Annotated in this window: 53 protein-coding genes, 1 pseudogene and 2 other annotated features; of the genes and pseudogenes, 38 read left to right on the top strand and 16 right to left on the bottom strand. The window is 35.7% G+C overall.

The features are described 5' to 3' along the window. The first annotated feature begins 31 nt into the window (after window positions 1-31). Window positions 32-1,456, top strand: a complete 1,425-nt coding sequence (gene pepV, locus ACFSO7_RS21135; RefSeq protein WP_377879375.1) for a dipeptidase PepV — start codon at window positions 32-34, stop codon at window positions 1,454-1,456. A gap of 1 nt (window position 1,457) precedes the next feature. Further along, on the top strand, window positions 1,458-2,315 hold the full coding sequence (dat, locus tag ACFSO7_RS21130) for a D-amino-acid transaminase (RefSeq protein WP_377879374.1): 858 nt from the start codon (window positions 1,458-1,460) through the stop codon (window positions 2,313-2,315). Window positions 2,316-2,360: 45 nt separating this feature from the next. On the opposite strand, the gene ACFSO7_RS21125 is transcribed toward dat, so the two are convergent. Then, complete coding sequence (locus tag ACFSO7_RS21125; RefSeq protein WP_377879373.1) at window positions 2,361-3,197, bottom strand: class I SAM-dependent methyltransferase; 837 nt, start codon at window positions 3,195-3,197, stop codon at window positions 2,361-2,363. Between the two features lie 262 nt (window positions 3,198-3,459). On the opposite strand from ACFSO7_RS21125, the gene ACFSO7_RS21120 reads away from it, so the two are divergent. The 9 genes from ACFSO7_RS21120 to ACFSO7_RS21080 all read left to right on the top strand — a co-directional run bounded on the left by ACFSO7_RS21120 (window position 3,460) and on the right by ACFSO7_RS21080 (window position 8,842). Further along, window positions 3,460-3,888 (top strand): protein kinase family protein, encoded by a 429-nt coding sequence (locus ACFSO7_RS21120; protein ID WP_377879372.1) that lies wholly within the window; start codon window positions 3,460-3,462, stop codon window positions 3,886-3,888. Then, complete coding sequence (locus tag ACFSO7_RS21115) at window positions 3,889-4,389, top strand: phosphotransferase (RefSeq protein WP_377879371.1); 501 nt, start codon at window positions 3,889-3,891, stop codon at window positions 4,387-4,389. 58 nt (window positions 4,390-4,447) lie between these two features. Continuing rightward, window positions 4,448-4,960, top strand: a complete 513-nt coding sequence (locus ACFSO7_RS21110; RefSeq protein ID WP_377879370.1) for a DUF6886 family protein — start codon at window positions 4,448-4,450, stop codon at window positions 4,958-4,960. Window positions 4,961-4,982: 22 nt separating this feature from the next. Next, on the top strand, window positions 4,983-5,597 hold the full coding sequence (locus tag ACFSO7_RS21105) for a zinc dependent phospholipase C family protein (protein ID WP_377879369.1): 615 nt from the start codon (window positions 4,983-4,985) through the stop codon (window positions 5,595-5,597). A gap of 49 nt (window positions 5,598-5,646) precedes the next feature. Continuing rightward, window positions 5,647-6,486 carry a pentapeptide repeat-containing protein gene (locus ACFSO7_RS21100; protein ID WP_377879368.1) on the top strand — a complete coding sequence of 280 codons (840 nt, stop codon included), beginning with the start codon at window positions 5,647-5,649 and terminating at the stop codon, window positions 6,484-6,486. Window positions 6,487-6,508: 22 nt separating this feature from the next. Further along, complete coding sequence (locus ACFSO7_RS21095; protein ID WP_377879367.1) at window positions 6,509-7,210, top strand: undecaprenyl pyrophosphate synthase; 702 nt, start codon at window positions 6,509-6,511, stop codon at window positions 7,208-7,210. A 44-nt stretch (window positions 7,211-7,254) separates the two neighbouring features. Then, window positions 7,255-7,671, top strand: a complete 417-nt coding sequence (locus tag ACFSO7_RS21090; RefSeq protein ID WP_377879366.1) for a VOC family protein — start codon at window positions 7,255-7,257, stop codon at window positions 7,669-7,671. Between the two features lie 23 nt (window positions 7,672-7,694). Beyond that, entirely contained in the window at window positions 7,695-8,234 is a 540-nt protein-coding gene (locus tag ACFSO7_RS21085) for a ribonuclease FAU-1 family protein (protein WP_377879365.1), read from the top strand. A gap of 239 nt (window positions 8,235-8,473) precedes the next feature. Beyond that, window positions 8,474-8,842, top strand: a complete 369-nt coding sequence (locus ACFSO7_RS21080) for a hypothetical protein (RefSeq protein WP_377879364.1) — start codon at window positions 8,474-8,476, stop codon at window positions 8,840-8,842. Between the two features lie 606 nt (window positions 8,843-9,448). Here the strand turns inward: ACFSO7_RS21080 and ACFSO7_RS21075 are convergent. Both ACFSO7_RS21075 and ACFSO7_RS21070 read right to left on the bottom strand, forming a co-directional pair. Continuing rightward, window positions 9,449-9,538: pseudogene (locus ACFSO7_RS21075) on the bottom strand (YjcZ family sporulation protein); the annotation flags it as partial. 236 nt (window positions 9,539-9,774) lie between these two features. Beyond that, window positions 9,775-10,608: a MerR family transcriptional regulator gene (locus ACFSO7_RS21070; RefSeq protein ID WP_377879363.1), complete on the bottom strand. Its 834-nt coding sequence runs from the start codon at window positions 10,606-10,608 to the stop codon at window positions 9,775-9,777. A 118-nt stretch (window positions 10,609-10,726) separates the two neighbouring features. Between ACFSO7_RS21070 and norA the strand changes: the two genes are divergently transcribed. Continuing rightward, entirely contained in the window at window positions 10,727-11,923 is a 1,197-nt protein-coding gene (gene norA, locus ACFSO7_RS21065) for a multidrug efflux MFS transporter NorA (protein WP_377879362.1), read from the top strand. A gap of 58 nt (window positions 11,924-11,981) precedes the next feature. Here the strand turns inward: norA and ACFSO7_RS21060 are convergent, their stop codons facing one another. Then, a complete protein-coding gene (locus ACFSO7_RS21060) occupies window positions 11,982-12,968 on the bottom strand; it encodes a DUF4003 family protein (protein ID WP_377879361.1) in 987 nt (328 codons plus the stop codon). A gap of 151 nt (window positions 12,969-13,119) precedes the next feature. On the opposite strand from ACFSO7_RS21060, the gene ACFSO7_RS21055 reads away from it, so the two are divergent. After that, window positions 13,120-13,614 carry a GNAT family N-acetyltransferase gene (locus ACFSO7_RS21055; protein WP_377879360.1) on the top strand — a complete coding sequence of 165 codons (495 nt, stop codon included), beginning with the start codon at window positions 13,120-13,122 and terminating at the stop codon, window positions 13,612-13,614. Between the two features lie 67 nt (window positions 13,615-13,681). Here ACFSO7_RS21055 and asnS read toward each other — a convergent pair whose 3' ends face one another. After that, window positions 13,682-15,073 (bottom strand): asparagine--tRNA ligase, encoded by a 1,392-nt coding sequence (gene asnS, locus ACFSO7_RS21050; protein ID WP_377879359.1) that lies wholly within the window; start codon window positions 15,071-15,073, stop codon window positions 13,682-13,684. Window positions 15,074-15,149: 76 nt separating this feature from the next. Next, window positions 15,150-15,389: a binding site (T-box leader), on the bottom strand. Window positions 15,390-15,685: 296 nt separating this feature from the next. On the opposite strand from asnS, the gene ACFSO7_RS21045 reads away from it, so the two are divergent. Beyond that, complete coding sequence (locus ACFSO7_RS21045) at window positions 15,686-16,756, top strand: undecaprenyldiphospho-muramoylpentapeptide beta-N-acetylglucosaminyltransferase (RefSeq protein WP_377879357.1); 1,071 nt, start codon at window positions 15,686-15,688, stop codon at window positions 16,754-16,756. 110 nt (window positions 16,757-16,866) lie between these two features. Here ACFSO7_RS21045 and ACFSO7_RS21040 read toward each other — a convergent pair whose 3' ends face one another. Then, on the bottom strand, window positions 16,867-17,259 hold the full coding sequence (locus tag ACFSO7_RS21040) for a YuzC family spore coat inner layer protein (protein WP_377879356.1): 393 nt from the start codon (window positions 17,257-17,259) through the stop codon (window positions 16,867-16,869). A gap of 105 nt (window positions 17,260-17,364) precedes the next feature. Between ACFSO7_RS21040 and thpR the strand changes: the two genes are divergently transcribed. From thpR to ACFSO7_RS21015, 5 genes are all read left to right on the top strand, one after another. Beyond that, window positions 17,365-17,934, top strand: a complete 570-nt coding sequence (thpR, locus tag ACFSO7_RS21035; RefSeq protein WP_377879355.1) for an RNA 2',3'-cyclic phosphodiesterase — start codon at window positions 17,365-17,367, stop codon at window positions 17,932-17,934. Window positions 17,935-17,979: 45 nt separating this feature from the next. Beyond that, on the top strand, window positions 17,980-18,963 hold the full coding sequence (locus ACFSO7_RS21030) for an NERD domain-containing protein (protein ID WP_377879354.1): 984 nt from the start codon (window positions 17,980-17,982) through the stop codon (window positions 18,961-18,963). Beyond that, window positions 18,960-19,952 carry a diacylglycerol/lipid kinase family protein gene (locus tag ACFSO7_RS21025; RefSeq protein WP_377879353.1) on the top strand — a complete coding sequence of 331 codons (993 nt, stop codon included), beginning with the start codon at window positions 18,960-18,962 and terminating at the stop codon, window positions 19,950-19,952. The genes ACFSO7_RS21030 and ACFSO7_RS21025 overlap by 4 nt, the downstream gene beginning before the upstream one ends. Beyond that, window positions 19,949-22,090: a type I pullulanase gene (gene pulA / locus ACFSO7_RS21020; protein ID WP_377879352.1), complete on the top strand. Its 2,142-nt coding sequence runs from the start codon at window positions 19,949-19,951 to the stop codon at window positions 22,088-22,090. The genes ACFSO7_RS21025 and pulA overlap by 4 nt, the downstream gene beginning before the upstream one ends. Before the next feature lie 360 nt (window positions 22,091-22,450). Further along, window positions 22,451-23,224, top strand: coding sequence for a phosphotransferase (locus ACFSO7_RS21015; protein ID WP_377879351.1), 774 nt, complete (start codon window positions 22,451-22,453; stop codon window positions 23,222-23,224). 181 nt (window positions 23,225-23,405) lie between these two features. Here ACFSO7_RS21015 and ACFSO7_RS21010 read toward each other — a convergent pair whose 3' ends face one another. After that, window positions 23,406-23,684, bottom strand: a complete 279-nt coding sequence (locus ACFSO7_RS21010; RefSeq protein ID WP_377879350.1) for a YtzH-like family protein — start codon at window positions 23,682-23,684, stop codon at window positions 23,406-23,408. A gap of 164 nt (window positions 23,685-23,848) precedes the next feature. On the opposite strand from ACFSO7_RS21010, the gene trmB reads away from it, so the two are divergent. Beyond that, a complete protein-coding gene (trmB, locus tag ACFSO7_RS21005) occupies window positions 23,849-24,493 on the top strand; it encodes a tRNA (guanosine(46)-N7)-methyltransferase TrmB (protein WP_377879349.1) in 645 nt (214 codons plus the stop codon). Between the two features lie 236 nt (window positions 24,494-24,729). Next, a complete protein-coding gene (locus ACFSO7_RS21000) occupies window positions 24,730-25,569 on the top strand; it encodes a YtnP family quorum-quenching lactonase (RefSeq protein ID WP_377879348.1) in 840 nt (279 codons plus the stop codon). 22 nt (window positions 25,570-25,591) lie between these two features. Here ACFSO7_RS21000 and ACFSO7_RS20995 read toward each other — a convergent pair whose 3' ends face one another. Next, entirely contained in the window at window positions 25,592-25,903 is a 312-nt protein-coding gene (locus tag ACFSO7_RS20995; protein ID WP_377879347.1) for a PepSY domain-containing protein, read from the bottom strand. A gap of 186 nt (window positions 25,904-26,089) precedes the next feature. Between ACFSO7_RS20995 and ACFSO7_RS20990 the strand changes: the two genes are divergently transcribed. From ACFSO7_RS20990 to murC, 8 genes are all read left to right on the top strand, one after another. After that, entirely contained in the window at window positions 26,090-27,163 is a 1,074-nt protein-coding gene (locus ACFSO7_RS20990; protein WP_377879346.1) for a M42 family metallopeptidase, read from the top strand. A gap of 56 nt (window positions 27,164-27,219) precedes the next feature. Then, window positions 27,220-27,729, top strand: a complete 510-nt coding sequence (locus tag ACFSO7_RS20985) for a DUF84 family protein (protein ID WP_377879345.1) — start codon at window positions 27,220-27,222, stop codon at window positions 27,727-27,729. Between the two features lie 127 nt (window positions 27,730-27,856). Further along, entirely contained in the window at window positions 27,857-28,366 is a 510-nt protein-coding gene (locus ACFSO7_RS20980) for a hypothetical protein (RefSeq protein ID WP_377879344.1), read from the top strand. Between the two features lie 23 nt (window positions 28,367-28,389). Then, the gene (locus ACFSO7_RS20975; RefSeq protein ID WP_377879343.1) at window positions 28,390-28,704 is read left to right on the top strand and encodes a thioredoxin family protein; all 315 of its coding nucleotides are present in this window, start codon (window positions 28,390-28,392) and stop codon (window positions 28,702-28,704) included. A gap of 90 nt (window positions 28,705-28,794) precedes the next feature. Next, complete coding sequence (locus tag ACFSO7_RS20970; RefSeq protein ID WP_377879342.1) at window positions 28,795-29,595, top strand: DUF1444 domain-containing protein; 801 nt, start codon at window positions 28,795-28,797, stop codon at window positions 29,593-29,595. 483 nt (window positions 29,596-30,078) lie between these two features. Next, a complete protein-coding gene (locus tag ACFSO7_RS20965; protein ID WP_377879341.1) occupies window positions 30,079-32,601 on the top strand; it encodes a DNA translocase FtsK in 2,523 nt (840 codons plus the stop codon). Window positions 32,602-32,687: 86 nt separating this feature from the next. Beyond that, window positions 32,688-33,791, top strand: a complete 1,104-nt coding sequence (locus ACFSO7_RS20960; RefSeq protein ID WP_377879340.1) for a nicotinate phosphoribosyltransferase — start codon at window positions 32,688-32,690, stop codon at window positions 33,789-33,791. 144 nt (window positions 33,792-33,935) lie between these two features. Continuing rightward, window positions 33,936-35,237 (top strand): UDP-N-acetylmuramate--L-alanine ligase, encoded by a 1,302-nt coding sequence (gene murC, locus ACFSO7_RS20955; RefSeq protein WP_377879339.1) that lies wholly within the window; start codon window positions 33,936-33,938, stop codon window positions 35,235-35,237. A 329-nt stretch (window positions 35,238-35,566) separates the two neighbouring features. Here the strand turns inward: murC and ACFSO7_RS20950 are convergent, their stop codons facing one another. Beyond that, window positions 35,567-36,682: an aminopeptidase gene (locus ACFSO7_RS20950; RefSeq protein ID WP_377879338.1), complete on the bottom strand. Its 1,116-nt coding sequence runs from the start codon at window positions 36,680-36,682 to the stop codon at window positions 35,567-35,569. Between the two features lie 173 nt (window positions 36,683-36,855). Between ACFSO7_RS20950 and ACFSO7_RS20945 the strand changes: the two genes are divergently transcribed. The 3 genes from ACFSO7_RS20945 to ytxJ are packed head-to-tail and all read left to right on the top strand — an operon-like array spanning window position 36,856 to window position 38,142. Then, window positions 36,856-37,329, top strand: a complete 474-nt coding sequence (locus ACFSO7_RS20945; RefSeq protein ID WP_377879337.1) for a DUF948 domain-containing protein — start codon at window positions 36,856-36,858, stop codon at window positions 37,327-37,329. A 19-nt stretch (window positions 37,330-37,348) separates the two neighbouring features. Continuing rightward, window positions 37,349-37,801 carry a YtxH domain-containing protein gene (locus tag ACFSO7_RS20940; protein WP_377879336.1) on the top strand — a complete coding sequence of 151 codons (453 nt, stop codon included), beginning with the start codon at window positions 37,349-37,351 and terminating at the stop codon, window positions 37,799-37,801. Window positions 37,802-37,812: 11 nt separating this feature from the next. Then, window positions 37,813-38,142, top strand: coding sequence for a bacillithiol system redox-active protein YtxJ (ytxJ, locus tag ACFSO7_RS20935; RefSeq protein ID WP_377879335.1), 330 nt, complete (start codon window positions 37,813-37,815; stop codon window positions 38,140-38,142). Between the two features lie 45 nt (window positions 38,143-38,187). Here ytxJ and pilM read toward each other — a convergent pair whose 3' ends face one another. Further along, on the bottom strand, window positions 38,188-40,344 hold the full coding sequence (gene pilM, locus ACFSO7_RS20930) for a pilus assembly protein PilM (protein ID WP_377879334.1): 2,157 nt from the start codon (window positions 40,342-40,344) through the stop codon (window positions 38,188-38,190). A gap of 131 nt (window positions 40,345-40,475) precedes the next feature. On the opposite strand from pilM, the gene ACFSO7_RS20925 reads away from it, so the two are divergent. The 4 genes from ACFSO7_RS20925 (at window position 40,476) to ccpA (ending at window position 45,025) form a co-directional block, all read left to right on the top strand. Then, on the top strand, window positions 40,476-41,552 hold the full coding sequence (locus tag ACFSO7_RS20925; RefSeq protein ID WP_377879333.1) for a bifunctional 3-deoxy-7-phosphoheptulonate synthase/chorismate mutase: 1,077 nt from the start codon (window positions 40,476-40,478) through the stop codon (window positions 41,550-41,552). 378 nt (window positions 41,553-41,930) lie between these two features. Further along, window positions 41,931-42,515: a Crp/Fnr family transcriptional regulator gene (locus tag ACFSO7_RS20920; protein WP_377879332.1), complete on the top strand. Its 585-nt coding sequence runs from the start codon at window positions 41,931-41,933 to the stop codon at window positions 42,513-42,515. A 203-nt stretch (window positions 42,516-42,718) separates the two neighbouring features. Continuing rightward, on the top strand, window positions 42,719-43,687 hold the full coding sequence (locus ACFSO7_RS20915) for an NAD(P)-dependent alcohol dehydrogenase (protein WP_377879331.1): 969 nt from the start codon (window positions 42,719-42,721) through the stop codon (window positions 43,685-43,687). Between the two features lie 336 nt (window positions 43,688-44,023). After that, on the top strand, window positions 44,024-45,025 hold the full coding sequence (ccpA, locus tag ACFSO7_RS20910; protein ID WP_377879499.1) for a catabolite control protein A: 1,002 nt from the start codon (window positions 44,024-44,026) through the stop codon (window positions 45,023-45,025). A gap of 61 nt (window positions 45,026-45,086) precedes the next feature. Here the strand turns inward: ccpA and ACFSO7_RS20905 are convergent, their stop codons facing one another. Genes ACFSO7_RS20905 through ACFSO7_RS20895 form a run of 3 tightly spaced genes read right to left on the bottom strand, consistent with a single transcriptional unit; the run spans window position 45,087 to window position 47,544 of the window. Further along, window positions 45,087-46,247: an acetoin utilization protein AcuC gene (locus ACFSO7_RS20905; RefSeq protein WP_377879330.1), complete on the bottom strand. Its 1,161-nt coding sequence runs from the start codon at window positions 46,245-46,247 to the stop codon at window positions 45,087-45,089. After that, the gene (locus ACFSO7_RS20900) at window positions 46,244-46,891 is read right to left on the bottom strand and encodes an acetoin utilization AcuB family protein (protein ID WP_377879329.1); all 648 of its coding nucleotides are present in this window, start codon (window positions 46,889-46,891) and stop codon (window positions 46,244-46,246) included. The genes ACFSO7_RS20905 and ACFSO7_RS20900 overlap by 4 nt, the downstream gene beginning before the upstream one ends. A gap of 20 nt (window positions 46,892-46,911) precedes the next feature. Then, window positions 46,912-47,544: a GNAT family N-acetyltransferase gene (locus tag ACFSO7_RS20895; RefSeq protein ID WP_377879328.1), complete on the bottom strand. Its 633-nt coding sequence runs from the start codon at window positions 47,542-47,544 to the stop codon at window positions 46,912-46,914. A gap of 218 nt (window positions 47,545-47,762) precedes the next feature. Between ACFSO7_RS20895 and acsA the strand changes: the two genes are divergently transcribed. Then, window positions 47,763-49,475: an acetate--CoA ligase gene (acsA, locus tag ACFSO7_RS20890; RefSeq protein ID WP_377879327.1), complete on the top strand. Its 1,713-nt coding sequence runs from the start codon at window positions 47,763-47,765 to the stop codon at window positions 49,473-49,475. Window positions 49,476-49,875: 400 nt separating this feature from the next. Here acsA and ACFSO7_RS20885 read toward each other — a convergent pair whose 3' ends face one another. Beyond that, complete coding sequence (locus ACFSO7_RS20885) at window positions 49,876-52,695, bottom strand: transglycosylase domain-containing protein (protein WP_377879326.1); 2,820 nt, start codon at window positions 52,693-52,695, stop codon at window positions 49,876-49,878. A gap of 167 nt (window positions 52,696-52,862) precedes the next feature. Next, window positions 52,863-53,074, top strand: a binding site (T-box leader). Between the two features lie 48 nt (window positions 53,075-53,122). Here ACFSO7_RS20885 and tyrS point away from each other — a divergent pair. Continuing rightward, entirely contained in the window at window positions 53,123-54,385 is a 1,263-nt protein-coding gene (gene tyrS / locus ACFSO7_RS20880; RefSeq protein ID WP_377879325.1) for a tyrosine--tRNA ligase, read from the top strand. 112 nt (window positions 54,386-54,497) lie between these two features. On the opposite strand, the gene ACFSO7_RS20875 is transcribed toward tyrS, so the two are convergent. Then, on the bottom strand, window positions 54,498-56,180 hold the full coding sequence (locus ACFSO7_RS20875; RefSeq protein ID WP_377879324.1) for an immunoglobulin-like domain-containing protein: 1,683 nt from the start codon (window positions 56,178-56,180) through the stop codon (window positions 54,498-54,500). 300 nt (window positions 56,181-56,480) lie between these two features. Continuing rightward, the gene (locus ACFSO7_RS20870) at window positions 56,481-57,629 is read right to left on the bottom strand and encodes a tyrosine-type recombinase/integrase (protein WP_377879323.1); all 1,149 of its coding nucleotides are present in this window, start codon (window positions 57,627-57,629) and stop codon (window positions 56,481-56,483) included. Between the last annotated feature and the right edge of the window lie 42 nt (window positions 57,630-57,671).

The raw sequence follows: 57,671 nt of genomic DNA, 5'->3' as shown, positions 1-57,671 counted from the left end.
AATGTATTTACAAATAAATGTTTAATGGAGGTTGCAAATGATTAACTGGATGCAGGAAGTTGAAAAACGTAAAGAAGAGTTAATTAAAGACACGCAGCAATTATTACATATTAAAAGTTTATTAGATGAAGAAAATACAACGGAAGAGGCGCCACTTGGAGAAGGAGTGAAGGAAGCGCTGGATTTTATGCTTCAACTAGGTGAAAAAGACGGATTCACAAGTAAAAATGTCGGCAATTTGGCAGGTCATTTAGAATTTGGTCAAGGCGAAGATTTGCTAGGAATTCTTTGTCATGTGGATGTTGTTCCTGAAGGCGATGGCTGGACGAGTGACCCATATGGAGCAGAAATTCGCGATGGAAAAATATTTGCTCGTGGGGCGTTGGATGATAAAGGACCTACTATGGCAGCGTATTATGCAATGAAAATTGTTAAGGAACTAGAACTGCCTTTATCGAAACGAGTTCGAATGATTATTGGGACAGATGAAGAAAGTCAGTGGCGTTGTGTAGATCATTATTTTAAACATGAAGAAATGCCTACTATGGGTTTTGCGCCAGATGCTGATTTTCCAATTATTTATGCGGAAAAAGGGATTGCTGGATTTGATATGGTTTTAAAGCCGAAACATAGAGATTTTACCAATCAGACAATCGAGGTTATCCGGTTCCAATCAGGCAGAAGAACGAATATGGTTCCTGACTTTGCACAAGCTTCCTTACATATTCACATGGATCATACGAAATTAATGCAAGACTTTGATCACTATTTAAAGAAGAATCAATTAGAAGGAAAATGCTATATTGAAAATGGCGTGTTCTTTTTAGAAATGGAAGGAACTTCTGCACACGGTATGGAGCCGAAAAACGGAAAAAATGCAGGTCTATATTTAGGGGATTTCTTAGCGCATCAAGAACTAGACGAAGGATCTAAACCATTTTTCGCTTTGATTTCCGAATATTTGATTGACCATTCTAGAGGAGAGAAATTTGGAATCAACTACCGGGATGATATTACAGGCGATTTAACGATAAATATTGGGACGTTTCATTACACCCCGCAGGATGGCGGTCGTCTTGGGGTGAGTCTTCGTTATCCAGTCACAAATGATATGGAAAAAACGAAGGGAAAACTAGAAAAGATACTTTTTGAAAATGGTTTTGTGATTGAAAAGTACTCTGACTCAAAGCCTCATCATGTTGATGAAAATGATGTTTTAATTCAAACACTTAAAAAGGTTTATGAAGAACAAACGGGAGAAAAAGCGGAACTAATCTCTATTGGTGGGGGTACTTATGCACGCTCTCTAAAATCAGGTGTTGCATTTGGTCCACTTTTCCCAGGGAGAGAAGATATTGCCCATCAAAAAGATGAATATATGTATATTGAAGATTTAGTCAAGTCAACTGCCATCTATGCACAAGCCATCTATGAGTTGGCAAAAGGGGGAAAATGAGATGAGTGTTGTATTCAAAAATGGCGAATTTCTTGAACGCTCTCAAGCGACCATTGACATTGAAGATCGTGGGTATCAATTTGGAGACGGTGTGTACGAAGTGATTCGTGTCTACAATGGAAAAATGTTTACAGGTAAAGAACATTTACAAAGATTAGTGGAAAGTGCTGAAAAAATTGGCCTTCATCTCGAGTATACGATTGAGGAAATGACTTCATTTCTTTCTCAACTTATCGAGAAGAATAAGTTAACACTAGGAACGATTTATTTACAGGTCACACGAGGGGTTTCGCCACGAAATCATCTGTTTCCTTCTTCAGAAGTTAAATCAGTATTCATCGCTTACACGAAAGATATTGGTCGACCAGTCGAATCAATGGAAAAAGGGGTTAAAGCAATCCTGCTAGAGGATATTCGCTGGCTGCGTTGTGATATTAAAAGCTTAAATCTATTAGGCAACCTACTAGCAAAGCAAAAAGCTGCTGAAGCTGGCTGCTTTGAAGCGATTCAACATCGAGGAGAAGTTGTTACGGAAGGAAGCCTCTCAAATATCTCTATAGTAGTTAATGGTAAGGTGAAAACACATCCAGCTAATAACCTTATCTTAAACGGAATATCAAGACAAAAGATGTTACAGGTTTGTCGCGATCATGACATAGCTTTCGAAGAAACAACTTATACAAAGGAAGAGCTCCTTCAAGCGGAAGAAGTATTTTTAACCGGTACGACCGTTGAAGTCACCCCGATTGTTGAAGTGGAAGGGAAAATCATTGGAACTGGGACAATTGGTCTAGTGACAAAGAAATTACAAGAGCTATTTAAGGCTGAGATTGAAAAGGAATGCGGGACAATCGAATAATATTTTTAAAAAAAACAAGCCGAAACGGTGAAAGTTTCGGCTTGTTTAAATAGCTTTAAAGGTAAAGATCGGCATAGGTTTGACATCAGTATTACTGCAAGCACTTTCTAATAATTTTATTTCAGATTGAATAAGAGTCTTTAATTTAGTGGGCATATTTTTAATAGAATTTAGTTCCTCTTGGTAATCTGTTAAGGTTTGATTAATTTCCCATTCACCGTCTTGAAGTTTTGGGGAATCAATCGTAAGTTCATTGACAATATTCCATCCTGCATTTTTTGCAATCTCTATTATATCCGTAGGAGTGAAAAGTGTACGAACATTGGATAAGCTACTTTCCTTAAAGCACTCGTATTGCGCTTGAATTAGAACAGATAATAAGTGAGGTAACTGATTCGACTTATTGATTCTCGTATCCCATTCAGCAAAACATAAAGTTTTCCCCCACATTTTTAACTTCTTTAGTATACTGCTCAATTCTTCAAATGAATTTAAATACCAAGAACTGTGGGATAAAATAACAAAGTCAAAATAGCCTTCAGGAAAATGAATATCAGTTGAAAGCAGATCGATTTCAAAATCGACTTTTATACGATTTCCCAAATCTGACTTTGTTAAAAAATCAATGGAGTCACCTAATGTGATTGGACTCCCATAATCAGGTGAAGCTACATCAATTCCGTGAACGAACCCACTTTTGCCAACTAAATACGCTAATACAGCAGTAGTATCTCCTTGTCCACAGCCAATTTCTAATACTTTACTTCCAGGCTGAATAGCCCAAAATTCAGCTAGTTTCAATCGATGCTCCGTCTGTATTCTTTGAACGTCGGAATTTGAAGCCATACAATTAACGATATAATCAATTACTGAATTGTTCATAAGCGGACTCCTTTTTGATTCAAAATGAAAAACTAACTTCCTTCATGCTATATCAATATGTTAGGAACTACAATGAGAAATTCATAGAAGGGAAAATTAGAATGAAAGCGAAATTTAATAGTTTAGGGTTTTATGAAGCAGATTTTGAGTGTTAAAAAGAGTTCATGATGCCCTTGAAGAGCCGCCAAAATCAAAAGCGGTCACCATAAGGGATTAATTATCTAAAGGGACAAACTTTCTGATAAAATAGTAGGTGAAGCAAATGGAATTTAAAGGAATTAAAAAAGTCTTTTCGAATTATTCATTAACGGACGTAATAAAAATAGAAGCAATAGAATCAGGGAACACCTCAAGTGTGTTTAAAGTAACGACAGAACAAGGAATTTTCATCCTACGTTCGCTAAAAAATGAGATGCAAGGGGAAATGGAATATAGAATTAGTGAACATTTTTCCAACAGAGCTAGCGCGCCGATCATTCCGGAGATTTTTCCTACAAAAAATGGGGAACCATTTGTGAATGAACATGGCACACTCTACAACTTACAGCACTATTTAGATGGAATGAAAATGACGAGAGATATGAATCTGCAAATGGCTATCGGGGAAAGTGTAGGACTATTACACGTTACTCTTGAGACCTTTGAAATTGATTTAGTACCAGTCGATCGATTTGATCTATCAATTTTATGATTGAAAGTTCGCGATAAATGGGAAATTCTGCACCGTGCTTCTTCAAAAATAGTTCCCGATTTAGATGAAATGCATCGTACAATTGTAAAAATGACTTTACAAACAGCTAAACAAAATAGTTTCATTCATGGTGATCTGGGAATATGGAATATGTTATGGATGGGTGGAACGATTAAAATATATGACTTTGGTGAAGTAAGACTCGGAGATTACCATTTTGATATTGCTGCGGCCATAACTTCTTCAATTAGAGAAAATTCGAGTGAGTATGAAACAAGAGAGGCAGTAATCAATTTTATAAAAGGCTATGAAAAGTATGGACGAAAAATAGATGTAAACAAACTTCTTATTAACATTCAATTATGGTATTTGAGAGGAATGTTAGCAATGCTAGATATCAACAAAGAGGTATATAATATTAGCCCAAAATCATATGACACCTATTCACAGGCAATAACTAAATATAAAAATGTATTTTCTAACTTTACTCAACTTCAATAAAGGTGGAGAAATTAGAATACATAGTGGTTAAATAATAACATTAATGAGGGATCTATTTATGCTTTTTCATTTTAGTGAGAATCCTAATATAAAAGAGTTTATTCCTTTGGAAGGACAAGCAAACAATCAATTGTCCCCAGTAGTTTGGGCGATCGATGAAGAGCATTCTGTAAATTACTTCCTTCCAAGAGACTGTCCCCGAATCATCTATTCAAAATCAACTAGTCTTAGTGAAGAGGATGAAAAGATCTTTTTCTCCCAAACGAAAGCTAGTACGATTATGACAGTTGAATCAGACTGGCTTGAAAGTATTAGAAACACAACGATATATAAATATACATTTACTGATGACGGATTTTCATTATTTGATAGGATTGCTGGTTATTATGTTTCCTATACTCCTGTTCAACCACTATATGTAGAACCGATGCATCATTTATTAGAAAATATTACTTCTAGAGGTGTTGAACTGAGAATAACCCCGAATCTCTATCCTCTTCGTGAAGCGATATTGAAATCAACGCTCGAGAACTTTTCTATGATTCGAATGAGGAATGCAAAAATAAGATAAATATATTAGTTGGAGGCATATAATGGGCTCAAGAATCATGCATTTAATTATAGCCAATCAAATAGCACAACGAGTTAAAATTGCAGACCGAACATCATTTTTATTAGGTGGGGTCGCACCTGATGCTGTTTCTCCAAAGGATTTATCCCACTTCTATAGGGGAGATTTAAGTGAATATACAAGAAGTATTGGATATGATATTTTTATTGGAAAATATCGTCACTATCAGCATTCCGAATATATTTTAGGCTACTATTCACATTTAATAGCAGATGATTTATGGTTAAAGGGTTTCTATTTACCTTGGTTGAAAAATCGAATGGAGCAGGATAATAATGTTTTTGACCAATATCATCAGGATTTTCAGTTATTGAATGGTAAATTGTTAAATTATTATAGAGTAGACAATGATATTTTACGAGATTTGGATAATAATGATTCAATCATTGATTTACAGGAAGTAACAGTAAAAGATGTAAAAGGGTTCATTCCATATTTATTAAAAGACATGGACTATGATCAAAAAGACATTAAGGAAGATCTTCAAGTTTTTACTTTTGATCAGATCATTGGATATGTCGAGACATCCATAGAAAAAGGAATATTCCATTTGAAGAAAATGATAAAATACGAATGATGTTCTTATAAATCAATAAATAGTTCAAATGATTAAGGAAGTGTAAGTGTTGACTAATCAATTAACGAATAACTTAAAAGTTCATACCCAACTAAAAGCAGACTGTGAAAATTGTTTTGGTCTTTGCTGTGTAGCTTTACCTTATGCTAAATCTGCAGACTTTGCAGTTAATAAAGATGGGGGTACTCCTTGTCAAAATCTACAATCGGACTATCGATGTAGTATCCATCAAAATCTCCGAACAAAAGGCTATCGGGGCTGTGCTGTGTATGAGTGCTTCGGTGCAGGTCAGAAGGTATCTCAAGTTATCTATAATGGAAACGATTGGAGAGATAATCCAACATTAGCAAAAGAAATGTTTGATGTTTTTCCCATTATGCAGCAACTTCATGAAATGCTTTGTTATTTAACCGAGGCACTAAGTTTAGATGCTGCAAAACCAATTTTTAAAGAAATTCGAAGTGCTCTAGAAGAAACGGAGAGACTCACTAATTTAAGTCCAAAATCAATCCTTGAACTGGACGTACATTCGCATAGAGCCATTGTTAGTGATCTTCTTCAACGTACAAGTGAATTAGTACGTGTAAATGTTTCAAATAAGAAAAAACAAAACAAAATCGGTAGAGGGAGTGTCCTTCTCGGTGCAAAGCTAAGAGGAGCTGATCTTAGAGGAGTGAACTTAAGAGGAGCTTTGCTTATTGCATCTGATCTCAGAGATGCCGACATGAGAGCGACTGATCTACTCGGTGCAGACTTAAGAGATGCTGATTTAAGTGGTTCGAATCTCGTAGGAAGTATTTTTCTTACTCAAGCACAAGTTAATTCCGCTAAGGGGGATATTCATACTAAATTGCCAAACTCTTTAAGTGCACCGAATCATTGGAAATAAATACATGAGGTGAGAGAATTCGATGGAATTAAGTATACCATCACATATTGCCATAATGATGGATGGAAATGGGCGCTGGGGTAATCTTAGGGGGCTTACAAGAAGTCAAGGACATTTTGCTGGTTCCCAAACCATGGAAAAGATCATATATACTTCTTTAGAGTTAGGAATTAAAGTTTTAAGCTTATACGCCTTCTCTACTGAAAATTGGAAGAGACCAAAGGATGAAGTTCAATACCTTATGGATTTACCTACACAGTTTTTTAAGGAAAAATTACCTGATTTTATGAAGCGAAATATCAAAATATGTATAACTGGAGATATTGACGGTTTACCAAAGCATACACAAGAAGCGGTGAAAAATGCAGAAAAGGAAACGGTGAATAACACAGATCTGATCGTTAATTTTGCATTAAATTACGGTGGGAGAAGTGAAATACTATCGGCTGTAAAGTCCATGATAAAAGATGTTCAGTATTCAACTATTGCGATCGAAGAGATCGGCGAGGATCTTATTGAAAAATATCTTTTTACAAAGGGGCTTCCTTCTCCAGATATTATTATTAGAACTGGTGGAGAACGGAGAATTAGTAACTACATGCTCTGGCAATCTGCTAAATCCGAATTATGGTATACAGACTCTTATTTTCCGGATTTTGACAAACAAATGCTTCTACAAGCAATTGAGGAAGTTAATCAAAGGAAATTAATCAATAAGATGTAACAAAAAGCGAATTAAAATAACTTTCCTTGAAAGGGGATTTCTACATGAATGAAAAATTATTAAGGGTAGGCACCACTTATATTCCTGTATCAGATATAGAACTTTCTTCCCATTGGTATGTGAAAAACTTAAATGCTGAATTGAACTATAAAGATGAAGACAAAGCGATTCTTAACTTAGCCAATCAAAGTTTTTTTCTCGTTAAGTCTAAAGATAATCAAAGTTCGAATTTCTATGATATACACGGATATGAGCGTTTTTCTTTATCATTTGAGGTGAATGGGTTAGATGCATTAGAAATAATTCACCAGGATTTAAACGAAAAAGGAGTAAAAATGGGAGAAATCGAAAATAGAGGGCATGCGGGAAGAAATTTTGTCTTTGAAGATTTAGATGGAAATAAATTTGATGTGTGGAGCGAATTGAGTCCAATATTTAAAGAGAAGTATCTTATTTTATAATAAGAATAAATCCGGAGGGGCAAATGTTAAAAAGACAGTTTGGTGATCGTTCAGAATGGAAGCGTGTCATTAAAAGAGAGTACGCTCAGGTCTTTTTAGATTCTAAGGAGTTTACAGGGCATATCACTTTATTGAAAATAGATAAAGTTTCACAACCGTTATTTGTTCAATATGGTGAAAAAAAGATATGTATTGTTGATGATGGATACATTTGGCTTCAACATTTCCCAACCAACCAACATTTCTCTGTGACGACAATGTTTGATACAGAAGGTGAAATTGTTCAATGGTATATCGATATTTGTAATGAAATCGGATTAGCAAATAATGTCCCTTATTTGGATGACCTATTTCTAGATATCGTTTTTTTACCAAATGGAGAAGTGATCGTAATGGATGAAGATGAACTGGAAGAAGCTTTATCTGAAGGCATCATCAATCGTTCCTTATTTGATCTGGCGTGGGAAGAGGCAAATCAAATTCGTGAATCTATTTCACAAGGACAATTTACGTTAATAAACGTGACGAAAAATCATAAAGACATGTTGCTTCAAAAATTATAAAAAGATAAATAAATTAATACAATGTACTTTGGAAGTTGTTTATGAAATCGGTAGTATTTTTACTAAAGTATCTATTAGTTTCATAAGCTGTTTAACAGTTTTGGTGCTGGTCATTTTAAACTATGATGATAAACGGCGCTTGGTTTTTTACCCATTTTAAGTAAAGATAAGCTCTTTTACTAGGTAGGGGGCATAGCATGTAATCGGCTACACATTTTTTTCAAAAAGTAGGTGAAAGCATGAACCCAGTATTAGACAATTACGGAATGGGAAATCGTCCCTATATGATGGGATACGGATATCCTTCTTATGGAACCGGATATGGAATGATGGGTTATCCTTCCTATGGGATGGGACACCACGGCAACCTATATCATCACAATCATCACCACGGTTATCCGCACATTAACCAGTTCCAAACAGTATCGATTCATATGCCAAGTAAAGGACATCACGGTCATCATCACCATCACGGTCATCATCACCATCATGGGCATCACCACGGCCATCATCACCACGGTTATCCACATATTAACCAGTTTCAAAATGTGTCACTTCATACTTCAAGCATGATTCCAGGTATGATAACACATACGATGCATCCTTAAAAATCAATATAGAATGTGAAAGAAATTATTTTGTTTATTTGCAGGAAGCATCTTTTGATGTTTCCTGTTTATATTTTGGCCACGGAAAGTCAGATTGAATCCTGTGTGGAAGTTATTTGGGGAAATTTGTGGTTATGGTCTTACGAAGGAATGCCCTTGACGATATCATAGCCTGTTAACCAGTTCCTGCAGTCTTTTTTACATAAAATCCCCCTATAGATGTAAGAAAATAGGACATTGAACATAACTTTTCTTTTAACAGTTTTATAGGTGTCTATTTTTAGTAATTTGATAAACTACGCATCTACCAATTTCATTCACTACTTTTAATATGATGTTTCATTTATTATAAAGATAAGAACAGCTACCTTTGATGGAAGCGCGTTCTTATCCTTATGCTCCTGACTAGAAAGTTTAAATCATTTGCCTAAAAAAATCTCCGTCTTCTTCTTTCAAAACCAAAGACAAAAGGGAAAATCCTTCTTCTTCTAAAGCCGTCGCGAAAAAAACGATTTCTTCGATCGAATCCAAAAAATGGCATATAATTCATCTTCCTTTCGTTTTAGATAAAAGGACAGATTAACCAATCCTGCCCTGAACAATGTATTAGCCCATGAAAGAAGCTCCTATAATGACAAGTAAAATGAACAATACGATAATTAAAGCAAAGCTACCGCCACCATCATAACCACCGCCCTATCCATAAAACCATCATATGTCGTCTCACCACCCGGAAATTTCGATGGAAAAACACCCCTACATATGTATATATATTTCTTGTGACAAAGGTTGATTGGGTAAACATCACCGTGTTAGGACAAAATCAGCGATTTACCTAAGCAATTTGTATCTAATGTTGCAGCTACTTCATTTTTAGTAAGTGCCCATATTTTTAAATAAATCGAGGAAAAAATAACAGAGATTTAAGAAAATTAACGTTCTTTTTGATCGACTTGTATCATAACTTTGGTGACGTAATGTTCCTTATGATTCATTACAACGGTGTCATAAATATACTCTTCAAAAACATAGTCAACTAAGGATAAATTTAAACGTTCCATCTCTGAAAAAAGTCGCTTGTATGTGTGATGTATGGTACTCTCATCTCCAATATGATAACCAACGAGAAAATCACCTTTCACAGCTTGAAAATACGGGTATCCAAGCTTTGGGTTGGGTTGCTCAATATATAAATAGCTATAATTTGAGAATTCTCCCTTTAATACTTGCTCTCGCTTCGTGATACCACCTATTGGATAACCTGAATCAAGCTGCGATACGTTTAATTCATTAATAAAATCTGAAACTACCTCTACAAATTCTTCAGCAGTTATATTTTCAATGTTTCTACTTAAATAAAGTGTTGCCTCAGGTAATTTTTCAAGTGTAATTTGATGAAAATCAATTTGTAATGCTTCTTCCATTAGTGCAATTTTTGCCTCGATCATTTTTTCTTTCATTTCAATCTCCTGACGTTTCTGTACGATCTCTTCTTTTTTTTGATACATTAAGGACAAAAAACTTTCAGGCGATTTATTTTGCATGTACTGTTGAATATCGTTAAGCGACGTACCTAGATCTTTTAATAAATCAATAACAAAGAATAACTCTATTTGGCGTATTGAATAAAAACGATATCCTTTTTCATTTTTCATTTCCGGAGACAAAAGTCCAATTTGATCGTAATAAAAAAGTGTCTGTTTGTTTACCTTGCAAAGTCGTGCAAATTCTCCAGTAGATAAATATTTTCCATCTTTACTACTCATATTTTAGCAGCACCATCCTTGACTATATAGTTACTATATACACTAGGATAAAGAGTGTAAACTAATAAATACAAATCAATTAGTTGCGTAATTAGTTATGTTAAGGAGAAAGCAGAAAATGAAGTCTCATAAGGTCACCTTAGGATTATTATTAATGAATTTATTCATCGCATTTTTGGGAATTGGTCTAGTCATTCCCGTCTTACCCACGCTGATGAATGAAATGGGTATTACTGGAACTACCATTGGTTATTTAACAGGAGCATTTGCCATTGCTCAATTAATTGCTTCTCCACTAGCAGGGAAAGCAGCGGATAAATTGGGTAGGAAAATTATGATTGTCATTGGCTTATTTATTTTCGGTATATCAGAATTTTTATTTGGGATCGGCAGAGAAATTGAGATGTTATTTATTTCGCGTATTTTAGGTGGGATTAGTGCTGCATTCATTATGCCAGCCGTTACCGCTTTTATTGCTGATATTACAACTTCGGAAACTCGTCCTAAAGCACTCGGTTATATGTCAGCGGCTATTAGCACAGGATTTATAATTGGGCCAGGTATTGGAGGATTCTTAGCTGAATTTGGAACACGAGTACCATTTTATTTTGCTGGAGCACTCGGTACTATTGCTGCTATCCTTTCGATACTTTTATTATCTGAACCAGATCGTACAAAAGAAAATAGTAAATATGCTTCACAAGATAAGTCAGGCTTCAAACGTATTGTTGAAAGAAAATATTTCATAGCATTTATTCTTATATTCATTGCCTCATTTGGTTTAGCTGCTTTTGAATCGTTCTTTAGTCTATTTGTAGACCACAAATTTAAATTTAAACCGTCCGATATTGCGATTGTGATTACAGGTGGTGCCATTTTTGGTGCCGTTTCACAAGTACTATTATTTGATCGGCTTACGCGAATTTGGGGAGAAATTAAACTGATTCGATATAGCTTAATTTTATCAGCCTTACTGGTGTTTTTAATGACTGTTGTTCATTCCTATTTTTCCATTTTACTTGTTACATTTATTGTGTTTGTAGGATTTGATTTATTCCGACCGGCTGTTACTTCATACCTTTCAAATATTGCCGGGAATGAGCAAGGTTTTGTTGGTGGAATGAACTCTATGTTTACAAGTTTAGCGAACATTTGTGGACCGATTATAGGGGGGATACTATTTGATATAGATATTAACTACCCTTACTACTTTGCGACTGTGATACTATCTCTAGGAATAGGTATAACATTGTTCTGGAAGTTGCATGCAAATGATTCATCAAAAGAAGTAAAATGGATGAGGGAATCTATTTAATCGTAATATAGTGAAAGCCGTTCTCTTATTCTGAGAGCGGCTTTTGTAATATCAATAGTCAGGAACTGCTTGAGCTAATGCTTGCTGCTGTGGCAGCTGCAATACTTGCGGTCATAGCAGCTTGCTGAGCTTGAATAAGTGTTTCTATTGAAACGTTTAATCCGGTTTGAGCCGTATTAACTAATGATGTTTTTTGATTCAATAGAAACAGTATACTTAACATAAAATTAATATCTTTACTCCATTTAAACAGCTTGTCATTATTCAAATTCTCGTTAAATTCTTTAAGAATTTCCACTTCATTTTCTAATTCCTTAACATAGGTGAGCATTCCGATATATGGGTAAAAGATTTTCTTTGTTTTAAAGTTGGCGTCGCAAAGCAGACCTTTCACTTTTACACATAGTTCTACTTTTTCATTAGGATTATGATCTGAAGTCAGTGTTAGAATATGGCTTAAAAATTGTAAATCATTCCCCATTGAAAAACCTTTTCGTTGTAAAGCAACATAATATTCCTCCACGTTTGCTACAATTTCATCCGCATTCGTATCATTAAGGGAAAGAATCGAAGCTAAAGGATAGTCAGCAGAATTAGTTAGAAAAAAATGATGACTTTTCATTCCTTTGTATACATCAATCGTTTTCCGAGTGTATTCTTCTATTCGATTCGGTTCAATTTTCAAAAGTGTTCCTGCCGCAATATAGGAATAAACGTTTCGGCTGAAGCCAGTTTCGATAAGTTTATCGTAAATAGACATTAAATGATGAAAAGCAGTTTGGGCATCGGTGGCGGTTGTATCCAATGTTGCTGCCGTAGTAAATCGATGTACAGAATTTAATTGTGAGAAGAACCCAACTTCATCTTTAATATAGTCAGCAGTATCTATGAAATGTTTTAAATTAAATTTTTTTGAGCTTGTTACATACATGGCAGCAATTAGCATGAGTAACCTTTTGTCAGCTTTCCATTTTAGTTTGGAGTATAGTTGAAAATATATGTCTTTATATTGATCCATTCCGTCTATTAAAGTTTGATTCATCATAAAAATATCACACCTTAAGAATATTAATTAACTTATATACGAGGGAAGAGCTATTCTGGTTTCATTTGGCATCATTTTTTAAAAATTCTTTATGTTAATTAGATAGATGGTATAATATTCAAAAGTTATTGGAAACAAATGGGGGAGAAGAATGATCATAAGACAAGCTTTGCCTAATGACGCAGAAAGTTTAGTTCATTTAATTAAAGAAGTAGAAGAATCTAATTTCATGTTGTTTGAACCTGGAGAAAGAAAAACAACTCCGGAGCAATTTCGAAAAAGAATGGAATCAATGGAAGTAGATAATACTTCAGCTCATTTTGTTGCTGAAGAGAATGGGAATTTAGTTGGATATTTATTTGTCATCGGGGGCAATCCTATTCGAGCTAGACACTCAGTCAATATCGTAGCCGGTGTGTCAGAGTCATATCGAGGCAAAGGTGTTGGCACGAAGCTTTTTCAAGAACTGCATCAATGGGCAGTTGAAAAAGATATTCATAGATTACAATTAACTGTTATGGAACATAATCGTGCAGCCATACAACTTTACACAAAAATGGGATTTGAAAAAGAAGGAGTAAAGAGAAACTCGTTGTTTGTTGATGGTAAATATGTGAATGAGATATATATGGGAAAACTATTATAAAAAGAGTAGGGAAATAGCAAATAAAAAAGACTAGATAAGAAAACAATTCTTATCTAGTCTTATCTAATTAAAATTCTGCATTACCTGGCGTTCTTGGGAATGGGATAACATCTCTAATATTCGTCATTCCAGTCAAATACATAATTAATCTTTCAAGACCAATACCGAAGCCGGAGTGTTTCGTTCCACCATATTTTCTTAGTTCTAAATACCAGTTGTAATCTTCTTCTACTAAACCAAATTCATTAATTTTCTTTAATAATTCATCTTCACGTTCTTCCCTTTGGCTACCTCCAACTAACTCACCAATTCCTGGAACAAGTAAATCTGTAGCTGCAACCGTCTTTTGATCATCATTGCTTCTCATATAGAAAGCCTTGATATCTTTAGGGTAATCAGTTAAGAACATTGGCTTTTTGAACACCTTTTCGCATAAGTAACGTTCATGCTCCGTTTGTAAATCAATGCCCCATTCAACAGGGTACTCGAAGCTTTCTTTTGCTTCTTTAAGAAGATCAATTGCTTCTGTATAAGTGATTTTAGCAAACTCTGATGATAACGTATTTTCTAAGCGTGAAAGCAACTCTTTATCAACAAAAGAATTAAAGAATTCCATTTCTTCTTTCGCATTTTCTAGAACAAACTGAACAACGTATTTGATCATGTCTTCAGCAAGGGCCATAATATCGTTAATATCTGCAAAGGCCATTTCAGGCTCAACCATCCAAAATTCAGCTGCATGTCTAGAAGTATTAGAATTTTCAGCTCTAAAAGTTGGGCCAAATGTATACACATTACAAAATGCCAAAGCAAATGCTTCTGCTGTTAATTGACCACTAACTGTTAGATTTGTTTCTTTTTTAAAGAAGTCTTCTTGAAGATTAACATTGCCATTTTCGTCTTTAGGTACATTAGCTAGATCTAACGTGGTTACTCTGAACATTTCACCTGCACCCTCAGTGTCACTGCCAGTGATAACCGGTGTATGTACATATACGAATCCTTTTTCTTGGAAAAATTTATGAATAGCTTGTGAAGCAAGTGAACGAACTTTAAATACCGCATAAAAAGTATTGGTTCTTGGTCTTAAATGGGCAATTGTTCTTAAATATTCAAAGGTATGACGCTTTTTCTGTAATGGATAATCTTTATTAGAAGTACCTTGGATTTCAATATTTGTTGCTTTAATTTCAAAAGGTTGTTTAGATTCAGGTGTTAAAATAAATTGTCCTTCAATTTGTAAAGTTGAACTTAATGAAGCTTTAACAACTTCGTCAAAGTTTTCTAACGATTGATCAAATACGATTTGAACACTTTTGAAAAAAGAACCGTCACTTAATTCAATAAAGCCAAAAGCCTTTGAATCACGGATATTTTTAACCCATCCTGTTAAAATGATACTCTTTCCTTCATAAGATTCCGGATTTGCATACAAATCTTTAATTAACTTATTTTCCATCTTCATACTCTCCTCTTTAACAGATTTAATGACAGTTTTGTTTGGTAATTATACAAAAAAACCTTCCATCCCCATGAAAAGGGACGAAAGGTTGCCTTCCGCGGTACCACCCAAATTGTCTATTACGACCAGCTTAACGAGTACAATCATACTCACCAGTTTTAACGTTCTGGTCACGTCTAAGCCTACTCTTGTTAGCCAATTTCAGTTAGAAACTCAAAGGTGTTATTCATATCTACCTCTTCACTAGGCTTGCACCATCCCTAGCTCGCTATAGAAAATAGTAAATACTACTTGTCCTTATCTTCGTCCATATTAACACTATGTAACTGCCTCGATTAATATCTTATCATAGTTGTTCGTTGGTTTAAATGACTTTTTTCTACCTCATTAGAATTCTTCGAACAACAGAGTCCCAATTTAAGTATGTATGAATTATTTACAAATTATACCTATAAAAAGTGGGTACTAAAATTAAGAGTTTTGATAAAGCCTCTTAATGATCTTGAAACAGGAAACGAGGATCTTGGAAAGCTTTACGGATATTAGGCATCATTTCTACCTGTTAAGATATAATGGTTAAAAATAATTAAACTCTAAGTAGGAGGAATTATGTTTAAAAAGACGATTGTGTTTACAGGTGGCGGTTCCGCTGGTCATGTTACACCAAACCTTGCCATTATCAATGAAATGGATCAAATGGAATGGGAAATTCAATACATTGGTTCAAAAAACGGAATCGAGAAAGAATTAATAAAGAAGGCTAATTTACCATATTACGAAATTACAAGTGGAAAATTAAGAAGATATGTGGATATTGAAAATGTAAAGGATATTTTTAGAGTGTTAAGAGGATGTTTAGAGGCAAGAAGAATTTTGAAAAAGCTGAAACCACGTTTAATTTTTTCAAAAGGTGGTTTTGTGTCTGTTCCTGTGATTGTGGCTGCAAGTACGTTAAAAATACCGATTTTTATCCATGAAAGTGATATGACACCTGGATTAGCAAATAAAATATCACAACGATTTGCAACTAAGATCTTTACCTCCTTTGATGAGGCAAGGAAGTTTTTCCCTAAAGAAAAAACAAAAGCAATTGGTTCGCCAATAAGGAAAGAAATATTAAATGGGAGTAAAGGTCAAGCTCTTTCTTTTCTCGGCTTCCATCAAAAACTTCCGATTTTAACAATAATGGGCGGTAGTTTAGGGGCAAAAAAAATCAATGAAACAATTAGAAACTCTTTAAAAGAACTCACAAAAAACTATCAAATTGTCCATTTATGTGGGAAGGGAAATGTGGATCATACTTTAGTGGGAAGCCCAGGTTATAAACAATTTGAATATGTACATGAAGAACTACCTGATATTTTAGCTGCTACAGATGTGGTGATCACTCGAGGTGGTTCAAATGCTATTTTTGAGTTCTTAGCATTAAAGATTCCGATGATCATCATCCCACTAAGTAAGCAGCAAAGTAGGGGTGACCAAATCTTAAATGCGAAAGCTTTTGAAGAGAAAGGTTATTCTATAACTCTTGAAGAGGAAAACTTGAATGAGAAAACCTTAATGGCTAATCTTGAAAAAGTAGAAAAAAACCGAGATCAATTTATAATTGACATGCAAACCTCGAAACAAGGTCAAGCAATTGAAATTCTTTTGTATGAGATTGATAAGTATAATAAATAAAGGCATTTTCTTAATATTGTTGCTTTAAATTGTCCAAAACAAGATTTTATGCAAAAATGGCAAAATAAAAAAACGTAGAAAATCGTCCTTTAAATGGACGATTTTCTTTACTAATCCCCCCATTTAAGAAACATCGTCATTGTGCAGCATTGTGTATTTAAAGCCTGTGCATGTATCGTTAATAAAACGCCAGTTGGTGTATAAGTAGTTGTAATGGGCGTACTACTTCCAATTGATTTTATCAGACGATCTACCTCTTTTTGATTTCCCATCTGAGCTGCAGTCATTAACTTACGAGCAAAGTCTGGTTCTGAAAGCTTTTTAAGTATTATACTTGATACACTAGCTATTTTTTGAAAAGCGGCTACCGAGTGACTTAGAATATTAATATCAACTGAAGGGAATTGTGGTTGCCGATTCATTTCTAATGGAGGATATGGATAATAATAATATGGTCTGTAGTAAATGACAAAAACCTCCCCTGTTCCATTAGTCATTATCATTATGGTTTATGCAATATTGGATATAAAGGTGATTGATGTAAAACCACAATGTAAAACTACAATAAGTTGGTAAACTAAAATAAACCATGATCAGGAGGAATCTAGATGTCAAATAAAACCCATTACTTTCTAGCCGTTCGTATACCTGATTCAACAAAACAAGTGCTGTATCAGGCTATTGAAAATATAAAGAAAGACTTTCCATTTCAAAGATGGGTTCATATAGAGGATTATCATATTACACTTGCATTCTTAGGCTTTGCCACAAATAATCAACTTACGGAGATAAATAATCTTGTGAAGAAACAGTTGGAAAATGAAAAAACATTTTCACTTTCCATTTCCCATTTAGGTACATTTGGTACGGCAAGTTCCCCAAGGATTTTTTGGGCAGGGCTAGAGAATAGTCCAAGCCTTCAGCAACTTAGAGAAAAAGTTTATACAACATGTATACAAGCTGGGTTCCAATTAGAAAAAAGACCATTTTCTCCTCATATAACCTTAGCAAGAAAATGGGACTCTGATGAAGGTTTTCATTCTGATCAATTGGAAAAGCAAAATCCGTTTCATGAAAATCTGTTATCCTTTCATACAGCTGAAGTGGTTTTGTATAAAACCAATCTTTTGCAAACTCCAAAATATGAAAATTTGATTACCTTTTCACTTCAATCATAATAAAATACTGGTACATAGTAGTAGCAGAAAGCAGGTCAAACGTAAATGGGTCAATTAATTAAACTAGAGGACTATGTTTCGAGATACGAACAAAATATTTATCATTATCCATCGCGGTTTGTTAGATTAAAAAAACAACAGTGGGAAAACCTGAAAGAAAATTTGGGAAACGAACAGAAAGAAACCCCTGACCAAGGTTTTTGGTATGAAGATGAAAAAACTCCAATTATTAATAGGCTAAAGGGATTATTTCAAAAAAGAAATCAAGAAGTAGAAACGAAACCAGTCCATGGCTATACACTAGCACCAGAAGAAAAAAAAGATGAAGAGGAAATGCCTTTTCAGTTTACTGCACAGTTCTCTGGGCGTTCTATGAACGAAGAGGAGATGAAGATTCAATTTTTGGATCAACTCTTTCGCTTTCAATTGAAATGGGCGACTTCAACGATAGCCGAAAAATCGCATATGAATTCACAGTATTTTTATGATGAAAAATTGAAGTTTTTTGTCCAAAGATTCCCAGATAATTTTTTAGTTCTGTATCATCCGATTTTTCTTCTTAAAAGTGCACCGACTGAATCAGAAATTATTTTGATTAGTCCAACTGACACTTGGTGTATTACCTTTCTGGAGGCGGAGGAAAATGCTGTTTTTCAAGGGAGTAACGAGCACTTTTGGATTAAACGAATCCAGCATCAAGAGAAAAAGGTTCTTAATCCATTGATCGCATTAAATCGAACAGGCACGATCATTCAAAAAATTTATCAGTTAAATGAAATAGAGCTTCCTATTCATAAAATCGTATTAAGCAGGAATGGTTACATTGATTTTCCCCATGCTCCTTCTGATGTACGCTTTTATGAAAAAAGAAATTTCGAAGAGTGGTTTCAAGCCATGCGTCGATTGAAATCCCCTCTTAAACATATTCAATTAAAAAGCGCTGGAGCACTTCTTCAATATTGTCAAACGACAAGTTACAGAAGGCCAGAATGGGATTTGCTTGATGACGAGCAAAAAGGGGAATCGTGATAAAGAAAATGTCTAAACTATATTTTATTATCAATCCAAAAGCAGGGAACGGAAAAGCAAAATTAATATGGTCTGTACTAGAGAAAAAACTAATAAGCAGTAAGATTCAGTTTATGGCATTTTTTACAGAAAAAAATGGACATGGAAAGCAGTTAGCTGCCCATATTATCGACAATACAGATGAGAATGTTATAACTATCATCGTCGTCGGAGGGGATGGGACTTTAAATGAAGTTATCAATGGCAGTAGCTACAAGTTAGAAAACGTTCGAATTGGATTGATTCCTGGGGGATCTGGTAATGATTTTTCAAGAGGATTTTCAATTCCGTCGGATCCAGATGACGCATTAAAGGTACTCTTAAGGCTAGTAAAACAAGAGGTTCCTTCATTTGATGTTGGAAAAATAATAATAGACGACAACAGGGAACATTTTTTCATAAACAGTACTGGAGCAGGATTTGACGCCCTTATTTCTTATGAAGCGAATCACTCAAGCTGGAAAGGACTTTTGAATCGGTTTTCACTTGGGCAATTTGTTTACGTCATTTTATTACTAAAAAATTTATTTACTTTTAAATGCTCTACAGTCGATTTAATCATTAATGGAAAGAAACAAACCTTTCCCAAAACTTGGTTTGTCACAGTATCCAATCAACCCTATTATGGCGGGGGAATGAAAATTGCCCCACATGCATTGGCAAATGATGGCGAATTGAATGTGACGGTTGTTCATAATTTATCGCGATTAAAGCTCTTGCTTGTTTTCTTAAGTGTGTTTTGGGGGAAGCATTTAGGATTCAAGGAAGTGAATCATTTCTTAGCCCGTACAATATCAATACAATCTTCAGAGCCGTTTTTTGTACACTCAGATGGTGAACCAATTGGTTCGACTCCATTACAAATTTCCATTCATCCTGAACCGATTTCCATTTTGACTAGACAGTGCCTAGTTGAAATACAACAAGAAAAGGAGATGAACATCAAGTGATTTCTATTAAGCGGAATTTCTTTGCTTATCTGGATGAAATGAGTATTATTACGATTCTCCTTCCTTTTTCTTATTATGGGGGACAATCTAGCGTATTCCATGTCACCAATGATGAGCAAAAAGTTCCGCTCAATATTAACGAAAAAATTGTTCTTAATGATTCGATTAAATATGTATGTCAGCTCCCAACTTCTTTATCATTTGGGGAAACTTATTGGATTGTTGATGAATATGAAGGTAGATCGGATTTGCAAATTGGAGCTGTCATTCGAACGTCAGAATTTGATCGACATTTTTACTATGACGGACAAGATTTAGGTGTGAAATATCAGAATAACTATACTCAATTTAAATTATGGGCTCCAACGGCCACAAAGGTTAGCATTAAACTATCCTCTTCAGAAGGAAACGTTGAAAAAGTTAATATGATTAGAGGGGAAAAAGGGGTATGGAGCTTTCAAGATAATCGGGATCTAGAGGGTTATTGTTATACCTACCTCGTCTGTGTCAATTTAAGATGGAGAGAGACGGTTGATCCATATGCAGTAGCAGTGACTGCTAATGGTGAAAAAGGGGTTATTATTAACTTAGAGAAAACAAAGTTACCGAAACCTGCTTTACCTCCATTTGAGAATCCAGTCGATGCAATTATTTATGAAACACATATTCGAGATTTTACTATTCATCCAAACAGCGGAGTTACCCATAAAGGAAAATATTTAGGTATCGGAGAGGTCAATACTTTTACCCCTGAAACAGGAATCACAGGGTTAACCTATCTGAAGAATTTAGGAATCACACATATTGAATTTTTGCCTGTTCATGACTTTGAAGGGGTGAATGAGCTCGAAGATTATGACGAATATAACTGGGGATATAATCCAGTTCACTTTAATGCTCCTGAGGGTAGTTACTCCACGAATCCATCAGATCCGTATTCACGAATAGTGGAATTAAAGCAGTCGATACGTTCCATTCAACAACAAGGAATCCGAGTCATCTTAGATGTTGTTTATAATCATGTATATAAACGTGAAAATTCCTCTTTTGAAAAAATTGTTCCAGGGTATTATTTTAGGCATGACGAATTCGGAATGCCTTCGGATGGAACGGGTGTTGGAAATGATATCGCTTCAGAACGGTTAATGGTGCGAAAATTTATTCTGGATTCAGTAAGATTTTGGATTCTTGAATATGGAATCGATGGATTACGCTTTGATTTAATGGGCATTTTGGATATCGAAACTATGACAGCTATAAGAAAACTTATAGATAAATTAGATCCTAATTTTTTAATCATTGGAGAAGGCTGGGATTTAAATACACCACTTCCAATGGAAAAAAAGGCGATTTTAAAGAACCAATCGAAGCTTATTAGAATTGCTCAGTTCAATGATCAATTCCGAGACTCGATAAAGGGAAGCACCTTTAACCAAAATGATAAAGGATATGTTTTTGGAAATGGTGAAAAAATAACAAACACTAAAAAAGCTATAGCAGGAAGTGTTTCATCGGAAAATAGTTTATTTAATGAGCCTGGCCAATCAGTTAATTATCTTGAATCACATGATAATCATACGATGTGGGATAAATTTTCAATAATTTTGAACGGAAATGAAAATTTAATAAGAAAATACCATCGGTTAGCGACGACCATTCTCTTTCTTTCTCAAGGTATTCCATTCTTGCATAGCGGTCAGGAATTTTTTCGAACGAAGCAAGGAATTGGTAATAGCTATCAATCACCTGATAGCGTGAATCAAATTGATTGGCCTAAGAAACAATTCTATATGGAAGATGTTCAATTTATAAGAGGAATAATTGAGCTTAGAAAATCCCATCAAGCATTTCGGTTACAAACAGCGAAACAAATTCAAACTCATTTAGAATGGCTATCTTTAGTCGAACCAATGCTTGGATATCATTTGAAAAATGTAAAAACATTTGGTAAATGGTCTGAGCTACTTGTCATTATCAATCCGTTAAATAGCTGTCAATCAGTAAAGTTCCCTTTAACAGGGCAATGGCACGAACTCGTTAACGATAAGAAAGCAGGTAGTTCATCATTGAGACAAATCGAATTAAATGAGATACAGATAGAGCCGATAAGTGTATATGTCATCGGAAAAATGGAATAAACAAAAGCTGTACTATTTTTAATTTATATTGACGAATAATGTCAGTTAGAGATAAAATCTAAAAGATAGCTACCCTATTTAATTGGTTGTTAGCTGTCTTTTATTTTTTAAAAGATAGAAAGTATAAATTATTGAACTTAGAAAATTGTCCAGCTCCGGCGCCTAGCCCCGACTTATGGGATGTACTAGTGTCGACAATGCGACAAGAAGTCGCGTTTTTGTCGGCATCAAGGTCAAATGGCGCCCCAAAGATAAGGTTAAAAAGCAAACCTCCTCTATGGGTCGACATTTGCTTGTCGGAGCTGAACAAGGCGCCTACGCTTTTCTTAGATAAATTGCACATATTGAAGGTGAACCATCTTGGAACATTTACTTGGACAGGAGTGGGAAGTTATTCCTGCTGGCGGCGAAACGGGTGAAGCGTTTTTTGCTCAGTTTGAAGAGCAAAGGTTATTTTTAAAACGGAATTCCTCCCCATTTCTCGCTGTTTTATCAGCTGAAGGAATTGTCCCAAAACTTGTTTGGACGAAAAGATTAGAAAACGGAGACGTCATTTCTGCACAGCAGTGGATGGACGGAAGAGAGTTAAAACCGTCGGAAATGAATGTGGATCAGGTGGCGAAGCTTCTAAAAAAAATCCATCGTTCCAAGCCGTTACTGGGGATGCTGAAACGTCTAGGTAAATCGCCTCTTAAACCGAAAACCCTCCTTCGGATGCTCGAAGAAGGGCTTGATTTAGATTTATTAACGATTCCAACTATTGTACAATCATTGGCATTTTTAAATAAAGAACATATAAACATTCAATCTGATGAGATGGCAGTCTGTCATAGCGACGTAAATCACAATAATTGGCTATTAACCGATCAAAGTGAATTGTTCTTAATTGATTGGGACGGTGCCCAAATATGTGATCCTGCTATTGATTTAGGCCAGCTTTTGCATTGGTATATTCCGAAATCAGAATGGGTAAATTGGCTTGAACTTTATGGTATTCAGTTAACCGAGCATTTACAATTGCGTATGAAGTGGTATGTGATTGTGAAATCATTAAGCTCTATCCAATGGTATAAGAGTAAACAACGGCACGAAGAGATGGAAAAATGGATTAAGAATTTAGAGCGTATGTTTTAAATTTTCTAGCGAAAGCGTCCTGCCCCGACGTACAGGATGTACTAGTGTCGACATAGCGACAGGACGCCCGAGTTTTTGTCGACCTCGAGGTCAATTGTTCGACACCCATAAAGTTAAAGAACGAATCTATGGGTGGGAAAGATTTGCTTGTCAGGGCTTTCGAGTGCGCTTTTCGATTTTCTTAAGAATACTGATCAATATGATTTACCCATTGGGCAAGTTGGTCTTGGTTTGTTGTGATATGTTCGTCCAAATTAGCAGCATTGACCCCGTCTTGACTGTAAGTGTAAATGTTTTGCAGGACATTTTTAACAGGATCCTGGACATCATTATTGACCATTAATGACTTGGCAAGGCGTTCTAACTGCTCTAATTCCGATACTGATCCGCAACAATCTGATTGATGGTTTGTTAATATATCTTTTAGAAGATTAACTTGATCTTGATGATTAATGGGCATGATTTTATCACCTTTCTGCTAGTGTAAAAAAGGAATTCACACTTAGATTGTGAGTTCCTTTTTCTATTTATGCCTTCAAACTTTAGAATTCATATTTCCACTTGAAAGTACTATTTATGCATGTTATGGTTTTTAACGAAACTGTTTTTTCGAGGAGTGTCAAAATGAGACAAAGAAATAAACCGTGGGCTAAAGATAAAATGAATCAATACCCTCAATATGTTATTGCTAGCCCTGAGCAATATAAAGGAAAGTGGTCAGAGGTATTTGAGAATAATCAGCCTCTTCATATAGAGATTGGTACAGGCAAAGGTCGTTTTGTAACTGGAATGGCAAAGGCGAATCCAGAAATAAATTATATTGGAATAGAACTGGCAGACAGTGTCATTGTAACGGCATTAGACAAATTAATTGAAGAAGAACTTCCTAATTTAAAGTTGTTAAATGTGAATGCTGTTGAATTAGAAAATTATTTTGCTAAAGGTGATGTCGATCGCATTTATCTTAATTTTTCTGATCCATGGCCGAAAACCCGACATGAAAAAAGACGTTTAACCTTTGAAAGCTTTCTTCGCATTTATGAAAATATTCTTGTGGATGAGGGAGAAATTCATTTTAAAACTGACAATCAAGGTTTATTTGAATATTCATTAACGAGTTTTTCAAAATATGGCTTACTATTAACCTTTGTCAGTCTAGATCTGCATCAAAGTGATTTCGAAGGAAATATTATGACTGAATACGAAGAGAAATTCTCAAATAAAGGAAATCGTATTTATCGCAGTGAAGCGAGATTCCAGAAATTGTAGAGGCCTGTCCATATTGGATTGGTCTTTTTTCTATCTAGGAATTAAAAAATATATCTAAAGAAGTTTGGCGGAATCCAGCTCCAGCGCCTAGCCCCTCGAGGTCAAATGTTCTCATCCCAAAAAGTCAAAGAACGACTTTCCGGGATGAGAAGCATTTGCTTGTCGGGGCTGATCAAGGCGCTTTCGCATTTTGTACTAAGAATGTTAAAATAAGACATTAAGAAGGGGGAATTGACATGGAGACACTTGAGTTAAAGCAAATGAAATTAACTTGGCTTTCTGGAGGAGTAACGAACTTAGATGGTGGAGCCATGTTCGGCGTCGTCCCGAAAGCTTTGTGGGAGAGAAAATATCAATGCAACGATAAAAATCAAATTGAACTTCGGACTGACCCAATCTTGGTACAATGGGATGGTAAAAATATTCTAATTGAATCGGGGATTGGTAAGGGTAAATTAAATGAGAAACAAAAAAGAAATTTCGGTGTGGCGGAAGAATCCAAATTAGAAGAACAATTAATGGAGTTAGGTTTAACTCATCATGACATCGACTTAGTTTTAATGACACATTTGCATTTTGACCATGCATGTGGTTTAACGAGTTTTGTGGATGGTGAGTATAGGTCTGTTTTTTCTAACGCAAAAATCATCACATCTAATATCGAATGGGAAGAAATGAGAAATCCTAATATTCGTTCAGCAAATACGTATTGGAAGGAAAATTGGCAGGCTATTTCTCATCAAGTCGAAACTTTTGAAAACCACTGGGAGCTAGGTCCAATCAAAATGATTCATACGGGAGGTCATAGTGATGGTCACTCCATTATTGTGATTGAAGACGGGCAGGAAACATGTATACATATGGCTGATTTAATGCCAACACATGCTCATCAAAATCCACTTTGGGTTTTGGCCTATGACGATTATCCAATGAATTCAATTAAGGCTAAAGAAGAATGGCTACCATTTGGTATCAAGAAGGATGCATGGTTCATTTTTTATCATGATGCTATTTATCGAGCTATAAAATGGGATGAGACTGGAAAAATAACGAAGAGCATCAGACGGGAAAAATAAGAAAGAAGGGCATCCTTCTTTCTTAAATTGAATAAATTTCAAGTAATGTTCCTGTTTTGGCATCGGCGATAAATTCATATTGTTCTCCGCCGTCATTTGTTTTTCTAGAAATGCCACCTTTATATACTTGATAAGATAGCAAGTTTTTCTCAAATGGTTCTACTTTCATATGAATCCAGGAACCATTAATGGGCCCATTTTCTTTAAATTGCTTTTTGGCATTTTCCAAAACCTTTTCGGCTGAAATGTATGACTGTTCCATTAAATATTTATTCGTAGCATAGCAGCTAACTGCTCCAACAGCTACTCCTAATAAAAACGACTTCCAATTCATTAGGTTGGCCTCCTTACACTTAGGCTATTTTAGTTTAGTATAACTCATAAACAAGCATGACTGCGAATCAACTAAAAAAATCATTTTATTGAAAAGGTTCACTTAATAGTAGTCATATCACAGAAACTTTTGTAAAATCAGAATATACATATTTCGATTATAGAAAGAATTTAGGAGGAGTTAATAATGAACGAGCAAACTTTAGCGCTTTTTAAAACGTTAACAGAACTTCAAGGTGCACCTGGTAATGAACATTTAGTTCGCAAGTTTATGAAGGAACAGTTATCCATGTATTCTGACGAGATTGTTCAAGACAAGCTAGGAAGTATTTTTGGAGTAAAAAAAGGGGACGTAAGTGGTCCAACAATCATGGTCGCAGGCCATATGGATGAAGTTGGTTTCATGGTAACTTCTATTACTGAAAATGGAATGATTCGCTTTCAAACATTAGGCGGCTGGTGGAGTCAAGTTTTATTAGCTCAACGAGTTCAAATTATGACTGAGAATGGACCTATTATCGGGGTAATTGGTTCAATCCCTCCACATTTATTAGATGAAGCAAAAAGAAGTAAGCCAATGGAGATTACGAATATGTTAATTGATGTTGGTGCAGATGACCGTGCCAACGCAATCGAAATCGGAATTCGCCCCGGCCAACAAATCGTACCAATTTGTCCATTTACGCCGATGGCCAATTCAAAGAAAATATTAGCAAAAGCATGGGATAATCGTTATGGCTGTGGTTTATCAATCGAATTATTGAAAGAATTAAAAGACGAAAAGCTTCCAAATTTATTGTATTCAGGTGCAACGGTACAAGAGGAAGTGGGTCTAAGAGGAGCAGGAACGGCTGCCAATATGATTAACCCTGATCTATTCTTTGCGTTAGACGCGAGCCCTGCTAATGATATGTCAGGTGATAAAAATGAATTTGGCCAGCTTGGGAAAGGGACATTGCTTAGAATTCTTGACCGTTCTATGGTAACACATCGTGGCATGAAAGAATTTATTCTTGATACAGCAGAATCAAATTCGATCCCATATCAATATTTCATTTCACAGGGCGGAACAGATGCTGGAAAAGTGCATACATCAAATAACGGCGTACCAAGCGCGGTTATCGGGATTTGCTCTCGTTACATCCATACTCATGCTTCGATTATTCATATCGATGATTATGCTGCAGCAAAAGAATTACTTGTAAAGCTAGTGAAATCATGTGATAAATCTACTGTGGAAAGCATTAAACAAAATAGTTAAGAAATCATAAGGCATAGGAACCTCTATGCCTTTTGTTTATTTGGGGGAATGATGAAATGAAAATCGTGATTGGTTCGAAAAATCCAGCAAAAATAGAAGCTGTTCGTAGTGCTTTTTCAAAGGAGTTTGAGTTTTATTCAGTAGATGCCCAATCAGGTGTCAACGAGCAGCCTTTTTCAGATGAAGAAACAATTAAAGGCTCTATCAATCGTGCAGAAAATGCTTTGAAGATTGGTCAGGGGGATATTGGAATTGGTCTTGAAGGAGGAGTACAAGAATCTTCATATGGACTCTTATTATGTAATTGGGGGGCTTTGGTGTTAAAAGACCATCCTCCTATCATTGCTGGTGGAGCAAGAATTCTGTTGCCTGAAGAAATTGCTCTTCGGTTACGTCAAGGTGATGAACTTGGACCTGTAATGGATGAATTTGCACAAAAGGAAAACATCCGAAAAAAAGAGGGGGCCGTTGGCGTTTTTACGAATGGAAAAATTGATCGGGTCGGGATGTTTACTCATGTTTCGAAATTATTAGCCGGTCAATTTGAATATTATAAGTTGAATTAACTTTTCCATCATCCTTAAGATTAGAAATATCGACAAAAAAAGGCAAACATATGATTCAGGGTTGATTGTCCCCTAACTCACAAGGTATCATAGAAGAGTAAATGATTTCCTTTAAGGGGGAACAGTAATGAGGTTTTCGTTATTAATCCTTTTGTCAATATTTCTAATGGTTGGATGTTCAGCATCCCTCGAAGAAAAACAGGATGAAACAATTAAAGCTGTTCAAGACCAACTGAAGAAAAAACCAAAAGAAACGAATAAAGAGGTTGGCGAGATTGAGTTTTATTTACCGTTTGGATTTGAAATTGAAAAGGAATCCCCAAATAATCTAATACTAAAGAATGGTTCGAAAACGTATATTTTATTTTATAACCAACATGAAAACGAGCAAAGTGATGTTGTATATAAATCGACTTTAAATCAACATGAGGAATTTGAGATTAATAAAAAGTGGAAGGAAAAAGAAAGTTTAGGGTATTTATTAGTAGAAAAAGTAGAAAAAGATAAGAATGAGTTGATTGTTGGAATAGGTGGCGTAAAATTAACTTCTGAAACGAAAACAAGTAGTCTTGCAACGGAAGCAGCAACCATGATGGAAATCGTCCATTCTGTTGCTATAAAAATGAAACAAGAGTAAATTTGAATAGGATGTGCAACTAAATGAAAAAGTTAGAATCATTGGAACAGTTTACGGAGCTTCGTGATAATGGAAGTCATATTTTCCTTTTTTCAGCTAATTGGTGTCCTGATTGCCGTGTAATCGAACCGGTTTTACCAGAAATTGAAGCGAAATTCGCTGAATATGAGTGGATTTATATTGATCGAGATGAATACATTGATCTTTGTATTCAACTTGATGTGTTCGGTATTCCAAGCTTTATTGCCTTTGAGAACGGCAAAGAGTTAGGACGTTTTGTAAGTAAAGATCGTAAAACACAAGAAGAAATTGAACAATTCATCGTTGGATTAAAATAAAAAAGTAGATGGTCCCTTCGTCTTTCTTTCAGACGAGGGATTTTTCATGTAATATAGGATAAGTTAAAGCCTTCTGAAGGAGGAAATGTAATGAAAATGGATAGTAGTAAAATGAAAAAGGAATTAGAAAATCGTTTAAAAAGTCCTAATCGTTCTTTTTCATATGATCGTGAAAAAGATGAATTGAAAATAGTGAATGTCCGTACTGGAAAAGGAATAACCATTGCCATATCAGGAATTGTCGCCAAATGGCATGAGCAAAAAGATAAAGTCATTGATGAAGTAGTTTATTATGTGGAAGAAGGCCTTAAGGTGATGGGTACGGAGAACAGTTTATTAGGAAATGATAAAAAAATCTTTCCTGTTATTCGATCTACCTCCTTTCCGGTTGAATCTGGTGAAGGTGAAAAATTTATAACCGAAGAGCACACCGCAGAAACAAGAATTTATTATGCACTCGATCTTGGCCAGTCCTACCGATTAATTGATGAAAAAATGGTGGTTAAAGAAGGTGTAGATCCTAAACAAATAAAGGAATCAGCTTTATTTAATTTAAGATCATTATCTACGGAAGTAAAAAAGGATGAAGTAGCTGGGAATTCTTTTTATTTTCTATCTTCTAAAGATGGGTATGATGCAAGTAGAATACTGAATGATTCCTTTTTAAAACAAATGCGGAATCAAATAAACGGGAATATGGTGCTTGCTGTTCCTCATCAAGATGTGTTGATAATCGCTGATATTCAAAATAATACGGGTTACGACGTTCTTGCGCAAATGGCCATGTCCTTCTTTGCAAGTGGTAAAGTCCCAATCACTGCATTATCTTTTGCCTACGAAGAGGGAGAACTCGAGCCAATGTTTATTTTAGGGAAAAATCGAAAAATGTAACGATGAGATCACTGTTTGGTGATCTTTTTCTTATGTTAAATAAAAGGCATTCATAGTATGATATAGTATTTAAGCCACTACTCCCACAAACCTTACTATGATTTGTTTAATTTTTTTTCAAATAAATAAATAGAGTAAACAAAGAACACAACGATACAAATAAAACCAGCAAATAGTAAAATTTTTAGAGGATTTGATAAAAAAAAGAAAAATAAAAAAGTGAATAGGATGATAACCAATTGTTTCATTCTTCCTCCACGAAAAAAATCGATTTTACAATTATGATTCCCAAATAAAAATAAAAAACTTGCAACATCAATTGAAAAAGGGCTGAGTATATTCTTCACAATCACAAAAAACACCCATCCGAATAGATTATTAACATTTTTCTGGTTATATTTATCTAAATTTCTTCTTTTATGTCGAATTTTCAAGAAATACTGCTAAAATAAGAAGGAAGAAGAGTAGAAAGAGTGATATTTCTTGAGTTGGTTTAATAAAATCTTAAAAATATTCCGTGATAGGGAAGTAGAATACGAGACTGAAAATGATAGGGAAGTAGAATATCAACATAATCAAAAAAATGATCAACAGGGCAAGGATGTAGATGCGAAAATCGCTTACCAATACCCAAAAGGTCAATTTCGTTTTCCGTTAATACCCGATACTGATCAAAAAAGGACACAAATAAATCGCGAGGAACGGAAAGAGAAATATATCGCTAAAGATTACCAGCCACCACAACAGGTTATGAGACGCTCTAATGACAATCGAGTACGATCTCAGCGGGAAAAGATTCAAGGGATCAGTGAACAAATAAAAAATGAGAGGCAGTTTCCTGAAAGGGAACCGATTCAGCAACAACGAAATAATAATGAAGTTCGTTCGAAAATTTCGAAAAAAACTAGCCGTCCTTTCCGGCCAACTGAAATTCCCTCTCCAATTTATGGGTACTCAAAGCGACCATATCAACAAGAAGTAATCGAGTTTGAATTGGAGGATAGCCAAGATTCTTTTAAAAAGCAAAATGAAATGGCACAATTTTTTCATAATGAAACAATTGTTAATCAAAACATAAACAATTTTGAAGAAATTGAAGTTGAACAGTTACATACTTTTCAGGACGAATATGTAAGTGAGCTAAGTAACTCTAATCATGAAGAATTTCGTCTTGAACATTCTTATAGTAACCAAGAAGAAGCTATTCAGTACCAAGATAGGGAAGTAGAATTAAAAGTAACACCGTTTCAGGATCAACAGGAAGAATTAGAATATGAACAATGCGAAGATGTACAAGAAATAATTGAAGATCAACAATACCTAACAAATGAAAATAATAATGAACAAAACCTAGATATACAGGAAGAAATCCTTGAGGAAAAACCTCAACAACGTACGCATTTACCGTTTAATGTCATGATGCTTAAACAGGATAAGCATCATCTAGAGCAAAAAAAAATAGCCGAGTTTAAACATAAGGAACCTATTGTCCCTACAACCAGGCAAAATGTTCAAAATGAAATAAAGGTAGAAAATTCCGAAGTTTCATCATTTAAACTCGGGAACGAGGATTACATTTTCCCAGGATTTGACCTTTTGAATCCCCCAGTAACTCGCTTTGCACAAGAAAATGAGGACTGGATAGAAAATCAAGAATACTTATTAAACGAGGCATTGAAGAACTTTGGGGTTCGGGCAAGTGTTGTAAATATAACACAAGGACCTTCTGTTACACGTTTTGAGGTACAACCAGAACCAGGTGTCAAAGTAAATAAAATTACGAATCTCTCAGATGATATTAAATTAAGTTTAGCGGCTAAGGATATTCGCATTGAGGCGCCGATTCCAGGTAAGCATACAATTGGAATTGAGGTCCCGAATAAGAAGAGTCGTCCTGTATTAATTTCGGAAATTATTAAGACTGAGGCCTTCCGAACTAGTCCTTCACCCCTAACTGCCGTGTTAGGCTTAGATATTTCAGGAGCGCCAATCGTTACTGATTTGAAAAAGATGCCACATGGACTTATTGCAGGAGCGACGGGTTCTGGAAAAAGTGTATGCATTAATTCTATACTAATTTCGTTACTTTATAAGGCAAGTCCTCATGAACTAAAACTATTATTAATTGATCCAAAAATGGTAGAGCTAGCTCCATATAATCATATTCCACATTTAGTGAGTCCTGTTATTACGGATGTAAAAGCAGCTACAGCCGCACTAAAATGGGCAGTAGATGAAATGGAACGGCGCTATGAGCTATTTGCTCACGCAGGTGTAAGGGATATTAACCGATTTAATGAATTGGCAGAAGAGCACAAACGATATTCAGAAAAACTACCATTTATCGTGATTATCATCGATGAGCTAGCAGACTTGATGATGATGTCTCCTGCAGACGTAGAAGAGTCTATTTGCCGAATTGCACAAAAAGCAAGGGCATGTGGAATCCATTTAATTATTGCTACTCAACGACCATCTGTTGATGTCATTACCGGGCTAATTAAAGCGAATGTACCAACTAGAACGGCTTTTTCTGTATCTTCTCAAATCGATTCTCGAACGATCATCGATATAAGCGGTGCGGAAAAACTTTTAGGAAGAGGCGATATGCTATTCCTAGAAAATGGCTCATCCAAACCTGTTCGTTTACAAGGTACATTTGTTTCAGATGCAGAGATTGATTTAGTTGTTGAGCATGTTCGTAGCCAACAGGAACCGGAATACTTATTTCATCAGGAAGAACTCTTGAAAAAGGCGCAAGTGGTGGAAGAAGAAGATGAGCTTTTTTATGAGGCATGCGAATTTGTTATTGACCATGGAGGTGCCTCTACTTCAAGTCTTCAAAGAAGATTTAAAATTGGCTACAACCGTGCGGCTCGCTTAATAGATATGATGGAGTCTCAAGGCTTTATTTCAGAACCTAAAGGGAGTAAGCCTCGTGATGTTTTAATTACTGAAGCAGAGTTAGAACAAATACAAGAAACGACTAGTAGTACATTCATTTAATTAATGGTATTCTTTATGTGCATGAACTTCATAATAAAGATAAGACAGATGGACGTTTTTTATTTACTATTTGAGGAGCTTTAAGAATGAAAGAGATTGAACTGAAATTACAAGGGAAGATTAAACGCTTAACTAATCATACATTTAAATTTGATGAACGAGTAAAAGATGGTTGGTTTTCTGCTGTTTATTTTTTGAAGACGAAGGAAATAATTGAAAAATTTCATTCAGATAATATCGTGACGATGCAATTTTTTCAAAAAAATCATGCTGTACTCTGTGGGACAGATGAAGTTATTGCTTTAATAAAAACTTTTGCTACAAATCCCGAAGAGCTTGAAATTTATTCATTGAAAGATGGGGACAAAATATCTCCATTTGAAACAATGTTAACGATTAAAGGAGCTTATCAAGATTTTGGATTTTTAGAGGGGCTTATTGACGGTATTCTTTCAAGAAGAACATCGGTGGCGACCAATGTTTATAATGTGATGAAAGCAGCAGCTGTTAGCGGAGTCCAAAAACCAGTCATTTTTATGGGGGATCGAGATGACCATTTTATCACGCAAGCAGGGGATGGTTATTCCGCTTATATTGGTGGTGCAACTGCTCAAGCTACCCATGCGATGAACGAGTGGTGGGGTAAGCAAGGAATGGGTACGATGCCGCATGCTCTGATACAATTATTTGATGGTGATATCGTGGCTGCTACACATGCTTATCGCGAAACATATCCCCAGGATGAACTAATTGCACTTGTTGATTATAATAATGATGTTATAACGGATTCCTTAAAAGTTGCTAGAGTGTTTGGGGAAGAGTTAAAAGGGGTTCGAATCGATACGTCAAGGACATTGATTGATCAATATTTCCTTCGCAATCAACACCTTCTAGGAACATTTGATCCACGTGGAGTAAATACGGAGCTCGTCTTTGCATTACGGAAAGCATTAGATGACGAAGGATTTAACCATGTGAAAATTGTAGTAAGCGGTGGTTTTAACGAAAATCGAATTCTTGAATTTGAAGAACTTGGAGTTCCTGTTGATATGTATGGGGTTGGCAGTAGCCTTCTTAAAATTAATATTGGCTTTACTGGTGATAATGTTTTATTAAACGGTAAGCATCAGGCAAAGGCTGGAAGAAGATATCGACCAAACCCAAGACTAGAAAAAGTTGATATGGATTAAACAAAATAGTGTTCAAAATGATTTGGTGTTATACTGTGTAAATATACAAACGATTAATAACTGTTCCTAATTTTTTTCAAAATAACAAAAGTAGTTAATAATCATATACTGTTTTACATAAGATTTGGTTTGGAGGTTCTTTATATGACTATTTACCATTTCGTAGGTATAAAGGGTTCTGGAATGAGTGCTTTAGCACAAATTCTTCATGATATGAATTATGAAGTCCAAGGCTCAGATTTTGAAAAACGATTTTTTACTCAACAAGCCCTTGAACAATCTGGAATAAAGATCCTTCCCTTTCAAAAGGAAAATATTCAACCAGGTATGACGATCATAGCTGGAAATGCCTACCCTGATACACATGAAGAAATACAGGAAGCGATGAAATTAGGGTTACCAATTGTACGTTATCATCGCTTCTTAGGCGATTTTATGAAAAGTTTCACGAGTATAGCGATTACGGGTGCTCATGGGAAAACATCGACAACGGGCCTTTTAGCACATGTGATGGAAGGGGCAAAACCAACGGCCTATTTAATAGGAGATGGTACAGGTAAAGGAGAACAAGGTGCTGAATACTTTGTATTTGAAGCTTGTGAATACCGTCGCCATTTTCTTTCTTATTTCCCGGATTATGCTATTATGACAAATATTGATTTCGATCACCCAGATTATTTTGCAAATCTTGAGGATGTCTTTAACGCTTTTCAGGAGATGGCTTTACAAGTCAATAAGGGTATCATTGCATGTGGAGATGATGAACAGCTTCAAAGGGTTCAGGCGAAGGTTCCTGTTCTTTTTTATGGGTTTGGGGAAGAAAATGATTTTCAAGCTCGAAATATTAATAAGACAACGGAAGGTACGACCTTTGATGTTTTTGTGAGACATACTTTTTATAAGACATTCACTATCCCTACTTTTGGAAATCATAATATATTGAATTCATTAGCTGTGATTGCACTATGTCATTATGAAAATTTAGATGCTCAAATTGTTCATGACCAACTTCTTACATTTAAAGGTGTAAAAAGACGATTCACTGAAAAGAAGATGGGTTCTCAAGTAATTATTGATGATTATGCTCATCATCCAACTGAAATTAAAGTAACTATTGAAGCGGCAAGACAGAAATACCCTGACCGTGAAATTGTTACTGTTTTTCAGCCACATACATTTACAAGAACGCAAACGTTTTTAGAGGATTTTGCCGAAAGCTTAAATGAAGCAGACAAGGTGTACTTATGTGAAATCTTTGGCTCTGCGAGAGAAAATCATGGAAAACTTTCGATTAAAGATTTACAAGCAAAAATTGCTGATGCTTCGATTATATCTGAAGAAAATACGAATGAATTGAAAAAACATGAAAATAGTGTCATCATTTTCATGGGTGCTGGAGATATTCAAAAATTTCAAGAAGCATATGAACAGCAAATAATATCATAATAAAAATGGGCCTGTCTAAATGAACAGGCCCATTTTTAATTAGGGATATATGGATAACTTTGGAGTAGTTACCAGCGCAAGCGTCCTAGCCCCGACGTACAGGAAGTACTAGTGTCGACAATGCGACAGGACGTCCGAGTTCTTGTCGACCTCGAGGTCAAATGTTCGCTACCCCAAAAGTTAAAGAACGACTTTCTGGGTAGGGAAGCATTTGCTTGGCAAACCAAAGAACGGTTTGCATAAGTGCGACTAGGTTTCTGGCTTTGCTACACTCGCCAATCAACCAGTCTTCTTTATCGGGGCTTACAAGCGCGCTTCCGCTTTTTAATTTATTTAAGATTCTCTGGGTTCAATCCCTCTAATTCAGCAATGACAAAACGTCCATCTTTACGAATTAATACATCATCGAAGTAAATTTCTCCCCCACCATAATCAGGACGTTGGATGTTAACCATATCCCAGTGGATATTCGAATGATTACCGTTAAAAGCATCGTCATAGCATTGGCCAGGTGTAAAGTGGAAGCTGCCATCAATTTTTTCATCAAATAGAATATCTTGCATTGGGTGTAGGATAAATGGATTTACACCAATCGCAAACTCCCCAATGTAACGTGCTCCTTCATCCGTGTCAAAAATTCTGTTAATTCTTTCCGAATCATTTGAGGTTGCTTCGACAATTTTTCCATCTTTAAAAGTAAGTTTCACATTTTCAAATGTAAAACCTTGATATGGAGATGGAGTATTATAAGTAATTACTCCATTAACGGAGTCACGGACAGGTGCTGAATATACTTCTCCATCTGGAATATTTAGCTGACCCGCACATTTAATCGCGGGGATATCTTTAATCGAAAAAGTTAAATCGGTACCTGGTCCTGTAATTCGAACTTTGTCTGTACGATTCATTAATTCAACTAAACTGTCCATTGCTTTATCCATTTTTCCATAGTCTAAGTTACAAACATTGAAATAGAAGTCTTCAAAACCTTCTGTACTCATTTTTGCAAGCTGAGCCATGGACGAAGTTGGGTAACGAAGTACAACCCATTTTGTTTTCGGTACACGAATATTGCTATGAACTTTTTTGCCGATAGTACGGCCAGAGACTTTCATCTTTTCATCTGGAACATCTGCATGTTCATTAATATTGTCGCCTGAACGAAGTCCGATATAAGCATCCATCTGGCTCATCACGTTTGCTTCAAAATCAGCGATCATATTGAAATGCTCATCTTGTGCACCCATTAGAAGGGCACGGTCTACTTGGTGGTCTTTTAATAATACAAATGGATAACCGCCAGCTGCATAAGCTTCTTTTACTAAAGCGGTCACTAGCTCACGTTGTAATCCAAAATTTTCAATTAAAACTTTTTCACCTTTTTGAAGACGTACAGAATAATTTATTAAGTTCTTTGCCAATTTTTCAATGCGAGGATCTTTCATTTTATTGCCTCCATATGTAAGTAAAATTTATGTACGTTTCTATTTTAACCGAAAAGTATATAATTGTTGAATAGAATACATGACTGATTTTCATTATACTGTTAAAATATATTGGGAGAAGTTAATCAAATCATTCATTTAAACGGACTTAAATCAAGAAAGGTGGACATCAGTTGATTATTTCAATAAGTGTAGCCATTATTGCGATGGCATTTGTCGTGTTAGTTATTTTCTTAGTAAAGACATTGAAAGCAGTTCAAGGAACGATGGAGGGAGTGTCCAAAACTCTTGCTGGTATCGAGAAACAATTAGACGAGGTGACGAAAGAGACGGCACTCCTTCTTCATAAAACCAACGTGCTTGCTGATGATATACAAGAGAAGGCTGAAAGTTTAAATTCAGTCGTTGTTGCAGTTAAGGGTGTAGGATCTACAGTTAATAAATTTAATCATTCATTAAGAAGTGTAGCAACATCATTCGACCAACAAGTCGAACAAAATAAAGATAAAATCTCTCAAGTAGTACAATGGAGTAATATTTTATTAGAATTAAAAGATAAATGGAAAGCTAAAAGGGAGGAAAAAAAAGCAAATTCGGACGATGAAAAACGAGAAATAGAGCTGCAAAGATTACGATCACATTCATAATCAAGGAGGAGTTGGAAAAGTGGGAAATAAAGAGAACCTAATTGACGCTAATAATGAAAAAGAGACTGGTATCAACTCAAAGGATTTTATCGTTGGAGCCTTAATTGGAGGATTAGTAGGTGCGGCAGCAGCCCTTTTCTTAGCTCCTAAATCAGGAAGAGATATTCGTTATAATCTAAATGAGCAGACCTCTTATCTAAAGGATAAGGGAGAGCAATGGATAAGTTTAGCTGTAAATAAGGGGAATGGCATCGTTTCTTCCGTAAAAGATAGAACAAAAAGTATGACTAAATCCTCTAATGAAGGGTTAAATAAAGAAAAAAATCTTCGAATCGTAGAAGATCAGGATTATGGGAAAGAATATATTTCAATTAAACCATCTACCTCTTCCTACGAAGAAATACATAAAAAACTTCAAGAAACGCAGCTGGCTCTTGAAGAAGAAGAAGTAAAGATCAAATCAACTTTTTAGGAGGATCAATTATGAAGCAAATCCATAGTGTCGACGAGTTAACAGAAGTAATCAATCACGAATCGATGTTTTATTTATTAAAGCACAGTACAACATGTCCAGTCAGTCAAGCGGCGTTTGAAGAATATGAGAAATTTTCAAAAGAGAATGCAGATATGAACTGCTATTTTCTAACCGTTCAAGATTCGCGTCCTCTTTCAAATCATATTGCCGAACAGTACCAGATAAAACATGAATCGCCACAAGCCTTTTTGTTTAAAAATCAAAATGTGAAGTGGAATGCTTCGCATTGGAAAATAACAAATACCGCATTAAACTCAGTTCTAAAGGAAAATGCCTAATTAATAAAAGCTGGTTAAGGAATTTAATCCAAAACCAGCTTTTTGTTATTTAATTAATTCAGGCCAAACAATTTTTAATTCATCCCCAGGTGCAATTTCATCATAAAAAAAAGTTTCTTCCCCATTTTTTAATAAAATAAATTGTCCACTTGCCTTTTCGGGCTTATCGACCTCGACAAATTGAAATAAATCTTGAAAAATAAAGGGCTCAACCTTCTTTTGTTCAATAGTGATTTCATTTCCATCTTCTAAAACATCTTCTTCTTTAAGAGTGGTTCCATTCCTAGTTATGTTTAATAAACTCTTTGTTAAAATTAGTTGTTGATCATTAAAATGGACAGGGATTTTATACTCTAATTGATACTGTTTAATATCGACTAGTTTTCCGACAGTTAACGTTTCTTTCGCATCAATCTGAATTTCATCTAAATGTTCAAATTGACTTTCAAGCTGAACCTTTATTCCATTTCGGTAGAGGTTTCCAGATAGTTCTGAGAAAAAGGTTTCTTTTCCATTTATTTTTAAACGAACTGGTCTTAATTGAAATAATAGTTTCTCTTCATGGATAGTAAGTAATAGTTGTTCAATAGTTTCGGGCATACTCCATGTAATGACATCTCGATCTGCAATTTCTCTTGATATTGAAACTATTTTACCATTACAGCAAATATCTGCTTCAATTTGATATTTCTTCCCATTTACCGTAACTTTTTTCATAGGAATATCTTCAATGATGTCTTTAATTGATACAGGAGTGGTTTCACCATCTGACCCTCTCTCAACCTTAAGAATATCCCCGGTTTGAACAGGATCATCTAACGAGCAAGGTTTCCCATTTAATTCAATCGTTGGTGCTTGTCCGAATTGCCCAGGAATAGTAATCATTGTGCCATTTACTTTGACCATTTTTGCTAAACCTGGTTTTCCGTAAAGCTTATTCATTTTAATTCCAGCGGCTAATAAACAGTCACCAACAGTAAGATGATTGACTTCAAATAAACGAACAGGCTGCTCATTCACGTAAATTGTTTTATATTGTACAGGTGATTGATAAGCTGCGATAGCAATTCCAATTGGCGTAACTAATTCTGGTCCTTTTTTTATTGACTCTGAAATCGTTAAACTAGAAATCGCTTCTGTTCCCCTGATAGCAACACGATTTTCTGGTAGCTGCAGTTTGGCAGCGACTCGCTTAGGTAATTCCGGTGTTTGGCTACCTCCACCAACAAGCATGACAGCTTTCGGTGATTTTTGATTATTTAATTGTAAAATTTCTTCACAGATGGAATTGGCTAATCGATCAAGAGAAGGTGAAATCTGCTGAATCATTTCCTCTTTTGTTACTTCTGTCTCAAATCCTAAAATATCCTGAATGACTACTGAATCATTTGTATATAGCTCTCTTTTTGCAGTTTCAGCAAATGGAAAATCTAGAAGATACTGATCGCTAATCGCTTCTGTAATTTCGTCCCCAGCAATAGGGACCATCCCATAGGCGATAACCGTACCAAGATCAGTAATGGCTATATCAGAAGTTCCAGCGCCAATATCAACTAAAGCAACATTTAGACGGCGCATAGAGGCTGGAACAAGTACATTAATAGCAGCAATCGGTTCAAGAGTTAATGCATCCATTTCTAAACCAGAACGTTGTAAGGCAGATATGAGCGATTCAACAACTACTTTAGGTAAGAAAGTGGCAATGATCTCAACAGAAGCTTCCTTCCCAGTTTGGTCAATTAAATTTCCTATCTCTTCTCCATCTAAACGATAATAAAGAACGGAATAACCGACACAATAATAATAATGACTCATTTTTGATTCTTGTTTATTAGCAACGGTTGCCTGTGCTTCCTGAACGGCACTTAATTCTAAATGAAGGATATCCTGCTTTGACATCATTGGTTTCGATTGTATATCAATGTGAAAGGCTGCTCTTTCAGTTATTAATGCTCGACCAGCAGCTGCTACACATACTTTTGTTAAAGGACCGTGATCTTGTTCAAGCCGCTCTTTTATTTCAGTTATCACTTTAGATACAGCGATAACGTCATGGATTTGTCCATCAAGCATCGCACGTTCCGTATGTTCTTTTACTAAAACGTCAAGAACTTGGAATTTTCCTTGAAGTTCTTCAAGAATAATCCCAACTACCGATCTTGTTCCGATATCCAGGGCAAAAATTTTCTTTTTATCTTGCAATATTATGCACCCTCTAATTTTTCTTCTTATAAAAAATGTAACATATTTTACTTACTCGATAAAGAAGAATAGAATGTTTATGTCTATTTTACAGCTATATTAGTAAGTGTTTGAAAGGAATGGGAATATTAATGAGCAAAGTTGAATTGGATCAGCTTCGTGGAAAGGTGGACGAGATTAATTTAGAGCTACTAAGGCTTATAAATGAGAGAGCCCAATTGGTTCAAGAAATTGGAAGAGTGAAGGAATCTCAGGGAGTCTACCGATACGACCCTGTTCGAGAAAGAAATATGTTGGATCTAATAAAGAAACATAATGATGGTCCGTTTGATAATTCGACTGCTGAACATATATTTAAGGAGATTTTTAAAGCCGGACTTGAATTACAAAAGGGTGATCACAATAAAGCCTTACTTGTTTCAAGGAAGAAAAAAATAGAAGATACGATTGTAAATGTAAAAGGTGAATTAATCGGTAATGGACTACCTCATTTTGTCTTTGGACCTTGTGCTGTCGAATCCTACGAGCAGACTGCAACAGTCGCAAAAGCCGTAAAAGAAAAAGGCTTACGATTATTACGGGGTGGAGCTTACAAACCTCGAACGTCTCCATACGATTTCCAAGGACTAGGATTGGAAGGTTTAAAAATATTGAAAAGGGTGGCCGATGAATATGATATGGCTGTCATTAGTGAAATCGTGAACCCTTTTGATATTGAAATAGCTTGTGAATACATCGATGTTATCCAAATCGGGGCTAGAAACATGCAAAACTTTGAATTATTAAAAGCAGCTGGCTCGGTGAATAAGCCTGTATTATTAAAAAGAGGAATTGCAGCTACAATTGAAGAATTTATTTATGCTGCTGAATATATTATGTCACAAGGTAACGGTCAGATTATCCTATGTGAGCGGGGAATCCGAACCTATGAAAAAGCGACACGAAATACATTGGATATTTCCGCTGTACCTATTTTGAAAAAAGAAACCCATCTTCCAGTATTAGTCGATGTAACGCACTCAACAGGTAGGAGAGATTTATTATTACCAGCTGCAAAAGCAGCATTAGCAATTGGTGCAGATGGAGTAATGGCTGAGGTACATCCAGATCCTGCGGTTGCACTTTCCGATGCTGCCCAGCAAATGAACCTTGAGCAATTTGACGATTTTCTAAAAGAGCTACAGTCATTTGCTTATGCTCGAATATAGACTTTTTTCAAACCTCTTGCCTTTTGATAAGAAGTTCTCTTTTGGAGTAACCGCATACTAAAAAGCAAATATAAAAAACAAATATAAAAGCAGTGAATTTCACAAACGAAATCGCACTGCTTTTAGCATTTTTACGAGCAAATATTGGTGATATCACAAAAAAACTTATAAACAAGCGAGTTAAGTTATCTAAATAAGGAACAAATATCGTATCAGTAATGGGGGGGCATCTAAAAACTTAAACATTCCCTTCTTGTTTTTACTAATAAACGATAAGAGGATTAAGTAAGTTTTATCAAAAAAGAAAAAACACATGGATAAAAATGTTAAAATGATTAAGGAACCATTTAAATTAACTCAATTTGAAAGGAAGGTAATATGAAGAGAATTCTCTTGAAATATATGTCTGATTTTACTTCACTCAGTGAAGAGGAACAGCATGCAATATCTAAAAGTTTACGAATTGATGAATATAAAAAAGGAAAATACCTTCTTAGACAAGGAGAACTTTCCGCTTTTAAATGTTATTTCGTACTAATGGGGTGTGTCAGGCAGTTTTTTATAGATGAATCAGGTAAAGAGGTCACATCAAATTTTTTTACTGAAGAACAAGCGATTCCAATTATCAATGAACAGAAACAAAATAATTTATCAAAGTATTCATTATTGTGTGTCGAAGACTGCATATTAGTTGTTGGCGACGTTGATTCAGAAAAAACAATGTTTAACAAATACCCACAACTGGAAACCATGATACGCAAAATGATAGAAATAAACCTTAGTGAAATACAAGAACAATTCGGAGAATATATCAATTCGTCTCCTGAAGAACGCTACGAATCTATATTAAGAAAACGCCCCCAGTTAGTTGACCGTGTACCACAGCATCAATTGGCTAGTTATCTTGGAATCACTCCTGAGTCATTAAGTAGAATTAAAAAGCGAATTAAAAAGAATTTTTAAAATGGATGTCATCCACATTTCGCAATCTTTCCTCCTCATCTAGGTAGCATCCAAATTGTAATAACCCCATAAAAAAACATTCTCTAGAAATTAACTTAAGTCAATGAAAGGTTTTAATACCCTTGTTACTATTAAATAAAATTAAAACAAGGAAATTTTTTGAAAAGGCCTTTTATATTAAAGAAAATTGGAGGGAGTTTTTTATGAAAGCAATAGTTTGTGATAAATATGGTTCACCTGATGTCCTTGAATTAAAAGAGATAAAAAAACCTTTACCCACCGAGAATCAAGTATTGGTAAGAGTTAATACTGCATCCTTGAACTATGGTAACGTGGTTCTTTTGAAGGGCAAACCTTTCTTAGCCCGATTCGCCTTCGGACTAAGGAGACCAAAATATTCCATACCTGGAGGTGACATAGCGGGTACAATTGAAGCTGTTGGTAAACACGCTAAGTTATTTCAAGTAGGTGATGAAGTATTTGGCGACCTCTCTGGTTGTGGCTGGGGAGGTTTTGCTGAATATGTAACTGTCCCCGAAAATGCTTTAGCATTAAAGCCAAGCAATATCTCCTTCGAGGAAGCTGCTGCGACACCTATGGCAGGTGTGACTGCCTTACAAGGACTACGTGATAAAGGTAAGATTAAATCCGGACAGAAGGTATTAATTTATGGGGCATCTGGTGGGGTCGGTACTTTCGCGGTACAAATTGCTAAATCATTTGGGGCTGAAGTAACAGGTGTATGTAGTACAAGAAATTTAGAGATATTGCGTTCAATAGGAGCCGACCATATCATTGATTATACAAAAGAAGATTTCACCCAATATCAAGAGTGTTACGATTTGGTTCTTGGTGTGAACGGCTCTAATTCCATTTCAGCTTATAAACGTGTACTAAAACCATATGGGAGTTTTGTTCACTTAGGAGGATCCGAATCCCAATATTTTCAAACATTATTTCTAGGACCTTTTATTTCAATGACTGGAAGCAAGAAAATAAGTAATATGTTACAGAGAGCAAACCAAAAAGACCTGAATTATGTAAAAGAATTACTTGAGACTGGCAAAGTAAAACCAATAATTGATAAACGGTATAAGTTAAGTGAAATAACTGAAGCATTCAGATATTTTCAGGAAGGTCACGCTCAAGGTAAAGTGGTAATTACTGTATAATTTAAATCTGACATTAAAAAACCCCTTGATCATTTTTACGTTGATATATCAATAAAAAAAGCAATGCGATTTTGCATTGCTTTTAATTATTTTTTTATAGTTGCGGGTATTCCAAAAGAGAACGGCTTAGCCTATTGGGTAAGAGGTTCTATGAAGAATAAAGCAGAAGTTTTTTGAAAAAATTCGTAAATATTATATGCTTCCCATTGCGACAGCTTCATGCATGTCGTATGATATGATAAATACTTATTTAGTTTGTTTACTAAATCACAATCTTCAATATTGAGTTAATCTAATATATATTGCTTTTAAAATAAAGTGTGAGAGGAGTTTTCACTGATGAATGTAACTATCTATGATGTTGCTCGTGAAGCAAATGTTTCCATGGCAACGGTTTCACGTGTAGTTAATGGAAACCCAAATGTAAAACCAGCGACAAGAAAAAAAGTGGTAGATGTAATAGAAAGGCTAGGTTATCGTCCAAACGCGGTTGCTCGTGGACTAGCTAGCAAAAAAACAACAACTGTAGGTGTCATCATCCCTGATATTTCAAGTATTTTTTTCGCTGAATTAGCGAGAGGGATTGAGGATATTGCAACAATGTATAAATACAATATTATTTTAAGTAACTCTGATCAAAATAATGATAAAGAATTACGACTCTTGAATACGATGCTTGGCAAACAAGTGGATGGAATCGTATTTATGGGAGGGAATATCACCGCTGAACATGTAGAAGAGTTTGAAAAATCCCCTGTTCCTATTGTGTTAGCAGGTTCGATTGAAGAGTCAGGGAAAATCCCGTCTGTAAATATCGATTATCAACAAGCTACATTCGATTCTGTTTCTGAATTTATTGCTAAAGGGCATAAAGAAATTGCATTTGTGACCGGTCCATTACATGAACCGATTAATAGAGATAAAAAGCTTCAAGGTTATAAGCTTGCACTTGAACAAGGTGGGATCCCTTACCGTCCAGAGTTAGTGGTAGAGGGAGATTATACATACGATTCTGGAATGGAAGCGTTTGATAAGCTACTAGAAGATCAAGAAAAACCAACCGCCATTTTTGTCGGAACAGATGAAATGGCTTTAGGGGTTATACATGGAGCGGAGGATAAAGGGTTTAAAATTCCAAATGATTTTGAAGTGATTAGCTCAGATAACACTCGGTTAGCTCTCATGGTTAGACCGCAATTAACTACAGTTGTTCAGCCTTTATATGATATCGGGGCAGTAGCAATGAGACTTTTAACAAAATTAATGAATAAAGAAAAAGTAGACAATCATATTGTTGTTCTTCCACATCGAATTGAGTATCGAGGGTCAACCAAATAAATGAAAAGGAGAGCTGCCATAGTGGACAGCTCTCCTATCTTTTGTTGTACTAATTTGTTTCTTATTTTGTCTGATTCCGAATCGGATATAAGGCTCTTTCAACTGTTTGGAAATTCTTCTCGGTGATCTCAGCTTTTCTTGGAATCGGTGGATACAAGTCTTCTGGGTCTTCCCATGTCTTTGGTAATGTTACTGGTGCTTCTTTCTGCCACTCTTCTACCCAACGATCTGGTAGACTTCCTGAACAGTTTGAGTTTTCAGTCATTTCAAACCAAATATGTGCCCACGCTCTTGGTACGACACGCCATATATCATAACCTCCACCACCAACTGCAATCCATCTTCCATTACAATATGTATGTGCTATTTCATGCGCTAATTTGGGAATTTCACGATAAATTTTCATCGAAGCAGATAAATGGGTCAATGGGTCATAGTAATGTGAATCAGCCCCATTTTGGGTAAGAATGACATCAGGTTTAAAAAATTCAGCTATTTCCTTTAAGGAAGTTCGGTAAGCATGAAGCCAAGATTCATCTTCTGTAAATGCATCAAGTGGAATGTTAAAGGAATAACCGTAACCTTTTCCTTGTCCTCTTTCAGTAATATTCCCAGTGCCAGGAAAAAGATATCTGCCTGTTTCATGGATGGATAAGGTACATACATTTGGATCATCATAGAAAGACCACTGAACACCATCCCCATGATGAGCATCAGTATCTACATAAAGAACACGGGCTTGATATTTTTCCTGTAAATACTTAATGGCTACGGAACTATCATTATATATGCAAAAACCAGAGGCTTTTCCTCTAAAGCCGTGATGCAGTCCTCCGCCAAGGTGGAGGGCATGCTTTGCTTTTCCTGTCATCACATAATCGACAGCTGTTAAAGTACCACCGACTAAAAAAGAACTTGCCTCATGCATGTTTGGAAATATTGGGGTATCCTCTGTTCCTAACCCGTAATTTTCAGCTATCTCAGGTGGAAGAGATCCACTCCCTGCCTGTTTAACTGCTTGGATATAGTTTAAATCATGAATTAAAGCAAGCTCCTCTTCAGTTGCTTGTTTTGGTGGAATAATAGATTGTTCCTCTATGGCACCTGCTTTTTTTAATAGATCTAATGTTAGTTTTAGTCTAAATTGATTAAAAGGGTGATGACTATTAAACTTGTAATTCAATAAATCCTCAGAATAAATAAAAATAGAATCTGAATTCATGATGAAATACCTGGCAGATTTGGCCATAATATGTGGTGCCCAGCTGCCTTTAAGTCATTTATAAGTGAAATGGGATTCATCATTTGGACTCTAATTACAAGTATTTTATATTTGTCATCTTCCTTATCTGGATAAACTAATACACTTTGAATATTGGCTTTATGATTGGAAATTACTGTTGTGATATCGCTAAGCATACCAGCTTTATTCGGCACTTTGACTTCAAGTTGGGAACCTGGCTGGTGTGCGCCTGTCAGTTCCACTAAAGTTCGGAGTAAATCTGTTTCTGTAATGATACCAACTAATATTTGATCCTTTACGACTGGTAAACAGCTTATATGATGTTCATAAAATAAAGCGGCAACCTCTTCAACAAAATCTAAAGGATGTCCAGTGATTACATTCTGTTTCATAATGGTTTGTATTGGCTTTTCTAAATCCTCTTTATTTTCATTTGCACGAAAAATAGAAGGAGCAGCATCTTTAATATCTCTATCAGTAATCAAACCAACGACTTTTTTATCCTCATTCACTATAGGAATGTGCCGAATTTTTTTACTAGACATTAATAAGATGGCTTCAGAAATCGTATTTGTCGGTAACAAGCTCGCTACTTCAGTATTCATAATTTGTTCTACGATCATCCTTCATTCCTCCTTTTGAATCAGTACATGAAACGGTTCATAAATCGCAAACGGTCGAATTTTTGAATAGAATCAGTGTCAACTCTTTTTCCGATTCTTGCCATTAGACAGTTTGCGGGGTGGGAACTAATTTCTGGATCGTCTGTGGCATACCATTCTAATCCACCAGAGTTCATCATTTTTTCCATTACTTTACGATATTCCCAAACATTTAAGCCTGTTCCTTTTAAATCCCAATGCCAATAATATTCAGTTGTTATAATGATAAAATCTTCCATTGAATCATCCATCATAGAAACGTTTATTAGGTTTTTTCCAACTCGATATCCTCTATATTCAGGGATAACTTCGATGGCTCCAAGTTCTATTAAATTATCCATCTTTCCCTCTGACCATCTTTCTAAAGGATCAGGATAAAGAAACGTAACATAACCAACAATGGTATGTCTGTTTCTAGCGACAATAATTCTTCCTTCTGGTAAACCTGCAATTTCTATTAGTGCTTTATGTTGCTGTGCAGGAGGTCGAAAAGCAACTAAGTCTTCATGGAAATCATAACTTGCTAGTTTTTCGGGAGAGATGGGGCCTTCAATAAATAAGCTCCCATTTGGAGTTTTTAGTTCTTTGGCGTTGTAAATTTTCTTATGTTCCATTTGTTCACCCCTATGAATACAATCATAATTATATTATACATAAAATTGCTTTTTTTTAAGCGCTTTCACTAAATTTTCTGCAAATAGACATATATTTCTTTTCTTCTTGCATAAAGATGATGTATCGTTATATCGAATATTTATAAAATTGAGAAAATGGAAAAAGTATATTATAATAGTTTTATAGTTAATGTGACCAACATTTAGGGGATGATAAAGTGGAAGCGTTATCAGTTATACAAGGGAACTATAATTTGTCAAATTATGCTGAAATGTACAAGCAATTCGATTGGAAAGATACAGAAAAAGAATTTTCATGGTCTGAAACTGGTAGAGTGAATATGGCGTATGAAGCGATTGACCGCCACGCCGTAACGCATCGAAAAAATAAAGTTGCTTTATATTACCGTGATGGTTATCGAAATGAGAAATATACATTTAAAGAAATGAAAGAATATTCAAACCAGGCTGGTAATGCTTTAAAGGCATTTGGGGATGTAGAAAAGGGAGACCGAGTCTTTATTTTCATGCCTCGTTCTCCAGAATTATATTTTGCATTATTAGGTACAATTAAATTAGGTGCGATCGTTGGACCACTCTTTGAAGCGTTTATGGAAGGAGCAGTTCGTGATCGTTTGGAAGACAGTGGAGCAAAAGTTCTTATTACTACACCAGAATTAATAGGCCGTGTACCAGTTGAGCAATTACCAGAACTAAAAACTATTTTTCTTGTAGGCGAAAATATTGAAGAAACAGGAAAATATATCGATTTTAATAAAAGAATGAGAGAATCTGGCAAAGAACTAAAAATGGAATGGGTGGACCGTACAGATGGTTTAATCCTTCACTATACTTCTGGTTCAACTGGGAAACCAAAAGGGGTTTTACATATTCACAATGCAATGATTCAGCATTACCAAACGGCTAAATGGGTGTTGGATTTAAAAGAAGACGACGTTTACTGGTGTACAGCCGATCCAGGGTGGGTAACAGGAACTTCATACGGTATATTTGGTCCTTGGCTAACAGGTTCATCGAATGTAATTGTTGGTGGAAGATTTAGCCCAGATACGTGGTACCAAATGATTGAGGATTTTGGTGTAACTGTTTGGTACAGTGCTCCAACAGCCTTTAGAATGTTGATGGGTGCTGGAGATGAGCTAGTCAAGAAGTATAATTTATCAACTTTAAGACATATTTTAAGCGTGGGTGAGCCGCTTAATCCAGAAGTAGTTCGTTGGGGAATGAAGGTTTTCCACCATCGAATTCATGATAATTGGTGGATGACGGAAACAGGAGCACAGCTTATTTCTAATTATCCTTGTATGGAAATAAAGCCTGGTTCAATGGGTAAACCAATTCCAGGAGTAAAGGCAGCTATTGTGGATGACCAAGGGAACGAATTGCCACCATACCGTATGGGGAATTTAGCAATTAAAAAGGGCTGGCCATCGATGATGCATACAATTTGGAACAATCCCGCAAAATATGAATCATACTTTATGCCAGGAGATTGGTATGTATCTGGAGACTCGGCATATATGGATGAAGATGGGTACTTCTGGTTCCAAGGACGTGTTGATGATGTCATTATGACATCAGGAGAACGTGTTGGTCCTTTTGAAGTGGAAAGTAAGCTTGTGGAACATCCTGCTGTAGCAGAAGCTGGGGTAATTGGTAAACCAGATCCTGTTCGAGGAGAAATTATTAAAGCATTTATCGCTTTAAGAGATGGGTATGAAGCATCTGAAGAATTAAAAGAAGAAATTCGCCAATTTGTGAAAAAAGGCTTGGCAGCACATGCAGCTCCACGCGAAATCGATTTCCGTGATAAGTTACCAAAGACTAGAAGTGGTAAAATCATGCGTCGAGTACTAAAGGCGTGGGAATTAGATTTACCAACAGGTGATTTATCTACAATGGAAGATTAAAAAAGAAGCTGACTCGATAAGTTGAGATATTGAACTGCCCCGTAAATGTTAGACACTAAACTAACATTTACGGGGTGTTTTTATGTCCAAATTTAATTCGGAAGATAAGATAAGAAAGTATAACATTTTCGGACTTCGAAAATTGTCCAGCGCAAGCGTCCTAGCCCCGACGTACAGGATGTACTAGTGTCGACAATTCGACAGGACGTCGCGTTTTAGTCGACCTCGAGGTCAAATGTTAGCCAGCCAAAAAGTCAAAGAACGACTTTCCGGCTGGCGAAGCATTTGCTTGGTAAACCAAAGAACGGTTTGCATAAGTGCGACTAGGTCTCTGGCTTCGTTACCTCGCTAATCAACCAGTCTTCTTTATCGGGGCTGATCAAGGCGCCCCGCGCTTTTCTTAATAGTTATTAGGAGTGAAAATTGGATCTAAATCAATAATATCTTCATCTTTTGAGTTTTCTGGTTCGTCATCCTGTTCTGTATTTTTGCTTGCTCCAATTTCAATTAAATTAGAGGGAGGAGATTCATTACCTGCAATATCGACAGCTGTAACGTAATAAGTTCCATTACCAACATCAAAAGCATAATCAGCTCCAGACTTTTCTGAGCCAACCTTATGGCCTTTTCGATTATAGATTCTAAATCCAATCACATCTTGTTCCAGATGTTGCGCCCAAACAATTGTATTTCCTGAAGCCATAATAAATGGGGAATCGGGGACTTTCCCATTTTCTACAATTTTATCATTAGGAACTAGAATATTTGACCAGCGCTCTTTTTTAGGAATGAGTTGTCCCAAATCGGGAATATCGACTCCTAATGAACCTTTAACAAAATCCGGATTAATGATTAAGCCGGTTTCGGCAAATTCATCTGGTGTTGAGTCTAATGCTAAATATTTTTGATCACCAACACGGACATATTTTCCTTCAATTAAATTGGAATCTTCCTCTGTTGGTGCATGCTTCATATCGAAAATATCCGTTTCAATTAATCCTGCTTTTGTACATGCTTCTGACGGGAGTAGACCAGAAACCGCACAAAAAGATCTCTTTACTAGTCCACCAGGCATTATGAAGCGATCTTCTGGATCAATTAATGTAGGGTTAATATTGTACGCTGCATTGATTAAATCAGCCCATAAATAATTGGTCCGCAAGCTATAGCTTAATCCGCCTTTCGTTTCTAATGATTTAGGTGTATCATAGCCCGTCCATATTCCAAAAGTAATATTCGGATTGGTTGCAACAAACCAAGAATCATGGAAGTCATGCCCCGTACCTGTTTTACCAGCCCAGTCTGTCTGGAATTTTAAACGGTTATTAATGGCTGTTGCAGTTCCTCTCTGGATAACATCTCGCATCATATCAAGCGTTAAATAAGCTGTTTGCGGAGTAAAAACATCCGTTGTTTTTACTTCATGCTCGTAAATCACTTTGCCATTATTGTCAATGATTTTGTCGATTAAATACGCATCGACAAACTGTCCACCATTAGCGAATGTAGCAAATGCATTCGTGTTTTCCTCAACTGTTACCCCACTTTCCAACGAACCGATCGAAGTTGATAGATTGGTGAAATCGGGCTCAAGTAAAGAGGTGAAACCCATCTTTTCTAAATACTTTGCGGGTCGCTGATCAATAATATCTTTGTATAGCTTAACAGCGGGAACATTATAAGATTTTGCGAGAGCATATCTTGCGGAAACTAAACCACTATATCGTTTATCATAGTTTAGTGGCCAAGGTTTTGGATTAGTTGAGTCTAGCTTTAATGCTACATCGGGAAGTACGGTTCCTGGTGATGCCTTACCTAGCTCAATTGCTGGTGCATAAACGAGTAAAGGCTTCATTGTTGATCCGTTTTGTCTTTTGGCGCTTGTAGCATGGTTTATTTGTTCGCGGTGATGATCTCTTCCACCGACAAAGCTAATAATTTTCCCAGTGCTATTCTCTATTAAGATGGCACCAACCTCAACGGGTTCCATGACTGTAATATCTTCATCCGTTTCTGGATCCTTCTTTTTTTGAGGCTTGTCTGGTCCGTAATACGGATAATTATCCTTTGTTTCTTGCATAGCGTCATAAATATTTCTATCTATTGTCGTATGAATCTTGTACCCATTTTGCCGAAGATTTCGACTGGCTAAAGTCAAATATTCTTCGTTTAAATCCTCGTTTTCTTTTAGATCTCTTTCTTCATATCCGTCTTTTTCAGCGAGGATAACAGAAAGAATATCGACAGCTCTTTTTTCAATCTCATATGTTAGCCATGGATATTTTTCAATACTACTAGATTTAGAAGGGGTGAAATCTTTGGTCACATCATACGCTAAGGCCTGGTCGTATTCTTCTTTGTTAATGTATCCACCGTCATGCATCCTTTTAAGGACAGTTTTCATTCTAGTCAAGCCTGGCTCTAGATTTTTTTTCATTTTTCCTTCTCTCGTAAAAGGCGTGTATCCGAATGGGCTTTGTGGCAAACCAGCTATAAAGGCAGCTTGAGGTAATGATAACTCCTTCACGTTCACACCGAATATTCCTTTAGCGGCTGTTTGCACCCCCGCTATGTTTCGACCAGAAGAATTTCTACCAAATGTAGAAACATTTAAATAAGCTTCTAATATTTCTTCTTTCTTAAAAAATTTTTCCAAACGTAAGGCTAATAAAATTTCCTTTGCCTTTCGTTCAAATGATACTTCGTTTGTTAAGATTTGATTTTTTATTAATTGCTGTGTGAGTGTACTTCCACCCGATTGTACGGAGGCATTCGTTACTTCTTGAAAGAGGGCTCGAAATATGGCTTTAGGAACAACCCCCTTATGATCATAAAAATATTCATCTTCTGTAGCAACAACTGCATCAATCAAATATTTAGATACATCTTTAATTTGAACCTCTTCACGCTCTAAATCCGATCTTAGATTTCCTAAATATTCATCATTTGCAAAATACAGTTCAGATGTTTCCTCATAATTATAAATGTCTTTTTTCATTTTCTCGTAAGGTCTTATAGGTTCATTTTTAACAAGCGAAGCAAAGTACCCTGCACCGACACCACCAGCAAATGCACCTCCTAGTAAAACAACGGTTAAAAATAAAAGTGATAAATTCCAAATGACTTGGTACGTAATTCTTGCGCTCTTTACTGTTTTTTTATGTGTGAAAAGATTGGCGAATTTTTTCCACCGATCCTGTCTGTGATTCGATTCTTTCATAAGATCAATCCCCCTAAAATCACCTACATTATAGCATAATTAGAAAAGGAAGTTGACAAAGTACGGCATATTTCTGATTTTTCTGTTATTTAAAGTCGTTTTATATAATTAAAAGAATATTTGACAAAGGTGACTCTACTATGGTAAAAATGGTTTAATTAAAAATTGTCATTACGTTGATGGGAAACCAGTAGTGCTTCTATCCCTGTTTTTTAGAGAGTCGGTGGTTGCTGCAAACCGATACATATAGAAGAATGAATTACCTCCCGGAGTTTTTACCATGAAATGTGTAGTAATGGTAAACGGTCATGTCGTTAACATGTTAAGTTGGAGGAATTCCTCAAGCTAGGTGGTATCGCGCTTTATTAGCGTCCTTGCATTTTTGCAAGGGCGTTTTTTGTTTTTTCAAATATAAGGAGGAATTATAATGGATTTATTACAGGATTTGCAATGGCGTGGCATTGTATACCAACAAACTGATGAAGAAGGATTGAAGGAAACATTAAATAAAGAAAAAATTTCTTTATATTGTGGAATGGACCCGACTGGAGATAGTATGCATATCGGTCATCTGCTTCCATTTTTAACTTTAAAAAGGTTCCAAAATCATGGTCATCGTCCGATTGTCCTTGTTGGGGGAGCGACCGGTCTAATTGGTGATCCCAAGGCTACAGAAGAAAGAACACTTCAAACGATCGAGATGGTTCAACATAATGTCAGAGGTCTAACAGCCCAATTAAAAACGATATTTGATTTTGAAGGGGAAAATGGTGCCATTCTAGTAAATAACTATGATTGGACAGAGCCAATGAATATGATTACCTTCTTAAGGGATTACGGGAAACATATTGGAATTAACTATATGCTAGCAAAAGATACGATTGCGACCCGGTTAGAAACAGGAATATCCTTTACGGAATTCACTTACACGATCATGCAAGGAATGGACTTTAAACATTTATACGAAAATCATCAATGTAAATTGCAGATTGGTGGAAGTGATCAATGGGGGAATATCACAACAGGTCTAGAATTAATTCGTAAAATGATGCCAGAAGGATCGAAAGCGTTCGGGATGACGATTCCTTTAGTAACAAAGGCTGACGGTACAAAATTCGGTAAATCGGAAAGTGGATCTGTCTGGTTAGATGCCGAGAAAACAACTCCATACGAATTCTACCAGTTCTGGATTAATACTGCGGATGCTGACGTTGTAAAGTACTTAAAGTTCTTCACCTTCCTAACTCATGAAGAAATTGACGCCTTAGAAGTCTCAGTACAAGAGGAGCCGCATTTGCGTAAAGCTCAAAAGGCATTAGCAGAAGAAATGACTCGTCTCATTCATGGGGAAGAGGCATTAGCGCAAGCTATTAAGATTACAAATGCTCTCTTTAGTGGAGATGTAAAAAATCTTACTGCTGTTGAAATTGAACAGGGATTCAAAGATGTTCCAACTTACTCACACACAACTGGCGAAGATATCGGGCTTGTCGATTTATTAGTAGAAGCAGGAATTAGTCCATCCAAACGTCAAGCGAGAGAAGATGTAACAAATGGTGCAGTTTCAATAAACGGCGACCGAGTAACAGAAACCGATTATGTCGTAAGTGAAAAAGATCAAATTGAAAATCAATTTACAATCATCCGTAGAGGAAAGAAAAAATATCATTTAATAAAATACGGGAAATAATCTTTATTTCCGGGGCGCATGTGTTTATTTGAACGCATGCGCTCATTTTTTCTGACATTATAAAAAACCGCATTTCCAAAAGGAGATGCGGCTTTGATGATGTTTTCATTTACTATAACTGCTTTACTGTTACAGTAAATGGTTTTATTTGTACAGATGTTTTGGTAATAATGATTGCACTCAATGTTACCGTTTTATCGCCACTTCCGGCTGCGGGACGATTAACTTTTCCGCTATCCGTAATGATTGAAGAATTACTTGAATACCATACGATTATTGAACCGTTCGGACCGGAATATGGAAGTGAAAGTTTATTCGTTACACTTGTCAAAGTATCTGTTCCTGAAAATCCTATTGTTAATGCAGCCATATCAGCTGCAACTTTCTGTGCATCGGTAAGCTCTTGTTTTACAACTAAATTAAAGGTTTTTACTTCTGTTATATTCTTGCTTCTAATGGAAGCAATGAGGGTAACTGCTACATCACCGCTACCCGCTGTTGGACGTATTACTTTTTTGCCGTCATGGGAAAGGACCTTTGGAGAGCTTGAAATCCATGTAATAATGGAACCATTTGCTCCTAATTTCGGTAATGATATCGGTCCAGTAACACCATTTTCATTATCACCTTCTTTAAAACCAACTGTTAGGGCAACTTTATCATTAGTAACCTTCTCCAAATCATTAAGTTGCTGTTTAACAATTAGGGAGAATATTTTTACATCTGCAATGCCATTATTGTTGATTTTTGCTATTAATGTAACGTTTACATCTCCTTGGCCATTAACTGGTCGATGAACGACTTTTCCGTTATGAGAAATAATATTTGGGGCACTTGATACCCAAGTAATTTGAGAACCATTAGCTCCTTTTGTAGGTAGTATGATTGGACCTGTAACAGCAGAGACTGTATCCATGCCGCTAAATCCAATTGCTAATGCTTCCTTATCCGCTGCAACAATTTGAGTATCAATCAGTTGATTTCTGACTGTTACTTCAAAAGTTTTTGCTACAGTTGAATTCCCCTTTGTAAGTGTGGCAGTTAATATAACCTTTACGTCTTCATTTGCTGGACGGACGATAACCTTTCCGTCATTAGAGATTACATTTACGTTGCTTGATGTCCAAGTAATGTTCGACCCATATTTCCCCTTTAAAGGGAGTTTTAGAGGCTGTGTAACGCTTGTTGCTGTATCATTTCCGTTGAATCCGATAGTTAAGCTATTTTTATCAGCTTCAGTAATTTGAATTTCATTGTATCTATGCTTAACAATAACAGTGAATTGTTTCGTTGTTGAAATACGATTTTTTGTTATTTTTGCGGTTAATACAACTTTTACATCTGAACGTTGCCGATTGATCGTTTTTCCGTCATTTGAAAGGACGTTTGTGTTACTCGATTTCCAAGTAATTTTAGAACCCAATTTTCCAGAAGTAGATAAATTTAATGCTTGAGTCACATGTGAAAGTGAATCCCCTTTCGCAAAACCGATTGTTAGTAATGCTTTGTCAGACGCTACAATGTAACGGTCCGATTTCATTTCTTTCTCTTTCTGCTTTGCTTTATCACGAGCTTTTTGCTTTTCTCTTTCTTTTTCAATTTCCCTCTTAATTGCTTCCCTTGCCTTTGGATCTTTTACATATTTTAGAGCTTGTTCCCATGATATTTTGTTGTCATTATAGGAATCATAATTTGAACTACTGACCTTCACAGTATCCGCATAGGCTGGATGCATATTTGCCCCCATAAGTGATACTGCTAATAGTGGTGCAATCAACAAACCTTTTTTCTTCATTTAAATTCCTCCCTTTTCGATATATGTACTTCTTTTCTATACATTTACGAAGTAGTTGAAATATTTATTGGGGTAGGAGTGTGAATTTTTAAAATTTTATGAGAAATGTGTATAAATTGAACTTAAAATTCGATCCTAAATTAAATAAAAACCCCCGAAACCTTTATTAAAGGTTTCGGGGGTTTTAAATACTGAATAGCGTTTTTATTAACGAGAGTAGAACTCATCAGTTAAAAAAACCCTAGTATTCATGGGGTTTTAGGGGGTCTATTTCAAAAGCTCCCCCAAAAGTTCCCCCAATTATAAATTTAAAGCCTGTTCAAAAGCTTGTACAGATTCTTCTTCTAAATCTTTAAAAGTGTGACCGTAAATATCTAAAATCATTTGTGGCGTATTACCTAATCGATCTGCAATAACCTTCACTGGGATCCTTTGACTTATTAATATAGTTGCATGTGTGTGCCGCAATCCATGGGGTGTGATTCGTTTTAACCCAGTTGTTTTGAAGATTCGATCCATGCTGTACTTTATTGTGTTATCTGTAATTGGTGTACCTGTTTGATATGATATAAAAATATAATCTTGTTCAGACCATTTCATTCCAAATGAAAGCATTGTTTGTTTGCACCAAGTACGATAAACTTTTAATTGATTTACAAGCGCATCATCAATCAAAATAGTTCGGTAGCTATTTTTTGTTTTTGGGGTGCGCGTGCCTTTATTATCTCGAGTACGTTCAACCGTTAAAGTTTTAGAGTTAAGATCTACATTCTTCCACTTAAGCCCGAGAGCCTCACCTTTTCGTAATCCAGTGAAAGCAAGAAGAAAGATAAGCGAGTAATTAGTGATATTTTCTAACTTTTTCGATTCGGTTAAAAAACACTTTAACTCTTCAGTTGTTAGAAAATTATCATCGGATTTTTCGTTTTGTACTATTGTAATTTTAGTAAAACGATTTCGAGGAATAATTTCGTCATCTACAGCTGCATTTACTGCAACTTTGAAAAGTCTATGGAACAATTGAACTGTACTGGGTTCATATTTTTTTAGTAATTCATTAATATAGACACGTTTATAAGTGGTCTTATCTAGTTCAGGTAATTTATATTTTCCGAGTAAAGGCTTCATTTGATTTTTGATAGCATCTTCTCTTTGAAGTTGGGTTGTAATTTCCCAATCATTCTTATTGGTCTCATACCAAATATCTAGCCATTCTGAAATCGTTAAATTGGAGTTCTCTACCCTTTTTACTTCACCATTAATAATGTTTGTTTTTACCTCAAGTAACGCTCTGTATGCATCTTTTTCATTTGAGAATCCCTGCCTTGACTTTTCTCTTCTTTTTCCTAAAGCGTCATAGTAGCGATAACGGTAGCACCATTTTTTCTTCTTTTTTGCATCAAAATAATAATATAGGTCATCATCTAATTTTGATTTAAACATTTCCATTAATTATCTTCCCTTTCGTTGCGTGGACAGACGCTTGTAAGG

The sequence above is a fragment of the Bacillus sp. CGMCC 1.16607 genome (genome assembly GCF_042683745.1).
In the GTDB taxonomy this organism is placed as follows: Bacteria; Bacillota; Bacilli; order Bacillales; family Cytobacillaceae; genus Pseudoneobacillus.
Note: the sequence above shows the minus strand (reverse complement) of the source record. Positions and strands in the feature narration are given on the sequence as shown.

What these genes read in the sequence shown, in the direction of transcription:
- ACFSO7_RS21000 (WP_377879348.1), top strand. Translation starts at nt 24,730, where the DNA reads ATGGAGACACTTGAGTTAAAGCAAATGAAATTAACTTGGCTTTCTGGA.
- ACFSO7_RS20950 (WP_377879338.1), bottom strand. Translation starts at nt 36,682, where the DNA reads ATGAAAGATCCTCGCATTGAAAAATTGGCAAAGAACTTAATAAATTAT.
- ACFSO7_RS21010 (WP_377879350.1), bottom strand. Translation starts at nt 23,684, where the DNA reads ATGCCCATTAATCATCAAGATCAAGTTAATCTTCTAAAAGATATATTA.
- ACFSO7_RS21095 (WP_377879367.1), top strand. Translation starts at nt 6,509, where the DNA reads ATGGAATTAAGTATACCATCACATATTGCCATAATGATGGATGGAAAT.
- ACFSO7_RS21090 (WP_377879366.1), top strand. Translation starts at nt 7,255, where the DNA reads ATGAATGAAAAATTATTAAGGGTAGGCACCACTTATATTCCTGTATCA.
- ACFSO7_RS20990 (WP_377879346.1), top strand. Translation starts at nt 26,090, where the DNA reads ATGAACGAGCAAACTTTAGCGCTTTTTAAAACGTTAACAGAACTTCAA.
- thpR (WP_377879355.1), top strand. Translation starts at nt 17,365, where the DNA reads ATGTCAAATAAAACCCATTACTTTCTAGCCGTTCGTATACCTGATTCA.
- ACFSO7_RS21080 (WP_377879364.1), top strand. Translation starts at nt 8,474, where the DNA reads ATGAACCCAGTATTAGACAATTACGGAATGGGAAATCGTCCCTATATG.
- ACFSO7_RS20905 (WP_377879330.1), bottom strand. Translation starts at nt 46,247, where the DNA reads ATGAATTCAGATTCTATTTTTATTTATTCTGAGGATTTATTGAATTAC.
- trmB (WP_377879349.1), top strand. Translation starts at nt 23,849, where the DNA reads ATGAGACAAAGAAATAAACCGTGGGCTAAAGATAAAATGAATCAATAC.
- ytxJ (WP_377879335.1), top strand. Translation starts at nt 37,813, where the DNA reads ATGAAGCAAATCCATAGTGTCGACGAGTTAACAGAAGTAATCAATCAC.
- tyrS (WP_377879325.1), top strand. Translation starts at nt 53,123, where the DNA reads ATGGATTTATTACAGGATTTGCAATGGCGTGGCATTGTATACCAACAA.
- ACFSO7_RS20975 (WP_377879343.1), top strand. Translation starts at nt 28,390, where the DNA reads ATGAAAAAGTTAGAATCATTGGAACAGTTTACGGAGCTTCGTGATAAT.
- ACFSO7_RS20925 (WP_377879333.1), top strand. Translation starts at nt 40,476, where the DNA reads ATGAGCAAAGTTGAATTGGATCAGCTTCGTGGAAAGGTGGACGAGATT.
- ACFSO7_RS20920 (WP_377879332.1), top strand. Translation starts at nt 41,931, where the DNA reads ATGAAGAGAATTCTCTTGAAATATATGTCTGATTTTACTTCACTCAGT.
- ACFSO7_RS20980 (WP_377879344.1), top strand. Translation starts at nt 27,857, where the DNA reads ATGAGGTTTTCGTTATTAATCCTTTTGTCAATATTTCTAATGGTTGGA.
- ACFSO7_RS21110 (WP_377879370.1), top strand. Translation starts at nt 4,448, where the DNA reads ATGCTTTTTCATTTTAGTGAGAATCCTAATATAAAAGAGTTTATTCCT.
- ACFSO7_RS20875 (WP_377879324.1), bottom strand. Translation starts at nt 56,180, where the DNA reads ATGAAGAAAAAAGGTTTGTTGATTGCACCACTATTAGCAGTATCACTT.
- dat (WP_377879374.1), top strand. Translation starts at nt 1,458, where the DNA reads ATGAGTGTTGTATTCAAAAATGGCGAATTTCTTGAACGCTCTCAAGCG.
- ACFSO7_RS21030 (WP_377879354.1), top strand. Translation starts at nt 17,980, where the DNA reads ATGGGTCAATTAATTAAACTAGAGGACTATGTTTCGAGATACGAACAA.
- ACFSO7_RS20970 (WP_377879342.1), top strand. Translation starts at nt 28,795, where the DNA reads ATGAAAATGGATAGTAGTAAAATGAAAAAGGAATTAGAAAATCGTTTA.
- murC (WP_377879339.1), top strand. Translation starts at nt 33,936, where the DNA reads ATGACTATTTACCATTTCGTAGGTATAAAGGGTTCTGGAATGAGTGCT.
- ACFSO7_RS21055 (WP_377879360.1), top strand. Translation starts at nt 13,120, where the DNA reads ATGATCATAAGACAAGCTTTGCCTAATGACGCAGAAAGTTTAGTTCAT.
- ACFSO7_RS21085 (WP_377879365.1), top strand. Translation starts at nt 7,695, where the DNA reads ATGTTAAAAAGACAGTTTGGTGATCGTTCAGAATGGAAGCGTGTCATT.
- ACFSO7_RS21045 (WP_377879357.1), top strand. Translation starts at nt 15,686, where the DNA reads ATGTTTAAAAAGACGATTGTGTTTACAGGTGGCGGTTCCGCTGGTCAT.
- ACFSO7_RS21105 (WP_377879369.1), top strand. Translation starts at nt 4,983, where the DNA reads ATGGGCTCAAGAATCATGCATTTAATTATAGCCAATCAAATAGCACAA.
- ACFSO7_RS21125 (WP_377879373.1), bottom strand. Translation starts at nt 3,197, where the DNA reads ATGAACAATTCAGTAATTGATTATATCGTTAATTGTATGGCTTCAAAT.
- asnS (WP_377879359.1), bottom strand. Translation starts at nt 15,073, where the DNA reads ATGGAAAATAAGTTAATTAAAGATTTGTATGCAAATCCGGAATCTTAT.
- ACFSO7_RS20915 (WP_377879331.1), top strand. Translation starts at nt 42,719, where the DNA reads ATGAAAGCAATAGTTTGTGATAAATATGGTTCACCTGATGTCCTTGAA.
- ACFSO7_RS21040 (WP_377879356.1), bottom strand. Translation starts at nt 17,259, where the DNA reads ATGATAATGACTAATGGAACAGGGGAGGTTTTTGTCATTTACTACAGA.
- ACFSO7_RS21070 (WP_377879363.1), bottom strand. Translation starts at nt 10,608, where the DNA reads ATGAGTAGTAAAGATGGAAAATATTTATCTACTGGAGAATTTGCACGA.
- ACFSO7_RS21060 (WP_377879361.1), bottom strand. Translation starts at nt 12,968, where the DNA reads ATGATGAATCAAACTTTAATAGACGGAATGGATCAATATAAAGACATA.
- ACFSO7_RS20995 (WP_377879347.1), bottom strand. Translation starts at nt 25,903, where the DNA reads ATGAATTGGAAGTCGTTTTTATTAGGAGTAGCTGTTGGAGCAGTTAGC.
- ACFSO7_RS20960 (WP_377879340.1), top strand. Translation starts at nt 32,688, where the DNA reads ATGAAAGAGATTGAACTGAAATTACAAGGGAAGATTAAACGCTTAACT.
- ACFSO7_RS20870 (WP_377879323.1), bottom strand. Translation starts at nt 57,629, where the DNA reads ATGGAAATGTTTAAATCAAAATTAGATGATGACCTATATTATTATTTT.
- ACFSO7_RS21120 (WP_377879372.1), top strand. Translation starts at nt 3,460, where the DNA reads ATGGAATTTAAAGGAATTAAAAAAGTCTTTTCGAATTATTCATTAACG.
- ACFSO7_RS20885 (WP_377879326.1), bottom strand. Translation starts at nt 52,695, where the DNA reads ATGAAAGAATCGAATCACAGACAGGATCGGTGGAAAAAATTCGCCAAT.
- ACFSO7_RS20985 (WP_377879345.1), top strand. Translation starts at nt 27,220, where the DNA reads ATGAAAATCGTGATTGGTTCGAAAAATCCAGCAAAAATAGAAGCTGTT.
- ACFSO7_RS20900 (WP_377879329.1), bottom strand. Translation starts at nt 46,891, where the DNA reads ATGATCGTAGAACAAATTATGAATACTGAAGTAGCGAGCTTGTTACCG.
- ACFSO7_RS20895 (WP_377879328.1), bottom strand. Translation starts at nt 47,544, where the DNA reads ATGGAACATAAGAAAATTTACAACGCCAAAGAACTAAAAACTCCAAAT.
- norA (WP_377879362.1), top strand. Translation starts at nt 10,727, where the DNA reads ATGAAGTCTCATAAGGTCACCTTAGGATTATTATTAATGAATTTATTC.